Genomic DNA, 44,090 nt, shown 5'->3' with positions numbered 1-44,090 from the left:
GGCCGTCTGAAAAGTTTTCAGACGGCCTTTTATCTTTACAGCAACACAATATCGTATTGTTCCTGCGTGTAGGCGGTTTCGACTGCCAGCGAAATCGGTTTGCCGATAAAGTCTATCAACATTGCCAGCGATTGCGATTCTTCGTCTAAGAACAAGTCGATGACATTCGGAGCGGCCAAAATGCGGAAGGCTTGGACATCGTAGCGGCGCGCTTCGCGGACGATTTCGCGTTGGATTTCGTAGCACACGGTTTGCGGCGTTTTCAGACGGCCCCGGCCTTGGCAGGAAGGGCAGGGTTCGCAGAGGATTTGGCTTAAGTTTTCACGCGAACGTTTGCGGGTCAGTTCGACAAGGCCCAGACTGGTAAAGCCGTTGAGGGTGACGCGGGTGCGGTCGAAACTCAGGGCTTTGGCAAGCTCTTGCAGGACGGCTTCGCGGTGGACTTCCTGTGCCATATCGATGAAGTCAATGATGATGATGCCGCCGAGATTGCGCAGGCGAAGTTCGCGGGCGATGGTGTGGCAGGCTTCGAGGTTGGTGCGGAAGATGGTTTCATCAAAATTGCGCGCGCCGACAAAGCCGCCGGTATTGACATCGATGGTGGTCATGGCTTCGGTGGACTCGATGATGAGGTAGCTGCCGAAGTTGAGGTTGACGCGCGGTTGCAGGGCTCGGGCGATTTCCTGCTCGATGTTGTGGGTTTCAAATAGGGGGCGTTCGCCTTTGAACAGCTCGATTCTGCCCAATGCACCTTGAACGTATTGTTCGGCAAACTGGGTCATGCGGCGGTGGTTTTCAGTGGAATCGACCAGGATTTTGTGCGTATCGAGGCTGAACATATCGCGCAAAACGCGCAGGCTCAAAGGCAAATCTTGATAGAGCAGGGTTTCGGGCGGCTGGATTTTTGCTTGTTTTTGAATGTGTTCCCAGACTTTGGTCAGATAGTTGATGTCTGATTGCAGTTGGTCATCGGAGGCGTTTTCAGCGTTGGTGCGGATGATGTAGCCGTGGCAGGCATTTTCGGGCAGCAGGTTGTTGAGGCGCTCCCTCAAACTGCTGCGTTCGGCATCATTCTCGATGCGTTGGGAAATGCCAATGTGGTCTTCTTGCGGAAGATGGACGAGGAAACGGCCGGCCAGTGAGATTTGGGTGGACAGGCGTGCGCCTTTGGTATTGATAGGGTCTTTAATGACCTGAACCAAGACAGACTGGCCTTCAAAGAGCATGTGTTCGATGCGTTGGGTTTCGTCCGGATTGCGGCGTTGTTCGAGGACGTCGACGATATGCAAAAACGCGGCGCGTTCCAAGCCGATATCGATGAACGCGCTTTGCATGCCGGGGAGGACGCGTTTGACGACGCCTAAATAAATATTGCCGACCAAGCTATGGCCGCTGTTGCGCTCGATGTGCAGCTCGCAGATATTGTTCTCTTCCAAAACAGCCACACGCGTTTCTTGCGGCGTGATGTTGACGAGGACAGTTTCGGGTGGACGCACAGCATCCTTGGGGATGGGAATTCCTGAAAGCATGGGGATACCTGATTTTGAATAGAAAAACTTTTGCGATGTGTTCTTCTCCAAAAAACAAATGGCAAAAGTCATTCTGCGAAAGCGCTTATCATACTTTAATTATAGTTTTTCCGCATCTGCACAAATGTTTATGGCCAAGAAGCCGTCTGAATGTTTTTTACAACCGTACGGCGGGAACACTTGTAAAATAACGCTTATGCCCATATAGTCATGAACATTGGTATTTTGGAAGAAATCATGCAAACCGTTACTGTTTATACCGGTCCATATTGCCCGTACTGCACCATGGCGAAAAGGCTGTTGCAGGCGGTGGGCGTGAAAGAAATCAACGAAATCCGCATCGACGGCAATCCGGAAGTTTTTGCCGAAATGCAGCAGCTTTCCGGCCAGCGCAGCGTGCCGCAGATTTTTATCGGCGACACCCATGTCGGTGGCTTTACCGATTTGTACCGCTTGCAGCAGGAAGGCAAGTTGGACGAATTACTGAATCCTTAACCCTTAACTTAGGAAAATAAAATGAGCGAAGAATTGCAACCCGTATTCAGCGTTGAGCGTCTGTATGTAAAAGACTTGTCTTTGGAAGTGCCTCACGCACCACAAATCTTCTTGGAACAAGGCGAGCCTGAAGTCGATATGCGCGTTTCTACCGGCAACACCAAACTGGAAGACGGCTTCTACAGCGTTGACGTTACCGTTACCGTAACTGCCAAACTGAACGAAGAGCGCACCATGTTCTTGAACGAAGTTACCCAAAGCGGCATCTTCCGTTTGGAAAACATTCCTGAAGAAGACGTACAACTGCTGCTGGGCGTTGCTTGTCCAAACATCCTGTTCCCTTACGCACGCGAAGCCATTTCCAACAGCGTAACCCGCGCCGGCTTCCCACCTGTATTGCTCGCTCCGATCAATTTCGAAGCCATCTACCAACAACAACAGGAAGCTAACGCTTAATCGCGTTATACCTAAATTGAGGCCGTCTGAAACATTGCGTTCAGACGGCCTTTTTGTTTTCGGATAAAATACAGCAAACTTTAAATCAGCTGCCTTTTAAGATGACGCCCGAAACCCAAAAACAGCTCAAAATTACCGATGTTTCCGCCAAGAAGCTCGAAAAACTCAACCTCCATACCGCATGGGATTTGGTGTTGCACCTGCCGTTGCGTTATGAGGATGAGACACACATTATGCCGATTAAGGATGCGCCGATCGGCGTACCATGTCAGGTTGAGGGTGAGGTCATCCATCAGGAAGTCACTTTTAAACCGCGCAAACAGCTGATTGTCCAAATCGCCGACGGTTCCGGCAGCGTCCTTTTTCTGCGCTTCATCCACTTTTACGCCAGCAACCAGAAACAGATGGCGGTCGGCAAACGCATCCGTGCCGTAGGCGAAATCAAGCACGGGTTTCACGGCGACGAGATGATTCACCCTAAAATCCGCGATGCCGAGAGCAGCGGTTTGGCAGAAAGTCTCACGCCGATTTATCCGACCGTAAACGGTTTAAATCAACCCACTTTGCGCCGTATTATTCAGACGGCCTTGGACGTTACGCCGCTGCACGACACCTTGCCTGATGCTTTATTAGGCCGTCTGAAATTGCCGCACCTTGCCGAAAGCCTGCGCCTTTTGCATTCACCGCCGCCTAGTTTCACTATTCATCAACTTTCAGACGGCACGCTCCCCGCATGGCAACGGCTTAAATTTGACGAACTTTTGGCACAACAGCTTTCCATGCGCTTGGCGCGGCAGAAGCGTGTCAGTGGCTCGGCTACGGCATTGGGTGGCGACGGTACATTGACCCAAGCCCTGCGCCACGCCTTGCCGTTTGCCCTGACCGATGCGCAAGAAAAAGTTGTTTCCGAAATCTGCCGTGATATGGCGCAAACCCACCCCATGCACCGCCTGCTGCAAGGCGATGTCGGCAGCGGCAAAACCATTGTTGCTGCTTTGTCTGCTTTGACAGCTATCGAATCCGGTGCGCAAGTGGCTGTAATGGCGCCGACCGAAATCCTTGCCGAACAGCACTTCATCAAGTTCAAACAATGGCTTGAGCCGTTAGGTCTTGAAGTCGTCTGGCTTTCAGGCAGTCAGCGCAAAAAATCCAAAGACGAAGCCAAAGCCAAACTGGCTGACGGCTCTGTCAAAATTGCCGTTGGTACGCACGCTCTGTTTTCGGACGACGTCGAGTTCCAAAATCTGGGCTTGGTGATTGTGGACGAACAACACCGTTTCGGCGTCGCCCAACGCCTCGCTCTCAAAAACAAAGGGAGCGACGTCCATCAGCTGATGATGTCCGCCACGCCCATCCCGCGCACGCTTGCCATGAGTTTCTTCGCCGACTTGGACGTATCCGTCATCGACGAATTGCCGCCAGGACGTACGCCGATTAAAACCCGCCTTGTCAACAACGTCCGCCGCGCCGAAGTCGAAGGCTTCGTCCTTAATATTTGTCGCAAAGGGCAGCAGGCATACTGGGTCTGTCCGTTGATTGAAGAGAGCGAAACCCTGCAACTGCAAACCGCCACCGAAACTCTCGAGCAACTTCAGACGGCCTTACCCGAACTCAACATCGGCTTGGTACACGGGCGCATGAAGGCTGCCGAAAAAGCCGAAGTCATGGCGGAATTTGCCGCAGGCCGTCTGAACGTCTTGGTTGCCACCACCGTCATTGAAGTCGGCGTAGATGTGCCCAACGCCGCCCTGATGGTCATCGAACACGCCGAGCGCATGGGTTTGGCGCAGCTTCATCAATTACGCGGGCGGGTAGGGCGTGGCGCGGCAGAAAGCGTGTGCGTCCTCCTGTTTGCCGAGCCCTTGAGCGAACTCGCCAAAGCGCGGCTGAAAGTCATCTACGAACACACGGACGGCTTCGAAATCGCCCGCCAAGACCTCAACATCCGCGGCCCCGGCGAATTTCTCGGCGCGCGGCAAAGCGGCGTCCCCATGCTGCGTTTCGCCAACCTTGAAGAAGACTTACACCTTTTGGAACAAGCGCGCGAAATCGCCCCTTTGCTGATTGAACAAAACCCTGAAATCGTTGAAGCACATTTGGCAAGATGGCTTTCCAGCAGGGAAGGTTATTTGGGCGTATAAAATTTGCATGAAAAGAAAAAGGCCGTCTGAAAACAGACGGCCTTTGATTTGGCTGGATAGAGGTTTAGAAACCTTGCGCCAACATGGCATCGGCAACTTTGACGAAACCGGCAATGTTCGCACCATTGACGTAGTTCACTTTGTCGCCGACTTTGCCGTATTTCAGGCAGGATTCGTGGATGTTGTGCATGATGTCGAACAGGCGGCTATCCACTTCTTCACGTGTCCAAGACAGGCGGATGGCGTTTTGACTCATTTCCAAACCTGAAGTCGCTACGCCGCCGGCGTTGGAGGCTTTGCCCGGAGCGTAGAGGATGCCGGCTTTGATAAATTGTTCGACCGCGCCCAAAGTTGACGGCATGTTCGCACCTTCGGCAACCACATAGCAACCGTTTGCCAGCAGGATTTTAGCAGCGTCTGCGTCCAATTCGTTTTGGGTGGCGCAAGGCAGGGCGACTTCGGCCGCAATGTTCCACGGTTTTTGGTTTTCAAAGTATTGCAGGCCTTGTTCTTTGGCGTAAGTGGCCACGCGTTCGCGGCGTACTTCTTTCAGTTCGATCAAAGCGGCCAGTTGTGCTTCGGTCATACCGCTGTCAGGGAAGAGGACAAAGCCGTTGGAATCGGAAACGGTCAATACTTTTGCACCCAGTTGGATGGCTTTTTCGGCTGCGTATTGCGCCACGTTGCCGGAGCCGGAAATCAACACGCGTTTGCCTTCGATGCTGTCGTTGCGGGTTTCCAACATGGCTTGGGCAAAATACACGCAGCCGTAGCCGGTGGCTTCAGGGCGAATCAGGCTGCCGCCCCATTCGAGGCCTTTGCCGGTCAGGACGGAAGCAAATTCGTTGCGGATTTTTTTGTATTGGCCGAACAGATAGCCGATTTCGCGGCCGCCTACGCCGATGTCGCCGGCAGGAACGTCGGTATCGGCACCGATGTGGCGGTAGAGTTCGGTCATAAAGGCTTGGCAGAAACGCATTACTTCGGCATCAGATTTACCTTTAGGATCAAAGTCGGAACCGCCCTTGCCTCCGCCCATAGGCAGGGTGGTCAACGCATTTTTGAACACTTGTTCAAAGGCGAGGAATTTCAACACGCCCAAATCGACGGTCGGGTGGAAACGTAAACCGCCTTTGTAAGGGCCGATGGCGGAACTCATTTGAATGCGGTAGCCGCGGTTGACTTGGACTTGGCCTTTGTCGTCCATCCAAGTAACGCGGAACATAATCACGCGCTCCGGTTCAACAATACGCTCAAGTAGGCTTTGTTGGGTGTATTTCGGGTTTTTCGCCAAAAACGGATCCAAACTCATGAACACTTCTTCAACGGCTTGATGGAAGGGTTCTTGGTTGGGGTTGCGTTGTTTAAGATTGGTAAACAGGGTGTTCAGGTCAGTCATTTTTCTACTCCTATTGAGTGAGATATTTCAATATTTATGTTTTGAAATATAGCTGTAAAAATTTTACTTGCCAAGAAAAATTTTACCTAGATTGTTGACATTATTTTTTTACCAATTTGTAAAAATGGAATTATATTTTAAATTCAATTAAAAATATATAAAAATATTTTATTAAATAGATTTAAATAAAAACAAAATGCCGAGTAATTAAACTAGAAAATGTTGAAAATTTTTTTGTAAAAATTTAATTCAGCTCAAAAATTTGTGTAAATTAGCGCTGAATTGTCAACATTGTTAATGAGTGTACTACGCGAATATGGGGAAGGCGCCCCATTGAAGACAGAGAGGCAGGCCGTCTGAAAATTCGGTACAATACACAAGAAATTCCCACAACACATACATTAAGGAAACCCATGAAAGCCTATCACGACCTTATGCGCCATGTTCTCGACAATGGTATTGACAAATCCGACCGTACCGGCACCGGCACACGTTCCGTGTTCGGTTACCAAATGCGTTTTGATTTGAGTGAAGGCTTTCCGCTGTTGACCACCAAAAAATTGCATCTGCGCTCGATTATTCATGAGCTGCTTTGGTTTCTCAAAGGCGATACCAACATCAAATACCTGAAAGACAACAACGTTTCCATTTGGGACGAATGGGCGGACGAAAACGGCGATTTAGGCCCGGTTTACGGCTACCAATGGCGCAGTTGGCCTGCACCCGACGGCCGCCATATCGACCAAATTGCCAATGTGGTTGAACAAATCAAGAAAAATCCCGACTCGCGCCGTCTGATTGTATCGGCATGGAATCCCGCTTTGGTCGACGAAATGGCCTTACCGCCTTGCCATGCGCTGTTTCAGTTTTACGTTGCCAACGGCAAACTGTCTTGCCAGCTTTACCAACGCAGCGCCGATATTTTCCTTGGCGTACCGTTCAACATCGCCAGCTATGCATTGTTGACCATGATGATGGCACAAGTGTGCGGCTTGGAAGCCGGTGAATTTATCCATACGTTTGGCGATGCGCATTTGTACAGCAACCATATCGAGCAGGCCCAGCTGCAATTAAGCCGCGATTTCCGAAAACTGCCGACCATGAAAATCAACCCTGAAGTCAAAGATTTGTTTGAATTTAAATTTGAAGACTTTGAATTGGAAGGCTACGATCCGCATCCGCACATCAAAGCAGCCGTATCGGTGTAATTCAAATTAAAAATAAAAAGGCCGTCTGAAACTTCAGACGGCCTTTTGTTTAGGCAGGTTTATTGACGTTTCGCGCCATATCCACCGATTAAATGTTCGGTTGCATCTTTGTTTTTCAAGCCGTAAGTACCACCAATTTCTGCAGCATTGGGGCCGTAGAATTTGCCGTTCAGGTTACCGCTTAACTTGTCATCGGCCGTGCTGACTTTGCCGGAGAAGAGGTTGCTGTCTTTCCAGCTTGCTGTACCTTTGAAATCGTAGTTTTTATCTGCTTGGGATACACGCTTACCATTTTCCAAAGTATGGAAGTGTGAGTTTGATGTTTCAAAACGGACACCTTTGAGGCCGAAATCAACGATAGCCATGACATTGGAAGTCAACTGACGATTGTTCTTGTCGGTAACCACATAGGCAGTGGAAATACCTTTGTAGGTGGCTGTACCTTTTGCAGGCAGGGTCGTGAAGACAGTTTCATCGCCCAGGCTTTGGTAGCCTTGGTATACATGTCCTTTAGGGTCGGTGTAATGCGCGAAGGTTTGATATGTCCAGCCGGCCGCAGAAGGATCATGCAACACAATTTTGGTGCCATCGCCAAAATTGATGACATAGACGCCGTCGAATTGTTTGTCGAATACCAAGCCGTTTTGATCAGGACGGAAGTAGGCTAGATTATTGCTAACATTCTCATTAATTTCTGCTAGTTTAGCTCGATTTTCAAGATTTTTAGCGTGTGAAGTCTTTAATTCTTCAATCTTTGCTTTTATCTCCGTTACTTTTTTATTGTTAACTGGACCTGCTTCTGGATTTTCTTCTTTTTCAAGCTTTTCTTCTTCAGCCTTTAATTTTTTATAATCTTCAGCAATTTTGTCATCCAAAGTTGATTTACCATATGCAAATTCGGTATTTTTCTCTTTGCCAGTTTGTTCGCTGACATCAGTTTGAGTATTGCCTTTTGAATATACTTTGGCAATAACAGAAGCATAACTTGTCCATGTGGGTTGGGTTGCGTTGCCATTAGAGGTCTTATTAAATAACACAACGCCGTCCATTTTGACTTCATCATTGCTGTTAAAGTCAATAGAACTGATCAGGCCATTTTGGTTGCGGTCTTGATTGTCCGTTTGGAACATTTTGCCTGCGGCATCTCTGCGGATTTGTACGTTAGGGTTGGATTGCTGCGCACCTTTGGAGGAGATGAAATGTGTGTGCAAAGGCTGGGTAACGTTGGCCGGATCGATTGGAGCTTCATCGGTCAGTTCGGCAAGGTTGTCGGCGCTGTTGGTAAGAGTAGTAGACGGCGCTTTCGGAGTGTTGGCATTGCTGTTGTTATTGGCAGAATTGCCATTGTTGCCAGCAGAGTTGCCGGTATTATTGGTAGGAGTCGCGCCGGTGCTTAAAGCAGATGAACCGCCGCCTCCGCCACCACCGCATGCGGACAAGATGGCTGCGCTGATGGCTGTAAAAACGATGGTTTTAAGTTTGGTTTGGATGTTTGACATGAGATTCCCTGTATCGTTATTCGCTTGATGAAAAGGTTGGAGAGATCGTTTATCTGATTTTTAAACCTTTAATTCCCGATAATAACCATAAATCATAAAAAATAAACAGTTTGTTTGCATTTCTGTACAAAAATTAATCAAAGGGGAGGTGGTTGGGTGGATATTTTCTTAGTTAATTGTTTTATATGAATTTATTTTGAATATTTTAGTGAGTTCGATAGCTAGTCTGTTTCTTTTTAACAAACTTTTCAGACGGCCTTTTGAAGATAAAAAAGCAGTCGGACTTTCTGGATGCTTTTCTCTCAACGGATAAGCGTATTTCCGTTAAAATACGCCTTCTTGTCCGATTCGAAACATTGCCATGCGCCTGACCCACATTAAACTCTCCGGCTTTAAATCTTTTACCGACCCGACCACGATTCATGTGCCGGGGCAGCTTGTTGCGGTTATCGGACCGAACGGCTGCGGCAAGTCGAATGTGATTGATGCGGTGCGCTGGGTGTTGGGTGAGGCTTCGGCGAAGCAGCTTCGCGGCGAGAGTATGCAGGACGTGATTTTTAACGGTGCGGCAACGCGCCGTCCTGCGCCGAGGGCTTCGGTGGAGCTGGTGTTTGACAACAGTGACCACAGTTTGCAGGGGGCGTGGGGGCAGTATGCCGAGGTAAGCATCAAGCGGCAGCTGACGCGTCAGGGCGAATCGACTTATTTCATCAACAATCAGACCGTGCGCCGCCGTGACATTACCGATTTGTTCTTGGGTACGGGCGTGGGCGCGCGCGGTTATGCCGTTATCGAGCAGGGGATGATTTCGCGCATCATCGAAGCGCGGCCGGAGGAGTTGCGCGCCTATATAGAAGAGGCGGCGGGCGTGTCCAAATATAAGGAACGCCGCAAGGAGACGGAAGGCCGTCTGAAAGACACGCGCGAGCATTTGCAGCGTTTGGGCGATTTGCAGAACGAGTTGGCGCGTCAGGTGGAAAAGCTGGAGAAACAGGCGGAAACCGCCGAACGCTACAAATCCCTGACCGCGCAGTTGAACCGCCAGCAGGATTTGCTCGATTACGCCCAATGGCAGCAATCGCTTGCCGCCGCCGATAAAGCGACCGCGCAGCATCAGTCTTTGCAGGCGCAGCAGGATGAAACCGCCGCGCAAGTTCAGGCGTTAAACGACGAAGTACACGCCTTGCAGACTGCCGAACAGTCGCAGCAGCAGGCGGTGCACGAATTGAGCAACAAACGCGGCGTGTTGCGTGAGCAGATTGCCCGTTTGGAAGAACAAATCCGCCATCAACAAAACCTGCACCAACGCATCGAACGCGACAAGCAGGCGGCGCAGGCGCAGATGCAGCGCATCCATCAGGAGCAGCAGCAAATCCGCGTGCAGCTTGAAGAAAACGAATTGCAGGCCGAAGAAAAGCAAACCGAATTGGCGGAATGGGCGATGCAGGTTGCCGAACACGAAGAGTGTCTGCCTGAATTGGAAGAAGCCCAAGCCACGCTCAATGCTGCCTTCCAAACCCAGCAGGACGAGGCAAACCGTATCCGCCGCGAACTGGCGTTGAAGCAGCAGCAGCTTGCCCATGCCGAACAAACCGTTGCCAAGCACGAAGAGCGCAAAGGTCGTCTGAAACAGGAAAACCAAGCCCTGAACCTGCCCGACGAAGCGGAAACCGCCGCCGCGCAGGAAGCAGCCGCCTTGTTGCAAAGCCAGCAAGAGCATTACGAAGAACAAATCATCGCCGCCGAAGAAGCCTTACATGCCGCCCGCCAGGCGTTTCAGACGGTCTCAAACCGCTTCCAAGGCCTGAAGCAGCAACACATTACCTTGCAGGCGCAGCAGCAGGCGTTGTCGCAAATCCTGTCGCAACAGCAGGAAGCCGCCGACTTCTGGCAGGCAACCGACCACGCCGCCGCGCCGCAGCTGTGGCAACACATCACCGCCCCTGCCGAGTGGCAACACGCCTTGTCCGTCATCCTTGCCGAACGCCTGCACGCCCGCGCCGTGCCGCACAGCTTCGTCCCCCCTGCGCCGTTGCCGCAAGGGCAGGCGGCATGGCTTTCAGACGACCTCTCCGGCGGCATCAAAAAATCCCTGCCCGTACAGGCATTGTTGAACCAAATCCAAGCGCAGCCGCCGTTTCAGACGGCATTGCACCACTGGCTCGACGGCGTATTGTGCGCACCCGATTTGAGCTACGCCCTCGCGCATCAAAGCGATTTGGGCGCACACCAAATTTGGCTCACGCCCGAAGGCCATCAGGTCGATAAAGTCAGCGTCCTGCTCTATGCCAAACCCGCGCAGGAAAGCCTGATTGCCCAAAAAGCACGCCTTGACGGCATCGCGTCCGAACTGGAAAACCTCGCCCCCGAACTCTCCGCCGCCGAAGCCGCGTTCAAACAGGCGGAGGCTGCCGTACGCTCGTCCGAAGTGCAGCACAAAAACCTGATGCAGCAGCAACAACAGCACACGCGCCAATACAGTCAGGCGCAACAACGCGCTGCCGAACTCTTGGCGCGCACCAACCAAGGGCAAATCCGCCGCGAACACATCGAGCGCGAACTGGCGCAGTTGGCGGAAGAACAGACCGTGTTGCAACACACGTCCGACGGGCTTTCAGACGACATCGCTACTTTGCAGGAAGCTGCCGCCGAACTCGAACACCAACAGCACACCACCGCGCACAGCCGCCAAGAGCAGCAAGGCCGTCTGAAACAAGCACAGCTTGCCCTGTTGGAAGCCAACCGCCAATACGGGTTAGCGGAAGTTGCCGTCCACAAGCTCAACCAGCAAAAACAAAACTATCAACAGCAAATTGCCCGGCTCGAACAGCAAACCCTGGACTGGCAGGAACGCCAGCAAGAGCTTGCCCTCGCTTATGAAACCGAGTTCCAAAACGACGAGCAGCACATCAAGCTCGACGAGCTGACCGAAGCCGTGCATACGCTGGACGAAGAATATATCGCCGCGCAGGAAAAACTCGCGCAGATTCAGAAGCAGGGCAGGGAGCAATACGCCCGCGTACAAACCCTGCAAACCAAGCTGCCGCAGCTTCAGGCCGCTACCCAAACCGCCCTGTTGCAGCAGCAGGAAGCCCTGATCAACGCCAAACGCTACTATCAAAACCTGACCGAACGCGCCGCCGATTTGGACACGCTCGAAGCGTTGGCGAAAGAATCGCCGAAAGTATTGAACAGCAGCATCGGCAGCCTTTCGCAACAAATCGAAGCACTCGGCGCCGTCAACCTCGCCGCCCTGCAAGAACTCGAAGAAGCGCGCGAACGCGACGGCTACTACCGCAGCCAAAGCGAAGACGTGCAGGCCGCCATCACCCTTTTGGAAGAAGCCATCGCCCAAATCGACGACAAAACCAAAGAGCGTTTCAAAGAGACCTTCGACGCCGTCAACAGTAAAGTCCAAACCTTCTTCCCGACCCTGTTCGGCGGTGGCGAAGCCACCCTCAAAATGATAGGCGACGACCTCCTGACTGCCGGCGTGTCCATCATGGCGCGCCCGCCCGGCAAGAAAAACAGCACCATCCACCTCCTCTCCGGCGGCGAAAAAGCCCTCACCGCCATGAGCCTCGTGTTCGCCCTGTTCAGCCTCAACCCCGCCCCCTTCTGCCTTCTGGACGAAGTCGACGCCCCGCTGGACGACGCCAACACCTCGCGTTTCTGTAATCTAGTCAAAGAAATGTCGGCGCAAACCCAGTTCCTCTACATCTCCCACAACCGCCTGACCATGGAAATGGCGGAGCAGCTCGTCGGCGTAACCATGCAGGAAAAAGGCGTATCGCGCGTTGTAGCCGTAGACATTAAACAGGCGTTGGAAATGGCAGAGCCGTGATAAGGTAAGAACAAAGGCCGTCTGAAAGAATGAGGAAGAAATCTATAATTTCATCTTCCCATTTTTTCAGACGGCCTTTTTGTATTGGATAAAGCGTTATTGTTTCGACGAATCATCTTTGGCGCGTTGAGGCTGCCCCGAGCGTTGGTTGCTGCCATTGACGGCATCGCGCCATGCTTTGCGTTCGGCTTCGATTTTGGCGGCTACTTCGTGAACCATGGTTTCTTGTTTTTTGACGGCCGGCTCTTCCGGAGTGTTGTCGGAAAAGTGGAGGCCGTACCACAAGGCGGCGAAGATGCTGCAGACGAAGATAACGGCAATCAGGCCGACGATGGCCTGTTTGCCGGCGAGGGGTTTTTCGGGGGGAGGGACGAGGACATCGAAGCAGTCGGCGCAATCGAGGGCGAAACAGACGTTTTCGGCTTCTTTGCGGCCGCGTCGGCCTTCTGTGATGTTGAAGGAGATGTGTTGCCCTTCGGCCGGAAGGCGGGTAAGGGTGGTAAAGGCGGCAAGTGCAAGAAAGATTTCTTGGCCTGTGTCTTCTATGGTAGCGGCGCCGAAGCCGCGCTTGCTGTTCCAGCGAGTAATCGTTCCGTAATAGCGCATAATGTATGTGGGGATATTATTATAGGTAACAATTTTTCCTTGGACTGATTTTAAATCAAAAAGTTTAGTTATTGTCTTAATTTTACACTAGATTTGTCTTATTGGAAGAAGATGGGCCGTCTGAAGGATTTCAGACGGCCTGTATGGTTTATGCCTATTTATTAAGCACTTTTTGGAAGGTGTCGATCAGGTGTTGCGCAATGGCACGGCTGCCGAATTGTTGCAGGCAATCTTGGCGCAAGCGGACGGGATCGTATTGTGCATGGTTTTCGTAGAGGGTGAGCAATGCTTTGGTCAGTTCCGGTATGTTTTCGATTGGCACCAGCAGGCCGTTGTCGGATGTGACGATGGATTCGGGGCCGCCGCAACGTGTGGCGATAACGGGCAAACCTTGTGACAGTGCTTCGATATAGACGACGCCGAAGGTCTCGGTACGGCTGGCGAGGATGAATGCGTTGCTGTGGCGCATGAGATCCAGGGTTTGGTCGGTGGTTAATGCGCCGGTAAAGGTAACGGCGTGGTTGATGCCCAAGTCGCTTGCCAGCTGTTTCAGACGGCCTTCTTCTGCGCCGCCGCCGCCGATTTTGAGTTTGAGCTGCGGATAGGTTTTGAGTGCTTCGGCAAAAGCAGGTAGGAGCAGGTCGTGGCCTTTGAGGTGGCGCAGGTGGGAGACGCTGCAGAAGGTAAAGTCTTGATTGTTTTTTTCGGGGAACTCGAAATCCTGTTCAAAATTGCCGCCCAGCATATTGGGCAGGTATTGCCAGTCTGTACCGGCGTAGGTTTTTTCGAGAATGCGGCAGAAATCACGGCTGACGGCGAACCGGGCCACGCTGTGGCGCACGGCTTCGTACATGGACGGCCATTGGTTTTTGCGGACAAGGCTGCGTGAAATGGCACTGCTGTGTTCGGTAATCACATAGGGAATGCCATATTTTTTGAAGATGGCACAGGCCAAAATGCCGGCGTAGTTGACGCAGTGGGCATGAATTACGTCGGGTTTGCCGTTGTCTGCGATATAGGCTTCAAAAGCTTTCATGCCTGCGTTAACCCAGCGGATGCGGTCGATATCGACAACCGGACAGCGCGGGAAAAAATACATGCTGTCGTAGGCGTAAGTATTGAGTCCGCCTTGCTGATGGCGGCGCAGGCCGTAGAAGCGCGAGAAGATGGTTTTCGGCTGGCTTCTCAAATAGCGGAACATGGGTACGACCATGCCGATTTTCATGCCTTCGCGTTGCAGGGCTTGGGCTTGGAGGCGGAAAAAGATTCCGTCCACGTCGGTTTCGGAAGAAGGATACCAAGAGGGGATGACGACAATATGCATGATGTGTTTTTTATGGAAGTAGATAACGGCGAGGCCGGCTGAAAAGAAAAGATATCTTTCAGACGGCCTTTTGTATATTTAGTTCAATCAGTTGCCGGCAACCGTCATTTTGGAAACCAAGATGGAGCCGATTTGGTTGGACGAACGGCGTAATGCGTCGTTTGCCACACCGATGATGTCGCGGTACATATCCTGCAAACGTCCGGCAATGGTGATTTCCTGAACCGGATAGGCAATGATGCCGTTTTCTACCCAAAAACCGGCCGCGCCGCGCGAGTAGTCGCCGGTAATGCCGTTGACGCCTTGTCCCATCAATTCGGTAACCAGCAAACCTGTTCCCATTTCTTTCAACAGGTCGGCCTGCGTGGCGTGGGTGTGGTTCAGATACAGATTGTGCGCGCCGCCGGCGTTGCCCGTTGTCTGCATGCCGAGTTTTTTCGCGCTGTAACTGCTGAGGAAATAGCCTTCGACTATGCCGTCTTTCACCACAAAACGCGGCTGCGTGGCGACGCCTTCGGCATCGAAATAAGTGCTGCGGAACGAGCGCAGGATATGCGGTTCTTCGCGCAGGCTGAGAAACTCGGGGAGCACCTGTTTGCCGATGCTGTCAATCAGGAAGCTGCTTTGGCGGTAGAGCGCGCCGCCGCTGAGTGCGCCGATAAGGTGGCCGATTAAACCGACGGCGACGGTGGTGTCGAACAGTACGGGATAGCTGCCGGTCGGTACGCTGCGGCTGTTCAGACGGCGTAAAGTCCGTTCGGCTGCAGTTTGGCCGATGAGTTCGGGCGCGTCCATGTCTTCGTGACGGCAGGAAGAATCATACCAATAGTCGCGCTGCATGCCGTGTTCATCGCTGGCGACTACGCTGCAAGAAATGCTGTGGTGCGTGCTTTGCTGGTGTGCGGCAAAGCCGTGGGTGTTGCCGTAGACGTATTGGTAATGGCCGGTATGAACCGATGCGCCTTCGGAATTTTCAATGCGTTTGTCCGTTGACAGCGCGGCCTGTTCGCATTGCTTGGCCAAATCGATGGCGGATTCGGTACTCAAATCCCATTCGTGGTAGCGGTCGAGGTCGCCGATATGGGTTGCCATCAAGGCAGCATCGGCAAGACCGGCGCAATCGTCTTCGGCGGTATAGCGTGCAATATCGATGGCGGCTTTGACCGTATCTTGCAGGGCGCGTTCGGAGAAGTCGGCCGTGCTGGCACGGCCTTTGCGTTGGCCGACATAGACTGTAATGTCTAAAGATTTGTCTTGTTGGAACTCGATTTGTTCGATTTCGCCCAAGCGCACGCTGACGCTTTGACCGAGCGACTCGCTGAAATCGGCTTCGGCCGAGGTGGCGCCGGATTGTTTGGCCAAATCCAGCGTGTGTCCGCACAAGCGCAACAGTTCGTCCGGTGTGTGGTTAAACAGCATAAAAAGGTTTCCTGACAGGGTTTTGCGGCATTTTAACCGTTTCAGACGGCCTCTGCAAAAATCACACGGAAAGGCCGTCTGAAAACTGATAAAATAGGCAGATTCAGAAAATCAGGGAAACACAATGTTTGAACAAGAAGACGAATGGGTCAGCAAAACCCAAATGAAAAAGCAGATGAACGATTTGCAGGCTTTGGGTATGGAATTGACCAAGCTCTCCAGCGATACGCTGAAAAAAATCGGCTTGGACGAAGAGCTGTTCGAGGCCATCGCCACCTATAAAAAAATCACGTCCAACAGCGCGCTCAAACGCCAAGCCCAATTTATCGGCCGCCTGATGCGCGATACCGACCCCGCACCCATCGAAGCCTATTTGGCCAAACTGCGCGGCGACAATACGGCGCACAATGCCTTTTTGCAACGCGTCGAGCAGGCGCGTACACGACTGTTGGCAGACGATGGCGCGATTACCCAATTTATGGCCGATTTTCCGCAAGCCGACGCCGGTAAATTGCGCACCTTGATCCGCAACACTAAAAAAGAGCAGGAACAAAACAAACCGCCGAAAAACTTCCGCGCGCTGTTCCAAGAAATTAAAGCAGTGATGGAGGCCGGTCAATCCGACGTTCCAGAAGAAGGGCAGGATTGGGAGGAATAAACCTCAAGGCCGTCTGAAAACGGATTGCGGTTTTCAGACGGCCTGTATCGTAATGCCGAAGGAGAATGACCATGAAATTTCGCCGCTCTGTACCCGCCTTGTTAATCAGTGCACTAACCCTGAATGGTTGTACTGTCTTTCTTTGGGGAGAGAACAACCCGTTCCATAAAACCACAACCGAAAAAACCGTTGCCAAAGACAATATTCAAGCATTTGGCGTGGTTGCCAAAGACAATACGCAACTGGAAACAGGCAGCCTGGTCATGATGGGCAAAAAATATTGGTTTGTTGTTAATCCTAGAGATTCGGCCAAGTTAAAGGCGGTCTTAGATGTTAAATTGGACAAACAGTTTCAAATGGTTCAGCAAAACCCAAGATATGCGTATAAGGCTTTGCCGGTCGAATTGAAATCTCCTGAAGCGCAAACTTTCCGCTCAAAATTCTGCCTGCGTTACGATACTCAAAAAGCCGCCGAGATTGCCAAGTTGAAACAGTTGGCATTCAAGCCGGTCGAACTCGATGACAAAACTGTCTACACGCGGTGTATTTCTACCGAAGGTCATTATTACACAACGCCCAAAAATGTTGCTGAAGACCGCCGTTTTGATACTGCCGTCCCGGTCAGAATTTATTATACGGAAACCAAAAAAAGCACTGACGTTCAGAAGTTGACGGAGAATATCCTGCAAACGCCATTCACATTGGCTTTGGATGCAGTCGGCGCAGTGATAGCAGTCCCCTATGTCGTAGTCAGTGAAATTATCGATGCTTCACGCAAATAATATCCAAGGCCGTCTGAAAACGGATTGTAGGTTTCAGACGGCCTGGCCCTTAAAATAAACGCTTCAAAATATTAATTTTTTTTCTCTTTAAACCCACACACCATGTCCGTCAAAATCCAAACACGTTCCATTAATCCGACTGTTTTCAATGACTTGCTCACTGCCGGTACCGATCCTTTGATTGCACGGCTGTGTGCTGCGCGTGATGTGCAAAGTCCGGCTGAGTTGGACGACAAGCTTGCAGCTCTTTTGCCGTATCAAACGTTGACAAACTGCGAAGCTGCCGCCGACCGTTTGGCGGATGCGATTGAGCGTCAGGAAAAAATCCTGATTGTCGCCGACTATGATGCCGACGGCGCGACGGCGTGTTCCGTCGGTATGAGCGGTTTGGCGGCGATGGGGGCGAAAGTGGATTTCCTTGTGCCCAACCGCTTTGAGCACGGCTACGGCTTAACGCCCGAATTGGCTGAAATCGCGGCAGAACAAGGTGTGGATTTATTGGTGACGGTGGATAACGGTATCGCCAGCATTGCAGGCGTGGTGCGTGCGCAGGAGTTGGGCTTGGACGTGATTGTAACCGACCACCATCTGCCTGCCGAGACCGTGCCCGACTGCATCATCGTCAATCCAAACCAAAAAGGCTGCGGTTTCCAAAGCAAAAGCTTGGCAGGCGTGGGCGTGATTTTTTATGTATTAATGGCTTTGCGTGCCGAACTGCGCCGCCGCAATTATTTTTCAGACGGCCTGAAAGAGCCGAATCTGGGCGACCTCTTGGATTTGGTTGCACTCGGTACCGTCGCTGACGTCGTCACTCTAGACCACAACAACCGTATCCTCGTATCGCAAGGTCTGAAACGGATGCGTTTGGGTAAAATGCGCCCCGGTATCCGTGCCTTGTTTGAAGTGGCACGGCGCGATTGGCGCAAGGCTCAGCCTTTTGATATGGGCTTTGCGTTGGGGCCGCGCATCAACGCGGCCGGACGGCTGGACGATATGTCGGTCGGCATTGCCTGTCTGTTGGCGCGAGATGATGCCGAAGCGCAGGAACTGGCGGCGCAGTTAAACAACCTCAATATCGAACGCCGCGAAATCGAGCAGTCTATGCTGCAAGACGCGCTGAATGCTTTTCCTGAAACCCTGCCTCCAGGGCAGACAACTTTGGTGGCGTATCGCGACGACTTCCATCAAGGCGTGGTCGGCATCGTTGCCAGCCGCCTCAAAGACCGTTTTTATCGTCCGACCATCGTGTTTGCGCCTGCCGACAACGGCGAAGTGCGCGGTTCGGGACGCTCCATTCCCAATTTGCACCTGCGCGACGCTTTGGACTTGGTATCCAAACGCCATCCCGATTTGATTTTGAAATTCGGCGGACACGCAATGGCGGCGGGTTTGAGCATACTTGAACACAATATTCCCAAGTTTCAAACGGCCTTTGAAGAAGCGGTGCGCGAGATGGTGTGCGAAGATGATTTGTCTCAAACCTTCATCACCGACGGCAGCCTGCCTGCCCGCGATATTACGCTGGAACAGGCGCAAAACCTTGCTAAACACGTTTGGGGGCAGGGCTTCGCGCCGCCGAGTTTTACCGATGAATTTCATGTTGTCCGCCAGCAACCGTTGGGTGCGGAAGGCAAACACAAAAAAGTCTGGCTGCAAAAAGACGGCTACGAATTTGAAGCCATGTTCTGGCGTTGCAGTGAAGACATTCCCGAATACATCCGTACGGTGTACCGCCCCGTTGCCAACGAATGGCGGAATAATCTCGAATTGCAGCTTTATATCGACTACTGGGAAGCCGCGTAAGTAAAGGCCGTCTGAAAGATGAAGAAACAAAAACCTTGGCTCGGCTTTTCATTGGCGCTGCTTGCCACCATGACTTGGGGCTCGCTGCCGGTTATCGCCCAACAGGCCTTAAAAGCCGTCGATGCGCCCACGCTGGTGTGGATACGTTTTTTAGTGGCTTCGCTGGTGTTGTTTGTATTGCTAGGTTTGACCGGCAAGCTGCCGAGGCCGTCTGAATTTTCCAAGCAAACCTTGTTTTTATTGGTGCTGGGTATTATCGGCATTTCTGCCAACTTTGTTCTCGTCGCCCTGGGTTTGCACTATATTTCGCCGACAACCACGCAAGTGTTGTGGCAGCTCTCGCCCTTTACCATGATTTTGGTCGGCGTAGGCGTGTTTAAAGAAGCCTTTACGCACTGGCAAAAAATCGGCTTGATGCTTTTGCTGACGGGTTTGGTCATGTTTTTTAACGACAAATTCGGCGAACTTTTCAGCTTGGGCAGCTACGCGGTTGGCGTGATGATGGCGGCTTCGGGCAGCATGATTTGGGTGTGCTACGGTGTGGCGCAAAAACTTTTGTCCAAACATTTCAATTCGCAACAAATTCTGCTCATGATTTATTTTTGCAGCAGCTTTGTTTTCCTGCCGTTTGCCGAACCATCGCAAATTGCCCATATCGGCAATCCGTTTTTATGGGGCTGCTTTATCTATTGCTGCCTGAACACGCTGATCGGCTACGGTTCATTCGGCGAAGCGCTCAACCATTGGGACGCTTCCAAAGTCAGTATCGTAACCACGCTGATACCCGTATTTACCATGATATTTTCCACCATCGGCCATCATCTCTCCCCCGATTATTTTGCCGCTTCGGATATGAATATCGTCAGTTATGTGGGTGCCATGGTGGTTGTGGCCGGGGCATTGCTGGCTGTGGCCGGAGAAAAAGTGATGGGGCTTTTTTTGAGAAAGATATGAAGCATTTATTTCGAAACAGAATAAAACAAGGCCGTCTGAAAAAGGTTTCAGACGGCCTTTATAGTTTCTAAATCAGATTAATGTGAAACGCCGAATCAATAGAAGCCTTCGCGTTCTTCACGGGTGCTGATGTAGATGTTTTTCACTTGAGTGTAGGCGGCGAGCATCATTTTGTGGGTCTCGCGGCCGATACCTGAAGTTTTGTAGCCGCCAAACGGCGCACCGGCAGGCAGGCGGTTGTAGCAGTTTACCCAAACGCGGCCGGTTTCCAATGCGTTGGAAACGCGCAGGCAGCGGTTGATGTCGGTACTCCACACTGCGCCGCCCAAGCCGTATTCGCTGTCGTTGGCCATTTTGATGACTTCTTCTTCGGTTTTGAATTTAATCACGGTGGCAACCGGGCCGAAGATTTCTTCTTGGGCAACACGGGCTTCGTTGCTGCTGGCTTCAATCAAAGTAGGCTCGACAAATTCACCTTTGCCCAAGTCGCCTTCGATTTTTTTACCGCCGGTAATGATGCGGCAGCCTTCTTGTTCGCCGATTTTGACGTATTTCAAAATAGTCTCGAGTTGACCGGCATTGACTTGCGAACCCATTTGGGTGTCGTCTTCCCAAGGCAAGCCGACTTTGATTTTTTTGAATTCTTCAGCCAAAGCATTGACGAATTTGTCGTAAATACCTTCTTGTACAAAAATGCGCGAACCGGCGCAGCACACTTGGCCTTGGTTGAACAAAATACCTTTTTGTGCGCCTTCGAGGGCTTTGTCGAAAGGCATATCGTCGAAGAAGATGTTGGCAGATTTGCCGCCCAATTCCAAAGTGGACGGAATCAGCAATTCGGCGGCGGCGATGCCGACGTGGCGGCCGACTTCGGTTGAACCGGTAAAGGCCAGTTTGTTGAAGCCTTTGTGGTGCAGCATGTATTCGCCGGATTTGGAACCGCGGCCGGTAATCACGTTCAACACGCCTTTAGGCAGTAAGTGGTTGATTTTTTGAGCGAGGGACAATAGGCTCAATGAAGTGCTGGAAGAAGGGTGGATGACGATGGTGCAACCTGCGGCCAATGCCGGAGCGATTTTCCATGCGGCCATCAAGAATGGGAAATTCCAAGGAATGATTTGGCCGACAACGCCGATCGGTTCGCGCAAAACGATGGACAGGTCTTCGGCGTCAAGCTGGGTCGCAGTGCCTTCTTCGCCGCGGATCACGCTGGCGAAATAGCGGAAATGGTCGGAAGCCAAAGGTACGTCGGCGGCGCGAGTTTCGCGGATCGGTTTGCCGTTGTCCAAGGTTTCTTGCAGGGCAAACAATTCGGCGTTTTCATCAATCACATCGGCGATTTTGTTCAAAATGGCCGCGCGTTCGGCAGTCGTGGTTTTGCGCCATGTTTTGAACGCTTCTTGGGCAGCGGCCACAGCAGCATCGACATCGGCGTCGGTTGCGTCTGTGAACTTGGCCAATTCATCGCCATTGGCAGGGTTGTAAGAGGATAAAAGTTTGCCTTCGCTACCTTTCGTCCATTCGCCGTTGATTAAAAGACCATATTCTTTATCAAACACATTTAAATCTTTTGCCATAATACTGTCTCCTTAATGAATGGGAAGGCGTATTTCTACGCCATAAAAACAGCTTATGCTTTTTTCTTTTTAAGTTCAAGTACTAAAAATGATAATGTTCTCAAAATTTACATTTTCAATGTTGTCTCATGTAGCAGGCCGTCTGAAAAATAAAGGATTTGATTGAAATGAAAGTACATTTGTTAATGTATTTAAAGATTTATACGGCCTAAATAGGTTTTGTTATGATATAACATTATAACTCATTGTTTTAAAAAAGATTATGGGTTGACGGTTTCGAACATGGGGAGTATTCTCATTTATAGCTAAACAGTTTTTCGACACTCTAGGAGACGCTCCATGAAAATGCATGCTGTGGTAGTAAATAAAGATGTAGCAGGTGATGTAGAAGTTGTTGAACGCGAACTGCGTCCGCTGGAATACGGCGAGGCGTTAGTGGAAGTCGAGTATTGCGGCGTGTGCCACACCGACTTGCACGTTGCGGCAGGCGATTACGGCGACAAACCGGGTCGCGTATTGGGACACGAAGGCATCGGTTTGGTTAAAGAAGTTGCCGACGGTGTGAAAAATCTGAAAGTCGGCGACCGTGTCAGCATCGCATGGCTGTTCCAAAGCTGCGGTTCTTGCGAATACTGCAATACCGGCCGCGAAACCTTGTGCCGCTCTGTATTGAACGCAGGTTATACTGCCGACGGCGGCATGGCGACCCACTGTATCGTGAGTGCCGATTACGCGGTCAAAGTCCCTGAAGGCTTGGATCCTGCGCAAGCTTCGAGTATCACTTGTGCCGGCGTAACTACTTATAAAGCCATTAAAGTTTCCGGCGTTCGTCCGGGTCAATGGATTGCGATTTACGGCGCAGGCGGTTTGGGCAACTTGGCGGTTCAATACGCGAAAAAAGTGTTTGGCGCGCACGTTGTTGCCATTGATGTTAATGACGACAAACTGGCTTTTGCCAAAGAAACCGGTGCGGATTTGGTAATCAATGCTGCCAAAGAAGATGCGGCTCAAGTCATCCAAGAGAAAACCGGTGGCGCACACGCAGCCGTTGTAACAGCCGTATCCGCTGCTGCCTTCAATTCAGGTGTTAACTGCGTCCGCGCAGGCGGTCGTGTCGTTGCAGTTGGCTTGCCACCTGAGTCTATGGATTTGTCTATCCCACGCTTGGTATTGGACGGCATCGAAGTGGTCGGCTCTTTGGTCGGTACCCGCAAAGATTTGGAAGAAGCATTCCAATTCGGTGCAGAAGGTTTGGTTGTGCCTAAAGTCGAGTTGCGTGCTTTGGATGAAGCGCCTGCCATCTTCCAAGAAATGCGCGAAGGTAAAATTACCGGCCGTATGGTGATTGATATGAACAAAGAGTGCAGCTGCATTCATCACTAATCAAATGATTCAGTGACAAAAAGGCCGTCTGAAAAACTTCAGACGGCCTTTTTTATTGGACTGGATAAATTAAAGCGTAAAGCCGCTTTCAAATACGCGGATTTCTCCGCTGACAGGATCGGTAAACTCTATTCTTTTGGCCAAAAGTTTTAAAGGTTTATCGTAGTCTTCATCACCGGCCGCCAATGGGGTAGGGTAAAGCGCATCGTTCATCAGCGGCATGTTCAAACTCATCATATGCACGCGGAGCTGGTGTTTCTTTCCGGTATGCGGCGTGAGGCGGTAGAGGCTGAATGCGCCGCGGTTTTCGATAAGCTCGATGGTCGTGTGGGCGTTGGGTTCGCCTTCCGTTTCCTGTGTGAGGAAGAATTTTTCGCCGCGTTCCATTCGGGATGAGATATGCAGCGGATAGTCCAAATCCGTCCGCGTCGGCGCCACCGCTTCATAGATTTTTCGGACGGTTTTTTCTTGGAACATGGTCTGATAATCGCGACGCGTGGCAGGGTTGAGCGAAAGCAGCATAACGCCTGCCGTATCTTTGTCCAAGCGATGAATCGGCGTAATGTCTTCAACATTCAAATGCTGTAATTCCGGCCGCAGACGCAGGCGTGTAAGCAGGGTTTCCCGCAAAAACCTGCCGCTAGGGATGACAGGCAGAAAATGCGGTTTGTCCACTACAATCAAATGCTCATCAATATGCAAAATCTTTTCTTCAAACGGAATACGCGGCTCGCTCTCACGGCTGGTTTCACGGTAATAAAACATCGTCTTACCGGGCTCGAATAAAGTATTCTCATCAAACGACGCGCCATCCGCGCCCACTACAAAACCGCTGTTCAGCCGCCGCCGCCAGTTTTCTTCACCGACAAAGGGAAAATGAGCGCATAGAAAATGCAGCAACGGCAAGCCGTAAAACTGCTTTTCATGTGGCAAAACCAAATAGCTGGGTTTGACACCGTCTAAAAGGGGGAGGGGATTGGTACGTTTTTTCATGCGGCGGATTGTACTTGGTTTTTAGGATTTTTTCAGACGGCCTTTATTGCTATTGACGCGATATTGCACTTTTTATCATCATTTTCGTTGTAGGTGGAAATCTATCTTTTATAACGGACAACCTGTTGTAAAGTAGGAAAACTGTATTTTCTCAGGAAGAATAGGAACGACATCTTTTCCGGATTTGATATTGCAAACAGATTAACTATTCAAGTCAAAGGTTGTTTGAAAATTTTGAGGATGGTTTTCAAACGACTTCAGGAGGAATAAATCAAGCATGAAAGGGGCGAGTATATTATCATAGCGGTTGTTTACACATTTCATATGTCGGATAAAACCAATGACCCAAGCAAGCAAAAAATCCAACAAATCCATTGAACCCAATATCGCTGACCTTGCCAACGGCTGGCTGAAATCCTATAAGCTCGATTACAGACTTGAACAAGCAAGTCTAAATACTGAAATCGACAAAGCCTTAGACGACTATTATTCCAAAAATGGCGGCATTGGCGGAAACCGTCCCGATGTGAAGCTATTGCTACAAAGTAGTAAAAACGGGCGTTACTACCCCGTGCTTATCGAATATAAAGGTCATAAAGACAAACTGGAAAGATGCTGATGGTAATGTCGAAAACCGCAACGCTAAAAACGAGCCAATTTTCAAAAACATCAACGGCTATGCCGTAAACGGCGCGGTACATTACGCCAACGCCGTACTACACCATACCAGTTACACCGACATCATCGCCGTCGGCATGACGGGCTACAAAGACGAGCAGGGAGAAATTCGTTATGAAATCGACGTGTATTATGTGTCTAAAAGCAATTTAGGCGTAGGGCAACGTGTCGGTGATTTTAATGACTTTTCATTTCTAGCAGTAGAACACTTTGAAGATTTCATCAGCCAAGTCGAAGAACTCTCACTAACGCCCGAAGAGTTGGACAGGATCAAAGAAAAGCGTGAAAAAGAAATCGATGCCAGCCTGACCAAGCTCAACAACGACATCTACCAAAACGAAAAAGGCTTAGGCGAAAACGACCGCGTCTATCTCGTCGCCGCCGCTATCATCGCCACCATCGGCATACCCGGAAAAGTTGCGCCGCTGGAAAAATCCGACCTCAAATCATCAAACGAACGTGGCTGGCGAGACGGCGATATCCTTGTGCGCAAAATCGAGTCTTTCTTGGAAGAAAAAGCCCTACCCAAAGAAAAGAAAGAGATGATTTTACGCACATTGTCCAATACTCTTCTGACCGAAAATATTAACAAAGTTCATAGTGGCGAAACCCAATTAAAACGTGTCTTTACCAAAATTGTCGATGACTTGGGCATCTACTACAAAATCGGGCTGACTACCGATTTTACTGGCAAGCTCTTTAACGAAATGTACTCATGGCTGGGCTTTACTCAAGATAAGCTCAACGACGTGGTACTGACCCCGTCTTATGTAGCCACATTACTTGCCAAACTTGCACGCGTTAATAAAGATTCCTATGTTTGGGACTTCGCCACAGGTTCAGCCGGGCTGTTGGTTGCTGCCATGAATGAAATGCTGATAGATGCTAAAAACAGCATAGATTCCCCACAAGAACTACGAGAAAAAGAAGCCCAAATCAAAGCTGAACAGCTTTTGGGTTTGGAGTTGCTTTCCAACGTCTATATGCTTGCCATTTTGAATATGATTCTGATGGGCGACGGTAGCTCCAATATCTTAAACAAAGACTCATTGACTGATTTTGACGGCAAATACGGTTTCGGTAAAACCGACCACAAATTCCCTGCTGATGCTTTTATCCTTAATCCTCCGTATTCTGCTAACGGCAACGGCATGAACTTTGTTGAACGTGCACTGAACATGATGGAAAAAGGCTACGCCGCCATCATTATCCAAAATTCTGCAGGTTCAGGAAAAGCCCGAGAAATTAACAGGCGGATTCTGCAAAACAATACTCTGCTTGCTAGCATAAAAATGCCTCTTGATTTGTTTATTGGTAAATCCAGCGTGCAAACTAATATTTATGTTTTCAAAGTAGGCGAACCGCATGAGAAAGACGAAACTGTTAAATTTATCGATTTTTCAAATGACGGATATACCCGTACCAACCGCAAAAAAGCCAGCAATAACCTCAAAGATACTGGTAATGCACGTGGTCGTTATGCGGAGTTGGTAAATTTAGTCCGCTTCGGTAAGAAGAAACTTAATATTTTTAGCGAGAAAGAGTATTACGAAGGCACGATCAATCCGAAAAATGGAGCAGACTGGAACCAATCTGCTCCAATTGACACAAAGCCGACGCTTGATGATTTCAAAAAAACCGTCAGCGACTATCTCGCCTGGGAAGTTTCCAATCTGTTAAAACGCCAAAATAAGGAAGATGACACGCTGGGAAAGTAGATATCCACTTGACTGAGATGTTGAATGAAGTTGAGTGGGGAGAGTTTAAACTAGGAGATTTATTTGAAATTAATCCGACAAAATATTATCGGCTGAGTAATGAAGAAATTATTTCAGTAAATGGTACTGTACCTTTGGTTTCAAATTCTTCCATAGATAACGGAGTAATGGGATTTTCCAAGCTTCCGGCAAATAATATAGGAAATACGATAACTTGTTCTGATACAACGATTGGTGCGGATACAATGTTTTATCAAGAGAAGGCCTTTATCGGTTATTCGCATATTCAACATTTTGTCCCCAAGCCTATAATGGCGAGATTCAACAGGGCAATTGCACATATAATCATTACGGCAAGTAGAATTGCGACAACCAAAAAATATGATTACGGAGCGAAATTCAACAGAAAGGAGATGCGTTCCACAAAAATTCATCTTCCTATCAAAAGTGGTCAAATAAATCTTGACTTTATGGAAAATTTCGTGGCCGAGCTGGAAGCCTATCTTTCAGCCACAGGGCTGAAAGACTACACGTTGACAACGGAAGAAGAGCGGGCATTGGCGGACTTTGGACAACAGCAGTGGAGAAGGTTCAATCTGCACGATTTGTTCGGAAAAGCTACACGCGGCAAACGCTTAAAAAGCGATGACAGGGTTGCAGGCAGCCTGCCGTTTGTTACCGCTGGCGAAGCCGATACGGGCATTTCCGCCTTTATCGGGAATCCGGTTTACCGTTTCAAAGCCAATACGGTTACGATAGATATGTTTGGTTCGGCAAAATACCGTAATTACGAATACGGCGCAGACGACCACGTGGCGGTTGTCCATACCGACGGATTGGAAAAAATGGCAGTATTGTTCATTACTTCCGCTATTCATAAAGCAGCCTATACGGGGGAATTTCATTACGGACGGAATTTTTATGCCAAAGATGCAGATAATCTGATGATTAATTTACCTGTAAAAGATGATGATCCTGACTACGTTTATATGCAAACCCTGATTTCTGCCGTGCAAAAACAAGTTATCAAAGACGTGGTGCGCTATGCTGATGAAAAAATCGCCGCCACCAAAACGGTAACGGCAAGGTAAATCCGTTTAAAATCGAAGGCCGTCTGAATGCGAAAACCGATTTTCAGACGGCCTTTTGATTTGTTCCCAACCTCACAAACCCTTAAAAATCAGCTATAATGCCCAACTATTTGATTTTCGCTTATCCCATATTGAAATGGCACAAAAAATTCAATCTGTAAAAGGTATGAACGACCTTTTACCTGTCGAACAAAAAGATTTCAAACTGACGGCTGCGTTTTGGCAGGCGTTTGAAGATACGGTCGGCCGTTGGACACGCGCTTACGGCTATCAGCAAATCCGTACGCCGATTGTCGAGCAAACCGGTTTGTTTGTCCGCTCCATCGGCGAGGAAACCGATGTGGTCGGCAAGGAAATGTACACCTTCTCCGATTCAAACGATTCTTTGAGTTTGAGCCTGCGTCCTGAAGGTACAGCTTCTTGTTTGCGTGCGGTGGTCGAACACAACCTTCTGTACAACAGCCCGCAAAAGCTGTGGTATATGGGGCCGATGTTCCGCCGCGAGCGTCCGCAAAAAGGCCGTTATCGTCAGTTCCATCAGGTCGGTATCGAAGCTTTGGGTTTTGAAGGTCCGGATATTGATGCGGAAATCATCGCGATGTCTGCCGACTTATGGGAAAAATTGGGTATTCGCGAATACCTGACTTTGGAAATCAACAGCTTGGGCAACCGTGAGGAACGCGCGGCACACCGTGCGGCATTGGTTGAATATCTGACCCGTTATGAAGATAAATTGGACGAAGACAGCAAACGCCGTCTGAAAACCAATCCTTTGCGCGTTTTGGATACGAAAAACCCTGATTTGCAGGAAATCTGCAATGCGGCGCCGCGTTTGGTGGATTACTTGGGCGAGGCTTCGCAAAACCACTATGCACGCTTCAAGGCGATGTTGGACGGTTTGGGTATTCAATATGTTGAAAATCCGCGCTTGGTCCGCGGTTTGGATTATTACAATCAGACGGTTTTTGAGTGGACGACCGACAAACTCGGCGCGCAGGCGACTGTGTGCGGTGGCGGCCGTTACGATGGTTTGATTGAAGAGCTTGGCGGTAAGCCTGCGCCATCTATCGGCTTTGCGATGGGTATTGAGCGCCTGCTGCTTTTGGTGAGCGAATACGGCTCACTGGAAGTGAACGCCGCGCCTGATGTCTATGCAATGCACCAAGGCGAAGGTGCGGACTTGCAGGTGATGAAATACGCGCAAGCCTTACGCGCACAAGGCTTCAATGTGATGCAGCATTCCGGCTACCAAAGCCTGAAGGCGCAAATGAAAAAAGCAGACAACAGTGGCGCACGCTTTGCCCTGATTGTGGCTCAGGATGAGCTGGCAAACGGTACGGTTACCCTGAAAGATATGCAGGGCAAACACGAACAACAAACCGTTGCCGCCGTTGATTTGACAGACACTTTACAACAATGGAAGAACGCATAAATGGCAGCCCATTTGGAAGAACAACAAGAGTTAGACAACTTTAAATATTTTTGGAAACGCACTGGCCGTTGGATCTTTGCCTTGCTGATCGTGGCGGCTTTGGGGTATTTGGGTTACACCATTTACCAAGGCCAAAAAGCTTCAAAAGATCAGGAAGCAGCAGCCGTATTGGCGCAAATGGTGGAAAAGGCGCAGCAAAAAACCGACCCTAAAGCCATCAACGCTGATTTGGCCGAATTGCAAAAAAACTATCCTGATTCTATTTCGACAGCCCAAGCTACTTTGATGGTGGCGGCGACCGAGTTTGATGCCGGCCGTTATGATGTGGCGGAAGGTCATTTGAATTGGGTACTGAAAAACCAAAATGCACCGCTGGTTCAAGCTTTGGCAGCCCAGCGTTTGGGCGTTGTCCTGTTGCAGCAGAAAAAATACGATGCCGCCATCAATGCCCTGAATACTCAGGTTGAGGCTGATTTCGAGCCTTTGATGCTGGAAACCAAAGGCGATGTTTACGTTGCCCAAAATAAAACCAAAGAAGCCGTACAAAGTTACGAAGCTGCTTTGAGCAAAATGCCGCAAACCGCAGTAGGCCGCGAATTGCTGCAAATGAAAATCGACAGCTTGAAATAATTTTGTTTGAAATCAAGGCCGTCTGAAGTTGCAATGACTTTTCAGACGGCCTACACTTATCCTTATCAACCGTGTTTTTAAAACACCTGCTTGTGTTCCGCTCCCGTTTTTAGGCGGCACTTGACACAGAAAGACTCCATCATGAAACCAACCATCGCGCTTGTCGGCCGCCCCAATGTCGGCAAATCTACTTTATTCAACCGTTTGACGCGCACCAAAGATGCGCTCGTGCATGACTTGCCAGGCCTAACGCGTGACCGCCATTACGGTCATGGCAAAGTCGGCAGCAAACCTTATTTGGTCATCGATACCGGCGGCTTTGAGCCGGTTGTGGACAGCGGCATTTTGCACGAAATGGCAAAACAAACCTTGCAGGCTGTCGATGAAGCCGATGCGGTTGTGTTTTTGGTGGACGGTCGCACTGGTTTGACACCGCAAGATAAAATCATTGCCGACCGTTTGCGCCAAAGCCCGCGTCCTATTTATTTGGCCGTGAATAAAGGCGAGGGCGGCAATAGGGCTGTACTTGCAGCCGAGTTCTATGAACTTGCTTTGGGCGACCCTTATGTTATTTCAGGTGCGCACGGCGATGGCGTGTATTATCTGATTGAAGATATTTTGGAAACCTTCCCTGAGCCTGAAAAGGAAGAGGAAGAAGCGAAACATCCTGTTTTTGCTGTAATCGGCCGTCCAAATGTCGGTAAATCGACCTTGGTAAATGCTATTCTCGGCGAGGAACGTGTGATTGCTTTCGATATGGCAGGTACGACGCGCGACAGTATTCATATCGATTTTGAACGTGAAGGCAAGCCGTTTACCATCATCGATACCGCAGGTGTGCGCCGTCGCGGCAAAGTGGATGAAGCGGTGGAAAAGTTCTCCGTTATCAAAGCCATGCAGGCGGTTGAAGCGGCAAACGTTGCAGTTTTGGTATTGGATGCGCAACAAGATATCGCCGACCAAGATGCGACGATTGCAGGTTTTGCTTTGGAAGCAGGCCGTGCTTTGGTGGTGGCGGTTAATAAATGGGACGGCATTAGCGAAGAGCGTCGCGAGCAAGTGAAACGCGATATCAACCGCAAACTGTATTTCCTTGATTTTGCTAAGTTCCACTTTATTTCCGCGCTGAAAGAACGCGGTATAGACGGTTTGTTTGAAAGCATTCAGGCTGCCTACAATGCGGCGATGATTAAGATGCCGACGCCGAAAATCACGCGCGTATTGCAAAGCGCGATCGAGCGTCAACAGCCGCCACGTGCTGGCTTGGTGCGTCCGAAAATGCGTTATGCCCACCAAGGAGGCATGAATCCTCCGGTGATTGTGGTTCACGGCAATTCGCTGCACGCGATTTCAGACAGCTACACACGCTATCTGACACAAACGTTCCGTAAAGCCTTCAATCTGCAAGGTACGCCGCTCAGAATTCAATACAATGTTTCGGAAAACCCGTATGAAAATGCGGAAGACAAACCGAAGAAAAAACCGCTGCGCCGTGTCAGCCTGAGCAACCGTATTGAGAAACGCGAAGGCCGCAAGGAAGAGAAAAACCGCTTCAAGAAGAAAACCAAAGTCAGTGTGAAAAAACAATTCAGCAAATAAGCATAAAGGCCGTCTGAATAATTTCAGACGGCCTTTTTATAATGAAAAACAGCTTGTTAGAACTTTATGGCATATTTTCGATAGGACTTGCCGAATTTTAAAAAACATCAAATTTGAATTTGGAATTGTTGTGAATATGGAAATGAAACAGTCGGTTTGACGGGAAGTTCCCTTATTGCTGGATTGCTAAACGGTGTGATAGAAAAAAATAGTTGGTAATTTATCCTATTCGGGGCTACAATCCCATCAAACGCTGATTTTGGCGTCTTTACAATCATAATAATGGAGCTCAAGAATATGACAGCTAAAGGACAAATGTTACAAGATCCTTTTTTGAATGCGTTGCGTAAAGAGCACGTTCCGGTTTCGATCTACTTGGTAAACGGCATTAAGCTGCAAGGTCAAGTGGAATCGTTCGACCAGTACGTTGTTCTGCTGCGTAATACTTCCGTCACTCAAATGGTTTACAAACACGCTATCTCAACAATCGTTCCTGCACGCGCAGTCAGCCTGCAACACGAAAACAAACAACCTCAAGCCGCTGCCGCAGCTGCTCCGGTTCAAGTTGAGACTGTGCAACAACCTGCCGAATAAATGATGTAACGCATTCCTGTTTTTCAATACCTTACCGCTTTTGCGGTAGGGTATTTTTATTTTCAGACGACCTTTATCATGCTGCTTGAAAACATTCTTCCCTTTGCCCACTCCCTGTTACGACAAGCCTTAAAAGCAGGCGGCCGCGCTTTGGATGCGACGGCCGGAAACGGGCATGATACTTTGCTGTTGGCGCAATTGGTTGGCGAAACGGGTAGGGTGTGGGCGTTTGATGTGCAATCCAAAGCACTGGCGCAGACTCAAGGCCGTCTGAAAGAAAACGGCGTAGATGGTCGGGTAGCCCTGATACATGACGGCCATGAAAACCTTTCGTCTTATATCGACGAGCCTTTAGATGCCGCAGTATTTAATTTCGGTTGGCTGCCGGGTGGCGATAAAAATTGTACAACTGAGGCGGTAAGCAGTATCCGTGCGCTGACGGATACTTTGGGTTTGCTGAAAGAGGACGGGCTGGCCGTGGCGGTATTGTATCCGGGGCATGAAACCGGCCGAATAGAGGCTGAAGCGATTGTGCAATGGGCAGAAACTTTGTCGCAGGAAGCCTTTGCCGTGTTACGCTATGGCTTTGTCAACCGCCGCAATGCGCCTCCCTATCTGCTGGCGATTGAAAAGTTGCGTCAGAAATAGATGTTTGCGGTAAAATAGCTGCTTTGTTTTTCAACCCTCAACATAAGAAACTGCCATGCAATATCTGTTTGTAAAATACAGCCATCAGATTTTCGTTGCCATTACCATCCTGTTGTTCAACATCCGTTTTTTCCTGCTCTGGCGTCATCCTGAGAAGCCGTTGGCAGGCATTTGGAAAGCTATGCCGCATTTGAACGACACTATGTTGCTGTTTACCGGTTTGTGGCTGATGAAGATTACCCATTTTTCGCCGTTTAATGCGCCGTGGCTCGGCATGAAAATCCTGCTGTTGCTGGTTTATATTGTGTTGGGCATGATTATGATGCGTTCGCGTCCGCGTTCGCCGAAGTTCTATATCGTCTACGTTTTGGCCATGTCGTGTGTTGCTACGATTGTTTTCCTTGCTAAAACCAAAACGCTGCCGTTTTAAAAGAGGCCGTCTGAAATGTATCCGCATTTTGCCGTTATCGCTTTGGGCAGCAATCTCGCCAATCCGGCTGAACAGGTTCGTGCCGCTTTGGCCGAATTGGCCGCGCATCCGGATATCAGGCTCGAAAAAACATCTTCCCTGTATCTGACTGCGCCGGTCGGCTATGACGATCAGCCCGATTTTGTGAACGCCGTTTGTACCGTGAAAACTTCATTGGACGGCGTAGCGCTGTTGGCAGAGTTAAACCGCATCGAGGCCGAATTTGGGCGCGAACGTACCTTCCGTAATGCGCCGCGCACTTTGGATTTGGACATCATCGATTTTGACGGTATCCGCAGTGATGACCCGCATCTGACCTTGCCGCATCCGCGCGCGCATGAGCGCAGTTTCGTGATGTTGCCTCTGGCCGAAATCCTTCCGGATTTTGAGTTGAGCGAGCATGGCCGTGCGGCTGATTTGGCTCAGGCTTTGGGCGGGCAGGGTATTCGCCTGTTGAAAGAATAAGGGCCGTCTGAAAAACGGACTAAAACAAGAAAGGGCGTGTTGGACACGCCTTTTTTGCTATAAAATATTGTTGGAAAACACATTACAAAGAGTTACTATGAATCCTCGTTATATTGTTGTCGAAGGCGCCATCGGTAGCGGCAAGACCGCTTTGAGCCGCCGCTTGGCAGAGCATTTCAGCGCGTTGCTGTTGTCGGAGAATCCGGATCACAATCCGTTTCTCATGAAGTTTTACAGCAATGTTTCCAATAATGGCTTGGCTGCCGAGCTTTTCTTCCTGACGCGCCGCGCTGAAAGCGTGAATATTATTGAAGACCAATGCGCGCAAGGCGGAATGGTTGTGGCTGATTTTTTGCCGGAAAAAGATCGTATTTTTACGCCCATCGTTTTGAATGATGACGAGCAGCAGCTTTTTGTCGATATGAAGCAACGCATTCTGCCGCAATACGCGGAGCCCGATGTGGTGATTTATCTGCAAACCGCCGTCGAAAACAACCGCAAACGTCTGCAAAAACGTCACGAAGGCATTATCAGTTTGTTCCCCGAAGGCTATTTGGGACGGGTGCATGACGAATACAGCCATTTCTTCCATTTGTATCAAAGCGCGCCTTTGCTGACCGTCAATGCCGATGAGTTGGATTTGGCCGGCAATGACGACCACTTCCAGCTTTTGTTGCGCGCATTGGAAGATTTTCAAGGTACGCGCAGTTATTTGAATTTAAGCGAAAAATAAACGCAGGCTAGGTTTAGGCCGTCTGAAAGGAATAATATGTCAAAATATCAATTCACACTCCCATCTTCTTCCGGCAGCGATTTTAATTCCGCCGAACATTTGCCGTTGGTTGTCTATTTTTATCCTAAAGACAGCACGCCCGGCTGTACCACCGAAGGCTTGGATTTCAATGCCAGATTGGAACAATTCAAAGCATTGGGCTATACCGTTGTCGGCATTTCGCGCGACGGTGTCAAATCGCATCAGAATTTCTGCGCTAAACAAGGTTTCCAGTTTGAATTGTTGAGCGACAAAGAAGAAACTGTCTGCAAACTGTTTGACGTGATCAAGCTGAAAAAGCTTTACGGCAAAGAATCCCTCGGCATTGAGCGCAGCACGTTTGTGCTGGACGAAAACGGCGAAATCGCCCATGAATGGCGCAAAGTCAAAGTGGCCGGACACGCGCAAGAAGTTTTGGATACAATTTCTCAAGCCTCTTAAATAGGGCTTTGAAAACCTAAAGGCCGTCTGAACGGATGTAAAGCCATGCCGTTCAGACGGCCTTTCAATACAGTTTGATGAATATGGACGATTTAATAGACAAGCTGCTTGAATCCCTTTGGCTGCAAGACAGGCTCAGCCACAATACGCTGCAAAGTTACCGCCGTGATTTGGTCAAAGTCGCTGCGCGGTTGGCCGAGGGTGGGCAGGATTGGTTGAGTGCCGATGAATTTGCCCTGTCTGATGCCGTGTATGCGGAGGGAGAAAAAAACACGTCCCAAGCGCGGGCATTGTCGGCTTGCAAGCGTATGTACGGCTGGTTGGAGGAAACGGGCCAAAGGGCAGACAATCCCACCCGTTTTCTCAAGGCACCGAAATCGGAACGCAAACTGCCTACGCTGATTACCGAAGCCCAAATCGACGCGCTGCTGGCTGCGCCGGATGTGGAAACGCCGCACGGGCTGCGCGACAAAGCCTTGCTTGAAGTCATGTATGCAACAGGTTTGCGCGTGACCGAAGCCGTCAAATTGACGCTCAGCGATATCGATTTACATCGCGGCAGTATCCGTACCATAGGCAAGGGCGACAAATTGCGTCTGGTTCCGTTGGGGCAGGAAGCGGCGTATTGGGTGGAACGCTATTGCAACGAATCGCGCCCGTTGTTGCTAAAAAACAAGATCTGCGACGAAGTGTTTGTCAGCCAGAAACGCAGCGGCATCAGCCGTCAGCTTGCATGGATGATAGTTAAAGAATATGCCGAAGCGGCCGGTATTGCTTCGCTCAGTCCGCACGGCTTGCGCCATGCTTTTGCCACGCATTTGGTCAATCACGGCGTCGATTTGCGTTCGGTCCAGATGATGTTGGGACATTCCGACATCAACACCACGCAGATTTATACCCATGTTGCCAATATCCGTTTGAAAAACATGGTCGATGAACACCATTCCCGTTCATAAATAAAGGCGGCATCTCGAAGATGCCGCTTTTTGTTATTGAGGCCGTCTGAACGGTTATAAAGTTTATTATTTATAAAATAACAATCAAAATACAAATTTACATAGAAAAATTTCAAAACAAAAGGACAGTGCCAATATTGCAATGCAAACCGTTTTTATTTATATTTACGTTCAAGAATAAATCCTACTCTCAATTACAGAGGGTAACAAAATTATTGGAGCACATCATGTTTGTCTGCATCTGCAACGCCATTACCGACCACGACATCAAAGAGACCATTGCCGCCGGTGCAACCACCATGAGCGATTTGCAGGCTCAATTAGGTGTGGCGACTTGTTGCGGTTGCTGCGGCGAATTGGCAGCGTCGTTTTTGACTGCAAGCAGTGCCCAAAATACCGTGACTGCCGGTATTAACGTTCAGTCTTAATTTTAGAATATACACAAAGGCCGTCTGAAGGCGTGATAGAAATCCTTGATTTCGTTTCGCGTCTGTTCAGACGGCCTTTGTCATGCCTGTATGGTTTGGCGGCATTTTGCTATACAATGGCCGCTTTTGTCCCTCCGAGAGTAACCACCATGAAACTGACCTTGATGTTTCGGGAATATTGCAGCCTGTGCCACAAAATGCGCGAACAATTAAAGCCTTATCAGGAGCAGTTTGGATTTGGGTTGGATATTGTCGATGTTGATGAAGATCCGGTTTTAGAAGAAAAGTACAATGAGCTGGTGCCTGTTTTGCTGGATGGCGATACCGAAATCTGCCATTGGTTTTTGGATGAAGAAAAACTGAAAGCGCATTTGAGCGCGTAACAAACCGCTGACCATATTATCTTTCAGACGGCCTTCGGCTATTCATGCCGTATGAACATTGATTTTATTATGACTGAAAAACTTTCTCCCGATGCGCTGATTGAAGCGGCACTGTTGACGCAAGTCGAACCCTTAAACGAAAAAGCCATGCGCGAATTGTGCGTGCCGCCGTTGTCGCAAGACAAGCTGATTGATGTGTTGGCGCAATTGAAGGCCCGCTGGCAGGGCAGGGCTTTGCAACTGGTGCATACCCATGAGGGCTGGCGTTTCCAAATCGCCCAAGCCGCCTTTGAACGACTGGGCAGCCTGCAAGAGCAGCGCGCGCCGCGTTATTCCCGCGCCGTGATGGAAACACTGGCGATTATTGCCTATCAGCAACCGGTCACGCGTGGCGATATCGAAGGCATACGCGGCGTGGCGGTGTCGCAAAATGTCATGCAAACCTTGCAGGATAGGGGCTGGATTGAAGTCATCGGCCACCGTGATTCTGTCGGCCGTCCGGCTTTGTGGGCAACCACGGCAACATTCTTAAGCGATTTGCGTTTGGAAAGTTTGGAAGAATTGCCGCCGCTGACTGAATTGGGCGAGCTGGTGTTGCCTGATTTGATGGAAACGCCGCCGACAGGCGATGAAGAAGCCGAAGAAGCCGAAGAAGCAGTTGGATCAGGAAGCAGACTGATTAACTGATTTGAATGTAAAGGCCGTCTGAAACAATTATGTTTCAGACGGCCTTTATTGTTGTGTAACATCATGATTTTAAATATAATTTTCATTTAACTTAGTAACTTATTGATTTTGTGATATAATTTAGAAATTATTAGAATAAATATCTCTCATTCTGGAATAGTTTGAGAAGGCATACGGAAACGTTTCCCTCTTTATCAATCGGCAGCCCGTTTGTTCTTCAAATATGCGCTGTATCAACTACGGAACCGATATGAAATTCAAACAATTCATTCAAAACAAATCTTCTTTCAACCCAAGCGTGGTCGGTATTACGCTTTTCTTCGTCCTTTTGCTTTTATCAGCTGCTTTGGTTTGGCCTCAAAATACTGAGGCTTTGTTAAATGCCATGAAGCAGTTTATCTTTCAAAATGTCAGCTGGTTTTATATTCTGACTTTCTCTGTATTCCTTATTTTCTTATTGGCGCTTCCCATTAGCAGCTTCGGCAGTATCAGGCTGGGTACAAACGAGGACGAACCTGAGTTTTCGTTTTTATCATGGCTGGCCATGCTGTTTGCGGCCGGCATGGGCGTAGGCTTGATGTTTTTCGGTGTGGCCGAGCCTTTATCGCATTTTTCTTCCCCGATTGCCAAAGGCAATGCGCAAGAGGCGATTCTGCATACGGTATTCCACTGGGGGATTCATGCCTGGGCAATCTACGGAATCATTGCGCTTGCCTTGGCGTATTTCGGTTTCCGCTATAAATTACCGCTGGCGTTGCGCTCCTGCTTTTATCCGATTTTAAAAGACAAAATCAACGGCAAAATGGGCGATGCCATCGATGTGATGGCTTTGATTGCGACTTTGTTCGGTATTATCACAACCTTGGGATTTGGCGCGGCACAAATGGGTTCCGGTTTGTTGAAGATGGGCTGGGTGCAGGACAACAGCTATGTCTTGCAGGTCGGCATTATCGTTGTTGTGATGGCGATTGCCATATTTTCCGCAACTTCGGGCGTGGGCAAAGGCGTCAAAATTTTGAGTGAAACCAACTTGGTATTGGCACTGTCATTGCTGTTGTTTGTCTTGTTGAGTATGCCGACAACGTATTTGATTTTCGCATTCAGCGACAATTTGGGCACTTATTTGAGTAACTTCGTTTCGTTCAGCTTTAAGTCATATACCTATGAGCCTGAGCATACAAAATGGTTTACCGGCTGGACGGTGTTGTATTGGGCTTGGTGGTGTTCGTGGTCGCCTTTTGTCGGTTTGTTCATTGCCCGAATTTCACGAGGCAGGACCATCCGCGAATTTATTTTTGGCGTATTGGCAGTGCCTAGCCTGATGAGTATTTTGTGGTTTACTGTATTTGGCAATTCGGCCTTGTGGCTGGACACGCATGTGGCAAACGGCGCCTTGTCTGCCTTGACCAACGAGCCTGAAAAACTGTTGTTTGCCTTTTTGAATTATCTGCCATGGCCGGTCGTCAGCAGCTTGGTGGCATTGCTGGTGATTGCGCTGTTTTTTATCACTTCTGCCGACTCGGGCATTTATGTGCTGAACAATATTGCTTCGCGCGATAAAGGGCTGGCTTCGCCTAAGTGGCAATCGGTTATGTGGGGTGTGTTGATTTCGGCTGTGGCTATTGTGTTGTTGGGTGCTGGCGGTTTGCCTATTTTGCAAACCATGACCCTGATTGCGTCTCTGCCATTTGCGGTGTTGATGATTTTTATGATGGTTTCTTTGTGGAAAGCCCTGAACAACGATGCCAAATATTTTGCGACCGCCGTCAATCCAGGCAGTATTTTCTGGTCTGGCGATCATTGGAGGGAACGCCTTGGCCAAATGATGAATCAGACGCAGGAAGTCGATATCATCAAATTTATGAAAAATACGGCGCTTCCGGCAATGCAGGAATTGAAAAAAGAATTGACCCAAAAATACAATATGGACGTAGAAATCCGTTGCCTGTTGCAACAGGATGAGCCGTCGGTGGAGCTGGTGGTACATAAAGGGACGGTAAGGGATTTTGTCTATGGGATTAAATCCGTAAAGCGGGAAATTACCGACCAGTTGATTCGCGAAGACAACCTGCCTCATTTCAAATATGTGGCAACGTTCATACCATTGACGTATTTCTCGGATGGGCGCGATGGATACGATGTGCAATATATGACGCAAAAAGAATTGATTGCCGATATGCTCAAGCAGTATGAGCGTTATCTGAACCTGCTTGCCGGAGTGGGGCAGGAATTGATGGGGCATGAACAAGTAGAGCTGGCAGAGTAAAATAAATTTAGGCCGTCTGAACATGTAGCAATATTCAGACGGCCTTTTTATTGCCTGCTTAAAAAATAATTTGTTTAAAATAAATATCTTAGATAGATCATAAGAAAAATCTGATTTAAACTATAAAAAATCTTAGTTATAATCAGTTTATCTAAAGCTATTCCGCATAGGTGCGGGTGATTTACTAAGGAATACTGCAATGCTGTTGGCACTTTCTTTGCGTGATTTTGTCATTGTTGAAAACCTGAATCTTGATTTTCAAAACGGCTTTACCGTATTGACGGGCGAGACCGGCGCGGGCAAATCGATTACTCTGGACGCGATTGGCCTGTTGTTGGGCGATAAAGCCGATTATAGCCAAGTGCGAAGCGGCGCCAAAGAAGCGCAGTTGTCGGCTTTGTTTGACATCAGCGGTTTACCTGAATTGAAAGCGCAGCTGCAGGAGCAAGGTCTTTTGGAAGAAGATGCCGAAGAGCTCAGCATCCGCCGTATTATCGATGCCAAGGGCAAAAGCCGCAGTTATATCAATAATCAGGCAGCAACATTGGCGCAGCTGAAAGCCATCGGCGAGCAGTTAATCGATATTCACGGCCAAAATGCCCATCATTCGTTGAATCAAGAGTCTGCGCAACGCGAGTTGTTGGACGCATTTGCCGGCAGCAAAGAGCAGGCAGAAACGGTCAAACAGCTTTATCAAAATTGGGTCAATGCGAAAAAAGCCCTGCAAGAAGCGCAAGAGCAGGCAGAAACCATGGCCATCGAACGCGAGCGTTTGGAATGGCAGTTTAATGAATTGAACCAATTGGAGCTCAAATCCAACGAATGGGAAACCTTAAGCCAAAGCCACGACAGCCTGGCGCATTCGGCCGAGTTGCTGCAAACCGCTGAGCAGGTGGGCGACAGTATAGACGGAGACAATGGCATCCAACGTCAAATCTATCAATGCCAAAAACTACTGGGCAATCTGCAAAACATTGAGCCACGCTTTGCCGAGAGCCTGAATATGTTGGCAAGTATTGAAGCCGAGTTGGGGGAAATCAGTGCCAATATGCGTGATGTGGCCGGTCGCAGCGATATCGATCCTAATGAATTGGCCGCACAAGAAAGCCGTATGGGTGAATTGATGAGCATGGCGCGCAAATACCGTATTGAGCCGGAAGAGTTGCCGCAAAAGTTGGCAGAAATCGACGAACGCCTGCAAAACCTGCAAGCGGCTGCCGATTTGGAAGCCTTGGAAAATACAGTCGCACGCAATCTTGCCGAATACCACGAAGCCGCGCATATTCTCTCCGCCATGCGTCATCAGGCGGCAGGCCGTTTGGGCGAAGAGACCACCGAGCATATGCAGCATTTGGCCATGAAAGGCGCACGTTTTGACATCGTCTTGTTGCCGTCTTCGCCGACCGCGCATGGTCTGGAGCAGGTGCAATTCCAAGTGGCGGCGAATAAAGGCAATCCGTCCCGACCTTTGAACAAAGTGGCTTCCGGCGGCGAATTGGCGCGTATCAGCTTGGCTTTGCAAGTGGTTGCCAGCCAATACACGCAAGTGCCGACATTGATTTTCGACGAAGTAGATACCGGTATTGGTGGCGGCGTCGCTGAAATGGTCGGTAAAGCTTTGCGTGCCTTAGGTAAAAAACATCAAGTTTTGGCGGTAACCCATCTTCCTCAAGTAGCCTCTTGCGGTGAAAACCATTGGCAGGTCCGCAAGCATAGCGAAGGGGAGCAAACCGTCAGCGAAATCAGCGTCTTGAACCATCATCAGCGCATTGAGGAAATCGCGCGTATGCTGGGTGGCGAAATCATTACCGATACCACACGCAGCCATGCCGCCGAACTCTTGCATTTGGCAGCCGCCTAAAAGCCTCAAGGCCGTCTGAAAATAGGATTCAGACGGCCTTTTCTATATTTTGCCACCTTTCAGGCAGGCAGAATACAAGGTATGATTATATCGTCTGTTTACAAGGAAATTTTGATGAAAGTCCTGTTTATCGCCGATCCGATGGCAAGTTTTAAAACCTATAAAGACACTACTTACGCCATGATGCGTGAAATGGCAAAGCGCGGTTGGCAGCTTTTTCATACCTTGAGCGGAGAATTGTCCGTCCGTGAAGGCTGGGTAGTGGCTCAGGCGGCGGCATTTGAGTTTGTCGGTGCGAAGAACGATGACGATCACGAATGGTTTAAATCAGAGGCAAAAGTTCAGACGGCCTTAAAAGATTTCGATGCGGTCATTATGCGCACTGATCCGCCGTTTGATATGCAATATCTGTATGCGACCCAGTTTTTAACTTTGGCAGAGCAGCAGGGCGCAAAAGTATTTAACAGCGGACAAGCAATGCGCGATTTCAATGAGAAATTGGCAATTCTGAACTTCAGCCAGTTTACCGCGCCGACTTTGGTTACCACACGTTCCGCCGATGTCCGTGTCTTTTTGAAAGAACACGGCGACATCATTATCAAACCTTTGGACGGCATGGGCGGCATGGGCATTTTCCGCCTGACCGAATCCGACCCCAATATCGGCAGTATTTTGGAAACCCTGATGCAGCTTGATTCACGTACCATCATGGCGCAACGTTATATTCCTGAAATCGTACATGGCGACAAGCGCATTCTGATTATCGGCGGGGAAGTTGTTCCGTATGCTTTGGCGCGTATTCCGCAAAACGGCGAAACGCGTGGCAACTTGGCTGCCGGCGGTCGCGGCGTGGCACAGGAATTGAGCGAGCGCGACCGTGAAATTGCAGAAACCCTGGCGCCTGAATTGAAGCGTCGCGGTATTTTGCTTGCCGGTTTGGATGTCATCGGCAGCAACCTGACCGAAGTCAACGTAACCAGCCCGACCGGCTTCCAAGAAATCATGAAGCAAAAAGATTTCGACGTTGCCGCCATGTTTGCAGATGCCGTGGCATCTTGGGCAAAACAATAAACCCAAAGGCCGTCTGAAAATTGACCCGACCGTTTCTTTTTAGACGGCCTTTTTATGTTGAGAATATGATGGAACCATCTTCCTACGCATCTGAAAAAAAAGGTAAAAACGGCATTAAGCGCATCATTAATGCGTTCGGTTATTCCAAAGACGGACTGGCTGCCGCGTACCGTTATGAAAGCGCATTTCGCCAAGTTTTTTGGTTGAACCTGATTTTAATTTTTTTGGCTTTGTTCCTTGATTTCGGCCCGGTCACCAAAATGGTGCTTGTTGTCGCATCGTTTATTTCATTGATTACCGAATTGTTTAATACCGCCGTCGAAACAGCCGTTGACCATACTTCTACTGAAAAACACGAGCTGGCCAAGCGTGCCAAAGATGCCGGTTCGGCCGCGCAACTGATGGCTTTGTTCATGTTATTTATTGTTTGGATTATTGCATTAACTGCTTAAAAATGTGGTAATATGGTAATTCGTTAGGATTAGATAGTATTAATTAATCTATATCAAAGTTTTCAGACAGCCTTTGGTTGTAAGATGAAGGCTGTATATCCCAGCCATTTGGCAAACACAAGGAGCAAAACATGAAAAAATTAATGGCAACCCTGATTCTGGCAGGCTTGGCAACTTCCGTATCTGCAGCCGGTATCCATATTGAAGACGGTTGGGCACGTGCCACTGTCGAAGGTATGAAAATGGGTGGCGCATTCATGAAAATCCAAAACGATGAAGCCAAACAAGACTTCTTGGTAGGTGGCAGCAGCCCTGTTGCAGAACGCGTTGAAGTACACACCCATATTAACGACAACGGTGTTATGCGTATGCGCGAAGTTAAAGGCGGCGTGCCTTTGGCGGCAAAAGGCGTAACCGAGCTGAAACCGGGCAGCTACCACGTTATGTTCATGGGTCTGAAAAAACAATTGAAAGAAGGCGAAAAAGTGCCTGTAACCCTGAAATTCAAAAACGCGAAACCTCAAACTGTCGAGCTGGAAGTGAAAACCGCACCTAAAGCCGACATGCAGCATGATCACGGCGCACACGGTGGCGCACATCAGCACTAATTGCTTGAATTTGCATATAAAGGCCGTCTGAAAGTCATTGGGCTTGCAGACGGCCTTTTCTGTCGTCAAATCAAAATGTGCTAAAATCACGCTTTAAAAAATGTATTTGAAACCCACATTCCGCTCATGAATACTCACAACACACCAGCAAACATCATCGTCGGCCTCTCAGGCGGCGTCGATTCATCCGTTACCGCGGCCCTGCTCAAACAGCAAGGCCATCAAATCAGCGGCGTGTTCATGCAGAACTGGGAAGATGACGACAACGACGAATATTGCAGCATCAAACAAGACTCCTTTGATGCCATTGCCGTTGCCGACATCATCGGCATCGATATCGACATCGTTAATTTCGCCGCACAATACAAAGACAACGTATTTGCCTATTTCCTCAAAGAATACAGCGCAGGCCGCACACCGAATCCGGATGTCTTGTGCAATGCCGAAATCAAATTCAAATGCTTTTTGGACTACGCCATCGAGCAGGGCGCCGATACCATTGCCACCGGACACTATGCCCGAAAAGAAGTTCGAAACGGCGTGCATTACCTGCTCAAAGGCTTGGATCAAAATAAAGACCAAAGCTATTTCCTATATCGTCTCAAGCCTTTCCAACTCGAGCGCTCGATTTTCCCATTGGGTGAGTTGGAGAAGCCTGAAGTCCGCCGTCTTGCCGAAGAATTCAAATTACCGACTGCAACCAAAAAAGACAGTACCGGCATCTGCTTTATCGGCGAACGCCCGTTCCGCGAGTTTTTGCAAAAATACCTG

The 44,090-nt window shown here is 49.4% G+C and carries 40 protein-coding genes; 32 read left to right on the top strand and 8 right to left on the bottom strand.

The window, feature by feature from the left end; all coding sequences use genetic code 11:
• Positions 1–35: 35 nt before the first annotated feature.
• Positions 36–1,529: an Rne/Rng family ribonuclease gene (locus HMPREF3022_RS02865; RefSeq protein ID WP_070765106.1), complete on the bottom strand. Its 1,494-nt coding sequence runs from the start codon at positions 1,527–1,529 to the stop codon at positions 36–38.
• A gap of 237 nt (positions 1,530–1,766) precedes the next feature.
• Here HMPREF3022_RS02865 and grxC point away from each other — a divergent pair, with 237 nt between their 5' ends.
• The 3 genes from grxC to recG all read left to right on the top strand — a co-directional run bounded on the left by grxC (position 1,767) and on the right by recG (position 4,621).
• Positions 1,767–2,024 (top strand): glutaredoxin 3, encoded by a 258-nt coding sequence (gene grxC / locus HMPREF3022_RS02860; protein WP_003684090.1) that lies wholly within the window; start codon positions 1,767–1,769, stop codon positions 2,022–2,024.
• A gap of 21 nt (positions 2,025–2,045) precedes the next feature.
• The gene (secB, locus tag HMPREF3022_RS02855; RefSeq protein WP_003745844.1) at positions 2,046–2,480 is read left to right on the top strand and encodes a protein-export chaperone SecB; all 435 of its coding nucleotides are present in this window, start codon (positions 2,046–2,048) and stop codon (positions 2,478–2,480) included.
• Positions 2,481–2,581: 101 nt separating this feature from the next.
• Positions 2,582–4,621 carry an ATP-dependent DNA helicase RecG gene (gene recG / locus HMPREF3022_RS02850; RefSeq protein ID WP_070765105.1) on the top strand — a complete coding sequence of 680 codons (2,040 nt, stop codon included), beginning with the start codon at positions 2,582–2,584 and terminating at the stop codon, positions 4,619–4,621.
• A 64-nt stretch (positions 4,622–4,685) separates the two neighbouring features.
• Here the strand turns inward: recG and gdhA are convergent, their stop codons facing one another.
• Entirely contained in the window at positions 4,686–6,020 is a 1,335-nt protein-coding gene (gdhA, locus tag HMPREF3022_RS02845) for an NADP-specific glutamate dehydrogenase (protein WP_049331398.1), read from the bottom strand.
• A 413-nt stretch (positions 6,021–6,433) separates the two neighbouring features.
• On the opposite strand from gdhA, the gene HMPREF3022_RS02840 reads away from it, so the two are divergent.
• Positions 6,434–7,228: a thymidylate synthase gene (locus tag HMPREF3022_RS02840; RefSeq protein ID WP_049331396.1), complete on the top strand. Its 795-nt coding sequence runs from the start codon at positions 6,434–6,436 to the stop codon at positions 7,226–7,228.
• Between the two features lie 59 nt (positions 7,229–7,287).
• Here the strand turns inward: HMPREF3022_RS02840 and HMPREF3022_RS02835 are convergent, their stop codons facing one another.
• Entirely contained in the window at positions 7,288–8,727 is a 1,440-nt protein-coding gene (locus HMPREF3022_RS02835; protein ID WP_049331394.1) for a transferrin-binding protein-like solute binding protein, read from the bottom strand.
• Positions 8,728–9,088: 361 nt separating this feature from the next.
• Here HMPREF3022_RS02835 and smc point away from each other — a divergent pair, with 361 nt between their 5' ends.
• Positions 9,089–12,571 (top strand): chromosome segregation protein SMC, encoded by a 3,483-nt coding sequence (gene smc / locus HMPREF3022_RS02830; RefSeq protein WP_049331391.1) that lies wholly within the window; start codon positions 9,089–9,091, stop codon positions 12,569–12,571.
• 96 nt (positions 12,572–12,667) lie between these two features.
• Here smc and HMPREF3022_RS02825 read toward each other — a convergent pair whose 3' ends face one another.
• The 3 genes from HMPREF3022_RS02825 to pmbA all read right to left on the bottom strand — a co-directional run bounded on the left by HMPREF3022_RS02825 (position 12,668) and on the right by pmbA (position 15,920).
• Positions 12,668–13,177, bottom strand: coding sequence for a cold-shock protein (locus HMPREF3022_RS02825; protein WP_049331389.1), 510 nt, complete (start codon positions 13,175–13,177; stop codon positions 12,668–12,670).
• Positions 13,178–13,331: 154 nt separating this feature from the next.
• Entirely contained in the window at positions 13,332–14,501 is a 1,170-nt protein-coding gene (locus tag HMPREF3022_RS02820) for a glycosyltransferase (protein WP_049331387.1), read from the bottom strand.
• A gap of 87 nt (positions 14,502–14,588) precedes the next feature.
• A complete protein-coding gene (gene pmbA, locus HMPREF3022_RS02815) occupies positions 14,589–15,920 on the bottom strand; it encodes a metalloprotease PmbA (protein ID WP_049331385.1) in 1,332 nt (443 codons plus the stop codon).
• A 124-nt stretch (positions 15,921–16,044) separates the two neighbouring features.
• On the opposite strand from pmbA, the gene yjgA reads away from it, so the two are divergent.
• The 4 genes from yjgA to HMPREF3022_RS02795 all read left to right on the top strand — a co-directional run bounded on the left by yjgA (position 16,045) and on the right by HMPREF3022_RS02795 (position 20,117).
• Positions 16,045–16,578: a ribosome biogenesis factor YjgA gene (gene yjgA, locus HMPREF3022_RS02810; RefSeq protein ID WP_049331383.1), complete on the top strand. Its 534-nt coding sequence runs from the start codon at positions 16,045–16,047 to the stop codon at positions 16,576–16,578.
• Positions 16,579–16,649: 71 nt separating this feature from the next.
• Entirely contained in the window at positions 16,650–17,360 is a 711-nt protein-coding gene (locus HMPREF3022_RS02805) for a hypothetical protein (RefSeq protein WP_049331381.1), read from the top strand.
• Positions 17,361–17,462: 102 nt separating this feature from the next.
• Positions 17,463–19,163, top strand: a complete 1,701-nt coding sequence (gene recJ, locus HMPREF3022_RS02800; protein WP_049331379.1) for a single-stranded-DNA-specific exonuclease RecJ — start codon at positions 17,463–17,465, stop codon at positions 19,161–19,163.
• Between the two features lie 18 nt (positions 19,164–19,181).
• Positions 19,182–20,117, top strand: a complete 936-nt coding sequence (locus HMPREF3022_RS02795) for a DMT family transporter (protein WP_049331377.1) — start codon at positions 19,182–19,184, stop codon at positions 20,115–20,117.
• 95 nt (positions 20,118–20,212) lie between these two features.
• Here HMPREF3022_RS02795 and HMPREF3022_RS02790 read toward each other — a convergent pair whose 3' ends face one another.
• Complete coding sequence (locus HMPREF3022_RS02790; RefSeq protein WP_049331375.1) at positions 20,213–21,694, bottom strand: aldehyde dehydrogenase family protein; 1,482 nt, start codon at positions 21,692–21,694, stop codon at positions 20,213–20,215.
• 339 nt (positions 21,695–22,033) lie between these two features.
• Here HMPREF3022_RS02790 and adhP point away from each other — a divergent pair, with 339 nt between their 5' ends.
• The gene (gene adhP / locus HMPREF3022_RS02785) at positions 22,034–23,077 is read left to right on the top strand and encodes an alcohol dehydrogenase AdhP (RefSeq protein ID WP_003681279.1); all 1,044 of its coding nucleotides are present in this window, start codon (positions 22,034–22,036) and stop codon (positions 23,075–23,077) included.
• Between the two features lie 69 nt (positions 23,078–23,146).
• Here adhP and HMPREF3022_RS02780 read toward each other — a convergent pair whose 3' ends face one another.
• Positions 23,147–24,070: an RluA family pseudouridine synthase gene (locus HMPREF3022_RS02780; protein WP_049331373.1), complete on the bottom strand. Its 924-nt coding sequence runs from the start codon at positions 24,068–24,070 to the stop codon at positions 23,147–23,149.
• A gap of 340 nt (positions 24,071–24,410) precedes the next feature.
• Here HMPREF3022_RS02780 and HMPREF3022_RS11845 point away from each other — a divergent pair, with 340 nt between their 5' ends.
• The 22 genes from HMPREF3022_RS11845 to mnmA all read left to right on the top strand — a co-directional run.
• Entirely contained in the window at positions 24,411–24,689 is a 279-nt protein-coding gene (locus HMPREF3022_RS11845) for a VRR-NUC domain-containing protein (RefSeq protein ID WP_239669542.1), read from the top strand.
• 136 nt (positions 24,690–24,825) lie between these two features.
• On the top strand, positions 24,826–26,466 hold the full coding sequence (locus HMPREF3022_RS02775; RefSeq protein ID WP_283119032.1) for an HsdM family class I SAM-dependent methyltransferase: 1,641 nt from the start codon (positions 24,826–24,828) through the stop codon (positions 26,464–26,466).
• A gap of 17 nt (positions 26,467–26,483) precedes the next feature.
• Positions 26,484–27,557 (top strand): restriction endonuclease subunit S, encoded by a 1,074-nt coding sequence (locus tag HMPREF3022_RS02770; RefSeq protein WP_049331408.1) that lies wholly within the window; start codon positions 26,484–26,486, stop codon positions 27,555–27,557.
• Between the two features lie 136 nt (positions 27,558–27,693).
• Entirely contained in the window at positions 27,694–28,989 is a 1,296-nt protein-coding gene (gene hisS, locus HMPREF3022_RS02765; RefSeq protein WP_049331371.1) for a histidine--tRNA ligase, read from the top strand.
• A complete protein-coding gene (locus HMPREF3022_RS02760) occupies positions 28,990–29,619 on the top strand; it encodes a YfgM family protein (RefSeq protein WP_004519433.1) in 630 nt (209 codons plus the stop codon). It begins immediately after the preceding gene.
• Positions 29,620–29,760: 141 nt separating this feature from the next.
• Complete coding sequence (der, locus tag HMPREF3022_RS02755) at positions 29,761–31,218, top strand: ribosome biogenesis GTPase Der (protein WP_070765104.1); 1,458 nt, start codon at positions 29,761–29,763, stop codon at positions 31,216–31,218.
• 297 nt (positions 31,219–31,515) lie between these two features.
• On the top strand, positions 31,516–31,812 hold the full coding sequence (gene hfq / locus HMPREF3022_RS02750) for an RNA chaperone Hfq (RefSeq protein ID WP_036493792.1): 297 nt from the start codon (positions 31,516–31,518) through the stop codon (positions 31,810–31,812).
• Between the two features lie 78 nt (positions 31,813–31,890).
• The gene (locus tag HMPREF3022_RS02745) at positions 31,891–32,460 is read left to right on the top strand and encodes a tRNA 5-(aminomethyl)-2-thiouridylate-methyltransferase MnmM (RefSeq protein ID WP_049331364.1); all 570 of its coding nucleotides are present in this window, start codon (positions 31,891–31,893) and stop codon (positions 32,458–32,460) included.
• Positions 32,461–32,515: 55 nt separating this feature from the next.
• Positions 32,516–32,890 carry a SirB2 family protein gene (locus HMPREF3022_RS02740; RefSeq protein WP_003681989.1) on the top strand — a complete coding sequence of 125 codons (375 nt, stop codon included), beginning with the start codon at positions 32,516–32,518 and terminating at the stop codon, positions 32,888–32,890.
• 15 nt (positions 32,891–32,905) lie between these two features.
• Positions 32,906–33,394, top strand: a complete 489-nt coding sequence (gene folK / locus HMPREF3022_RS02735) for a 2-amino-4-hydroxy-6-hydroxymethyldihydropteridine diphosphokinase (RefSeq protein WP_049331363.1) — start codon at positions 32,906–32,908, stop codon at positions 33,392–33,394.
• 97 nt (positions 33,395–33,491) lie between these two features.
• The gene (locus HMPREF3022_RS02730) at positions 33,492–34,127 is read left to right on the top strand and encodes a deoxynucleoside kinase (RefSeq protein WP_049331360.1); all 636 of its coding nucleotides are present in this window, start codon (positions 33,492–33,494) and stop codon (positions 34,125–34,127) included.
• A 36-nt stretch (positions 34,128–34,163) separates the two neighbouring features.
• Positions 34,164–34,607 carry a peroxiredoxin gene (locus HMPREF3022_RS02725; protein ID WP_003683206.1) on the top strand — a complete coding sequence of 148 codons (444 nt, stop codon included), beginning with the start codon at positions 34,164–34,166 and terminating at the stop codon, positions 34,605–34,607.
• An 83-nt stretch (positions 34,608–34,690) separates the two neighbouring features.
• Positions 34,691–35,563, top strand: a complete 873-nt coding sequence (xerD, locus tag HMPREF3022_RS02720) for a site-specific tyrosine recombinase XerD (RefSeq protein ID WP_049331358.1) — start codon at positions 34,691–34,693, stop codon at positions 35,561–35,563.
• Between the two features lie 227 nt (positions 35,564–35,790).
• Positions 35,791–35,991 (top strand): (2Fe-2S)-binding protein, encoded by a 201-nt coding sequence (locus tag HMPREF3022_RS02715; RefSeq protein WP_003681978.1) that lies wholly within the window; start codon positions 35,791–35,793, stop codon positions 35,989–35,991.
• Positions 35,992–36,140: 149 nt separating this feature from the next.
• Positions 36,141–36,374, top strand: a complete 234-nt coding sequence (locus HMPREF3022_RS02710; RefSeq protein ID WP_049331356.1) for a glutaredoxin family protein — start codon at positions 36,141–36,143, stop codon at positions 36,372–36,374.
• Between the two features lie 69 nt (positions 36,375–36,443).
• A complete protein-coding gene (locus tag HMPREF3022_RS02705) occupies positions 36,444–37,061 on the top strand; it encodes an SMC-Scp complex subunit ScpB (protein WP_049331406.1) in 618 nt (205 codons plus the stop codon).
• 250 nt (positions 37,062–37,311) lie between these two features.
• Entirely contained in the window at positions 37,312–39,327 is a 2,016-nt protein-coding gene (locus HMPREF3022_RS02700; RefSeq protein WP_049331354.1) for a BCCT family transporter, read from the top strand.
• 199 nt (positions 39,328–39,526) lie between these two features.
• Positions 39,527–41,188: a DNA repair protein RecN gene (gene recN / locus HMPREF3022_RS02695; protein WP_049331351.1), complete on the top strand. Its 1,662-nt coding sequence runs from the start codon at positions 39,527–39,529 to the stop codon at positions 41,186–41,188.
• Positions 41,189–41,302: 114 nt separating this feature from the next.
• A complete protein-coding gene (gene gshB / locus HMPREF3022_RS02690) occupies positions 41,303–42,259 on the top strand; it encodes a glutathione synthase (protein ID WP_049331350.1) in 957 nt (318 codons plus the stop codon).
• Between the two features lie 68 nt (positions 42,260–42,327).
• Positions 42,328–42,711 carry a diacylglycerol kinase gene (locus HMPREF3022_RS02685; RefSeq protein ID WP_049331405.1) on the top strand — a complete coding sequence of 128 codons (384 nt, stop codon included), beginning with the start codon at positions 42,328–42,330 and terminating at the stop codon, positions 42,709–42,711.
• A gap of 131 nt (positions 42,712–42,842) precedes the next feature.
• Complete coding sequence (locus HMPREF3022_RS02680) at positions 42,843–43,319, top strand: copper chaperone PCu(A)C (protein WP_049331348.1); 477 nt, start codon at positions 42,843–42,845, stop codon at positions 43,317–43,319.
• Positions 43,320–43,445: 126 nt separating this feature from the next.
• Positions 43,446–44,090, top strand: a 645-nt coding sequence (mnmA, locus tag HMPREF3022_RS02675; RefSeq protein WP_070765103.1) for a tRNA 2-thiouridine(34) synthase MnmA, incomplete at its 3' end; no start/stop codon positions are given.

The organism is Neisseria sp. HMSC065C04, from assembly GCF_001815375.1.
Taxonomy (GTDB): domain Bacteria; phylum Pseudomonadota; class Gammaproteobacteria; order Burkholderiales; family Neisseriaceae; genus Neisseria; species Neisseria flavescens_D.
The sequence above is the reverse complement of the archived record's forward strand: the minus strand, read 5'-3'. Positions and strand labels throughout refer to the sequence as shown.

What these genes read in the sequence shown, in the direction of transcription:
- HMPREF3022_RS02865 (WP_070765106.1), bottom strand. Translation starts at nt 1,529, where the DNA reads ATGCTTTCAGGAATTCCCATCCCCAAGGATGCTGTGCGTCCACCCGAA.
- grxC (WP_003684090.1), top strand. Translation starts at nt 1,767, where the DNA reads ATGCAAACCGTTACTGTTTATACCGGTCCATATTGCCCGTACTGCACC.
- secB (WP_003745844.1), top strand. Translation starts at nt 2,046, where the DNA reads ATGAGCGAAGAATTGCAACCCGTATTCAGCGTTGAGCGTCTGTATGTA.
- recG (WP_070765105.1), top strand. Translation starts at nt 2,582, where the DNA reads ATGACGCCCGAAACCCAAAAACAGCTCAAAATTACCGATGTTTCCGCC.
- gdhA (WP_049331398.1), bottom strand. Translation starts at nt 6,020, where the DNA reads ATGACTGACCTGAACACCCTGTTTACCAATCTTAAACAACGCAACCCC.
- HMPREF3022_RS02840 (WP_049331396.1), top strand. Translation starts at nt 6,434, where the DNA reads ATGAAAGCCTATCACGACCTTATGCGCCATGTTCTCGACAATGGTATT.
- HMPREF3022_RS02835 (WP_049331394.1), bottom strand. Translation starts at nt 8,727, where the DNA reads ATGTCAAACATCCAAACCAAACTTAAAACCATCGTTTTTACAGCCATC.
- smc (WP_049331391.1), top strand. Translation starts at nt 9,089, where the DNA reads ATGCGCCTGACCCACATTAAACTCTCCGGCTTTAAATCTTTTACCGAC.
- HMPREF3022_RS02825 (WP_049331389.1), bottom strand. Translation starts at nt 13,177, where the DNA reads ATGCGCTATTACGGAACGATTACTCGCTGGAACAGCAAGCGCGGCTTC.
- HMPREF3022_RS02820 (WP_049331387.1), bottom strand. Translation starts at nt 14,501, where the DNA reads ATGCATATTGTCGTCATCCCCTCTTGGTATCCTTCTTCCGAAACCGAC.
- pmbA (WP_049331385.1), bottom strand. Translation starts at nt 15,920, where the DNA reads ATGCTGTTTAACCACACACCGGACGAACTGTTGCGCTTGTGCGGACAC.
- yjgA (WP_049331383.1), top strand. Translation starts at nt 16,045, where the DNA reads ATGTTTGAACAAGAAGACGAATGGGTCAGCAAAACCCAAATGAAAAAG.
- HMPREF3022_RS02805 (WP_049331381.1), top strand. Translation starts at nt 16,650, where the DNA reads ATGAAATTTCGCCGCTCTGTACCCGCCTTGTTAATCAGTGCACTAACC.
- recJ (WP_049331379.1), top strand. Translation starts at nt 17,463, where the DNA reads ATGTCCGTCAAAATCCAAACACGTTCCATTAATCCGACTGTTTTCAAT.
- HMPREF3022_RS02795 (WP_049331377.1), top strand. Translation starts at nt 19,182, where the DNA reads ATGAAGAAACAAAAACCTTGGCTCGGCTTTTCATTGGCGCTGCTTGCC.
- HMPREF3022_RS02790 (WP_049331375.1), bottom strand. Translation starts at nt 21,694, where the DNA reads ATGGCAAAAGATTTAAATGTGTTTGATAAAGAATATGGTCTTTTAATC.
- adhP (WP_003681279.1), top strand. Translation starts at nt 22,034, where the DNA reads ATGAAAATGCATGCTGTGGTAGTAAATAAAGATGTAGCAGGTGATGTA.
- HMPREF3022_RS02780 (WP_049331373.1), bottom strand. Translation starts at nt 24,070, where the DNA reads ATGAAAAAACGTACCAATCCCCTCCCCCTTTTAGACGGTGTCAAACCC.
- HMPREF3022_RS11845 (WP_239669542.1), top strand. Translation starts at nt 24,411, where the DNA reads ATGACCCAAGCAAGCAAAAAATCCAACAAATCCATTGAACCCAATATC.
- HMPREF3022_RS02775 (WP_283119032.1), top strand. Translation starts at nt 24,826, where the DNA reads ATGACGGGCTACAAAGACGAGCAGGGAGAAATTCGTTATGAAATCGAC.
- HMPREF3022_RS02770 (WP_049331408.1), top strand. Translation starts at nt 26,484, where the DNA reads ATGTTGAATGAAGTTGAGTGGGGAGAGTTTAAACTAGGAGATTTATTT.
- hisS (WP_049331371.1), top strand. Translation starts at nt 27,694, where the DNA reads ATGGCACAAAAAATTCAATCTGTAAAAGGTATGAACGACCTTTTACCT.
- HMPREF3022_RS02760 (WP_004519433.1), top strand. Translation starts at nt 28,990, where the DNA reads ATGGCAGCCCATTTGGAAGAACAACAAGAGTTAGACAACTTTAAATAT.
- der (WP_070765104.1), top strand. Translation starts at nt 29,761, where the DNA reads ATGAAACCAACCATCGCGCTTGTCGGCCGCCCCAATGTCGGCAAATCT.
- hfq (WP_036493792.1), top strand. Translation starts at nt 31,516, where the DNA reads ATGACAGCTAAAGGACAAATGTTACAAGATCCTTTTTTGAATGCGTTG.
- HMPREF3022_RS02745 (WP_049331364.1), top strand. Translation starts at nt 31,891, where the DNA reads ATGCTGCTTGAAAACATTCTTCCCTTTGCCCACTCCCTGTTACGACAA.
- HMPREF3022_RS02740 (WP_003681989.1), top strand. Translation starts at nt 32,516, where the DNA reads ATGCAATATCTGTTTGTAAAATACAGCCATCAGATTTTCGTTGCCATT.
- folK (WP_049331363.1), top strand. Translation starts at nt 32,906, where the DNA reads ATGTATCCGCATTTTGCCGTTATCGCTTTGGGCAGCAATCTCGCCAAT.
- HMPREF3022_RS02730 (WP_049331360.1), top strand. Translation starts at nt 33,492, where the DNA reads ATGAATCCTCGTTATATTGTTGTCGAAGGCGCCATCGGTAGCGGCAAG.
- HMPREF3022_RS02725 (WP_003683206.1), top strand. Translation starts at nt 34,164, where the DNA reads ATGTCAAAATATCAATTCACACTCCCATCTTCTTCCGGCAGCGATTTT.
- xerD (WP_049331358.1), top strand. Translation starts at nt 34,691, where the DNA reads ATGGACGATTTAATAGACAAGCTGCTTGAATCCCTTTGGCTGCAAGAC.
- HMPREF3022_RS02715 (WP_003681978.1), top strand. Translation starts at nt 35,791, where the DNA reads ATGTTTGTCTGCATCTGCAACGCCATTACCGACCACGACATCAAAGAG.
- HMPREF3022_RS02710 (WP_049331356.1), top strand. Translation starts at nt 36,141, where the DNA reads ATGAAACTGACCTTGATGTTTCGGGAATATTGCAGCCTGTGCCACAAA.
- HMPREF3022_RS02705 (WP_049331406.1), top strand. Translation starts at nt 36,444, where the DNA reads ATGACTGAAAAACTTTCTCCCGATGCGCTGATTGAAGCGGCACTGTTG.
- HMPREF3022_RS02700 (WP_049331354.1), top strand. Translation starts at nt 37,312, where the DNA reads ATGAAATTCAAACAATTCATTCAAAACAAATCTTCTTTCAACCCAAGC.
- recN (WP_049331351.1), top strand. Translation starts at nt 39,527, where the DNA reads ATGCTGTTGGCACTTTCTTTGCGTGATTTTGTCATTGTTGAAAACCTG.
- gshB (WP_049331350.1), top strand. Translation starts at nt 41,303, where the DNA reads ATGAAAGTCCTGTTTATCGCCGATCCGATGGCAAGTTTTAAAACCTAT.
- HMPREF3022_RS02685 (WP_049331405.1), top strand. Translation starts at nt 42,328, where the DNA reads ATGGAACCATCTTCCTACGCATCTGAAAAAAAAGGTAAAAACGGCATT.
- HMPREF3022_RS02680 (WP_049331348.1), top strand. Translation starts at nt 42,843, where the DNA reads ATGAAAAAATTAATGGCAACCCTGATTCTGGCAGGCTTGGCAACTTCC.